The sequence below is a fragment of the Mucilaginibacter sp. P1_D10 genome, from assembly GCF_056406215.1.
In genome coordinates, this window is the sequence record NZ_JBFUAP010000022.1 from 1 (window position 1) to 57,671 (window position 57,671).

General features: G+C 45.4%; 34 protein-coding genes, 1 tRNA gene and 1 pseudogene (1 of these 36 running past the window's edge). 9 read left to right on the plus strand and 27 right to left on the minus strand.

Annotated elements, in window-relative coordinates:
* Positions 1-651: 651 nt before the first annotated feature.
* Complete coding sequence (gene xylA, locus AC1DYT_RS24600) at positions 652-1,980, minus strand: xylose isomerase (protein WP_477472146.1); 1,329 nt, start codon at positions 1,978-1,980, stop codon at positions 652-654.
* 18 nt (positions 1,981-1,998) lie between these two features.
* Entirely contained in the window at positions 1,999-3,489 is a 1,491-nt protein-coding gene (locus AC1DYT_RS24605; protein WP_477472147.1) for a xylulokinase, read from the minus strand.
* Positions 3,490-3,591: 102 nt separating this feature from the next.
* Between AC1DYT_RS24605 and AC1DYT_RS24610 the strand changes: the two genes are divergently transcribed.
* A complete protein-coding gene (locus AC1DYT_RS24610) occupies positions 3,592-4,620 on the plus strand; it encodes a LacI family DNA-binding transcriptional regulator (protein WP_477472148.1) in 1,029 nt (342 codons plus the stop codon).
* 461 nt (positions 4,621-5,081) lie between these two features.
* Here AC1DYT_RS24610 and AC1DYT_RS24615 read toward each other — a convergent pair whose 3' ends face one another.
* The 3 genes from AC1DYT_RS24615 to AC1DYT_RS24625 form a co-directional block, all read right to left on the minus strand.
* Positions 5,082-7,016 (minus strand): hypothetical protein, encoded by a 1,935-nt coding sequence (locus AC1DYT_RS24615; protein WP_477472149.1) that lies wholly within the window; start codon positions 7,014-7,016, stop codon positions 5,082-5,084.
* Positions 7,017-7,027: 11 nt separating this feature from the next.
* On the minus strand, positions 7,028-8,434 hold the full coding sequence (locus AC1DYT_RS24620; protein ID WP_477472150.1) for a 3-keto-disaccharide hydrolase: 1,407 nt from the start codon (positions 8,432-8,434) through the stop codon (positions 7,028-7,030).
* A 1,719-nt stretch (positions 8,435-10,153) separates the two neighbouring features.
* Positions 10,154-12,907, minus strand: a complete 2,754-nt coding sequence (locus AC1DYT_RS24625) for a glycoside hydrolase family 2 protein (protein WP_477472151.1) — start codon at positions 12,905-12,907, stop codon at positions 10,154-10,156.
* 228 nt (positions 12,908-13,135) lie between these two features.
* On the opposite strand from AC1DYT_RS24625, the gene AC1DYT_RS24630 reads away from it, so the two are divergent.
* A tRNA-Ser gene (locus tag AC1DYT_RS24630) sits at positions 13,136-13,222 on the plus strand.
* A gap of 519 nt (positions 13,223-13,741) precedes the next feature.
* Here the strand turns inward: AC1DYT_RS24630 and AC1DYT_RS24635 are convergent.
* From AC1DYT_RS24635 to AC1DYT_RS24655, 5 genes and pseudogenes are all read right to left on the minus strand, one after another.
* A complete protein-coding gene (locus AC1DYT_RS24635) occupies positions 13,742-17,338 on the minus strand; it encodes a T9SS type B sorting domain-containing protein (protein WP_477472152.1) in 3,597 nt (1,198 codons plus the stop codon).
* A 635-nt stretch (positions 17,339-17,973) separates the two neighbouring features.
* Positions 17,974-18,405: a DUF4279 domain-containing protein gene (locus tag AC1DYT_RS24640; RefSeq protein ID WP_477472153.1), complete on the minus strand. Its 432-nt coding sequence runs from the start codon at positions 18,403-18,405 to the stop codon at positions 17,974-17,976.
* A 107-nt stretch (positions 18,406-18,512) separates the two neighbouring features.
* The gene (locus tag AC1DYT_RS24645) at positions 18,513-22,223 is read right to left on the minus strand and encodes a DUF6443 domain-containing protein (protein WP_477472154.1); all 3,711 of its coding nucleotides are present in this window, start codon (positions 22,221-22,223) and stop codon (positions 18,513-18,515) included.
* A 13-nt stretch (positions 22,224-22,236) separates the two neighbouring features.
* Complete coding sequence (locus tag AC1DYT_RS24650) at positions 22,237-26,307, minus strand: PKD domain-containing protein (RefSeq protein WP_477472155.1); 4,071 nt, start codon at positions 26,305-26,307, stop codon at positions 22,237-22,239.
* A gap of 351 nt (positions 26,308-26,658) precedes the next feature.
* Positions 26,659-26,859: pseudogene (locus tag AC1DYT_RS24655) on the minus strand (IS1595 family transposase); the annotation flags it as partial.
* Positions 26,860-27,419: 560 nt separating this feature from the next.
* Here AC1DYT_RS24655 and AC1DYT_RS24660 point away from each other — a divergent pair.
* From AC1DYT_RS24660 to AC1DYT_RS24685, 6 genes are read left to right on the plus strand one after another with little or no spacing between them, the layout of a single operon-like run.
* Positions 27,420-27,839, plus strand: coding sequence for a type IV pilin protein (locus AC1DYT_RS24660; protein ID WP_477472156.1), 420 nt, complete (start codon positions 27,420-27,422; stop codon positions 27,837-27,839).
* A gap of 1 nt (position 27,840) precedes the next feature.
* A complete protein-coding gene (locus AC1DYT_RS24665; protein ID WP_477472157.1) occupies positions 27,841-28,362 on the plus strand; it encodes a prepilin peptidase in 522 nt (173 codons plus the stop codon).
* The gene (locus AC1DYT_RS24670; protein ID WP_477472158.1) at positions 28,359-29,792 is read left to right on the plus strand and encodes a GspE/PulE family protein; all 1,434 of its coding nucleotides are present in this window, start codon (positions 28,359-28,361) and stop codon (positions 29,790-29,792) included. Before AC1DYT_RS24665 ends, AC1DYT_RS24670 begins: the two co-directional genes overlap by 4 nt.
* Before the next feature lie 7 nt (positions 29,793-29,799).
* Positions 29,800-31,737 (plus strand): type II secretion system protein GspD, encoded by a 1,938-nt coding sequence (locus AC1DYT_RS24675; protein WP_477472159.1) that lies wholly within the window; start codon positions 29,800-29,802, stop codon positions 31,735-31,737.
* Positions 31,738-31,741: 4 nt separating this feature from the next.
* The gene (locus tag AC1DYT_RS24680) at positions 31,742-32,956 is read left to right on the plus strand and encodes a hypothetical protein (RefSeq protein ID WP_477472160.1); all 1,215 of its coding nucleotides are present in this window, start codon (positions 31,742-31,744) and stop codon (positions 32,954-32,956) included.
* 2 nt (positions 32,957-32,958) lie between these two features.
* Positions 32,959-33,483 (plus strand): hypothetical protein, encoded by a 525-nt coding sequence (locus AC1DYT_RS24685; protein ID WP_477472161.1) that lies wholly within the window; start codon positions 32,959-32,961, stop codon positions 33,481-33,483.
* 6 nt (positions 33,484-33,489) lie between these two features.
* On the opposite strand, the gene AC1DYT_RS24690 is transcribed toward AC1DYT_RS24685, so the two are convergent.
* From AC1DYT_RS24690 to AC1DYT_RS24765, 16 genes are all read right to left on the minus strand, one after another.
* A complete protein-coding gene (locus tag AC1DYT_RS24690) occupies positions 33,490-34,635 on the minus strand; it encodes a type II secretion system F family protein (RefSeq protein ID WP_477472162.1) in 1,146 nt (381 codons plus the stop codon).
* Positions 34,622-35,131 (minus strand): PulJ/GspJ family protein, encoded by a 510-nt coding sequence (locus AC1DYT_RS24695; RefSeq protein ID WP_477472163.1) that lies wholly within the window; start codon positions 35,129-35,131, stop codon positions 34,622-34,624. The genes AC1DYT_RS24690 and AC1DYT_RS24695 overlap by 14 nt, the downstream gene beginning before the upstream one ends.
* Positions 35,124-35,486, minus strand: coding sequence for a hypothetical protein (locus AC1DYT_RS24700; protein ID WP_477472164.1), 363 nt, complete (start codon positions 35,484-35,486; stop codon positions 35,124-35,126). The genes AC1DYT_RS24695 and AC1DYT_RS24700 overlap by 8 nt, the downstream gene beginning before the upstream one ends.
* The gene (locus AC1DYT_RS24705) at positions 35,468-36,730 is read right to left on the minus strand and encodes a hypothetical protein (protein WP_477472165.1); all 1,263 of its coding nucleotides are present in this window, start codon (positions 36,728-36,730) and stop codon (positions 35,468-35,470) included. Before AC1DYT_RS24705 ends, AC1DYT_RS24700 begins: the two co-directional genes overlap by 19 nt.
* Before the next feature lie 8 nt (positions 36,731-36,738).
* Complete coding sequence (locus AC1DYT_RS24710; protein ID WP_477472166.1) at positions 36,739-37,341, minus strand: toxin-antitoxin system YwqK family antitoxin; 603 nt, start codon at positions 37,339-37,341, stop codon at positions 36,739-36,741.
* 3 nt (positions 37,342-37,344) lie between these two features.
* Positions 37,345-37,845 (minus strand): hypothetical protein, encoded by a 501-nt coding sequence (locus tag AC1DYT_RS24715; RefSeq protein WP_477472167.1) that lies wholly within the window; start codon positions 37,843-37,845, stop codon positions 37,345-37,347.
* A gap of 7 nt (positions 37,846-37,852) precedes the next feature.
* On the minus strand, positions 37,853-38,806 hold the full coding sequence (locus AC1DYT_RS24720; RefSeq protein WP_477472168.1) for a fibronectin type III domain-containing protein: 954 nt from the start codon (positions 38,804-38,806) through the stop codon (positions 37,853-37,855).
* 677 nt (positions 38,807-39,483) lie between these two features.
* Positions 39,484-40,605 carry a Gfo/Idh/MocA family protein gene (locus AC1DYT_RS24725; protein WP_477472169.1) on the minus strand — a complete coding sequence of 374 codons (1,122 nt, stop codon included), beginning with the start codon at positions 40,603-40,605 and terminating at the stop codon, positions 39,484-39,486.
* Between the two features lie 1,400 nt (positions 40,606-42,005).
* On the minus strand, positions 42,006-44,252 hold the full coding sequence (locus tag AC1DYT_RS24730) for a GH92 family glycosyl hydrolase (protein WP_477472170.1): 2,247 nt from the start codon (positions 44,250-44,252) through the stop codon (positions 42,006-42,008).
* Positions 44,253-44,339: 87 nt separating this feature from the next.
* Complete coding sequence (locus tag AC1DYT_RS24735; RefSeq protein WP_477472171.1) at positions 44,340-45,212, minus strand: inositol oxygenase family protein; 873 nt, start codon at positions 45,210-45,212, stop codon at positions 44,340-44,342.
* Positions 45,213-45,425: 213 nt separating this feature from the next.
* Positions 45,426-46,970, minus strand: a complete 1,545-nt coding sequence (locus tag AC1DYT_RS24740; protein ID WP_477472172.1) for a glycoside hydrolase family 28 protein — start codon at positions 46,968-46,970, stop codon at positions 45,426-45,428.
* Between the two features lie 21 nt (positions 46,971-46,991).
* A complete protein-coding gene (locus AC1DYT_RS24745; protein WP_477472173.1) occupies positions 46,992-47,267 on the minus strand; it encodes a hypothetical protein in 276 nt (91 codons plus the stop codon).
* Positions 47,268-47,306: 39 nt separating this feature from the next.
* Positions 47,307-48,149, minus strand: coding sequence for an acyltransferase family protein (locus AC1DYT_RS24750; RefSeq protein ID WP_477472174.1), 843 nt, complete (start codon positions 48,147-48,149; stop codon positions 47,307-47,309).
* A 13-nt stretch (positions 48,150-48,162) separates the two neighbouring features.
* Positions 48,163-50,388: an alpha-N-acetylglucosaminidase gene (locus tag AC1DYT_RS24755; protein ID WP_477472175.1), complete on the minus strand. Its 2,226-nt coding sequence runs from the start codon at positions 50,386-50,388 to the stop codon at positions 48,163-48,165.
* Between the two features lie 116 nt (positions 50,389-50,504).
* Complete coding sequence (locus AC1DYT_RS24760; RefSeq protein WP_477472176.1) at positions 50,505-52,181, minus strand: RagB/SusD family nutrient uptake outer membrane protein; 1,677 nt, start codon at positions 52,179-52,181, stop codon at positions 50,505-50,507.
* An 18-nt stretch (positions 52,182-52,199) separates the two neighbouring features.
* On the minus strand, positions 52,200-55,223 hold the full coding sequence (locus AC1DYT_RS24765) for a SusC/RagA family TonB-linked outer membrane protein (protein ID WP_477472177.1): 3,024 nt from the start codon (positions 55,221-55,223) through the stop codon (positions 52,200-52,202).
* A gap of 328 nt (positions 55,224-55,551) precedes the next feature.
* On the opposite strand from AC1DYT_RS24765, the gene AC1DYT_RS24770 reads away from it, so the two are divergent.
* Positions 55,552-56,562 carry a LacI family DNA-binding transcriptional regulator gene (locus tag AC1DYT_RS24770; RefSeq protein WP_477472178.1) on the plus strand — a complete coding sequence of 337 codons (1,011 nt, stop codon included), beginning with the start codon at positions 55,552-55,554 and terminating at the stop codon, positions 56,560-56,562.
* Between the two features lie 15 nt (positions 56,563-56,577).
* Here the strand turns inward: AC1DYT_RS24770 and AC1DYT_RS24775 are convergent, their stop codons facing one another.
* Positions 56,578-57,671, minus strand: the 3' portion of a protein-coding gene (locus AC1DYT_RS24775; protein ID WP_477472179.1) for an ISAs1 family transposase. Its footprint extends 28 nt past the window's final position; 1,094 of the gene's 1,122 nt are visible here — the last part of the coding sequence; its start codon lies beyond the right edge, outside the window; the stop codon is at positions 56,578-56,580.

A 57,671-nucleotide genomic window follows, 5' to 3' on the forward strand; every position in this document is an offset into this window, starting at 1 on the left:
ATATTTCTGTCCGTCGGACCGAGAATTTGCCGCCGGCTTCTTTCAGATTCCTCCTCACGAAGGACACCCTTGCCTTAAGCTAACGCTTCCCACTACCAAGGCGCGCTCGGGACTTGCACCCTATAGTTTGCGCCCATGCCGGGCACACAACCAAAAAAAGCCGGAAGTTCCCTCCCGGCTTTCAAATAAAAATAAGCTAATCCTTAGATGTACCTGTTCACCAATTTCCTAAATTTTCCTGCCTGCCACTTTTTGCAGCTGGCTCGCCGTTGGTAGCGGCGAAGTTGTGATGAGGTCGGTTAAGCTGAGCAGGCCGTTTTCATAACCCGCCCGGTCAGGCCTCAACGCCTGGCATTGCGAAAGATACATCGCTACAAATCCTTAAACCAATCGCTTTTACGCGGAAATATAAAACAACGCAATTACATTAGTGGTGACACGATATTGACACCATGATTAAATTTGGAATTACCTGATTATAAGGAATGTAGCAGCGTTCACGGTGTTCACACGGCGCTGCGTGAACACTTTACAGGCTATTTGGCTGTTTGCCGGCCGTGTACAAAAACAAAAAGAGGTCGTATCAAAATCAACTTGCCCGGTTAGCAATTGTGATTTGATACAACCTCTTCAAATAAAAGATGATAATCCTTAGATATACCTGTTAACCAAGTTCTCCAGGTACTCCTGCCTGCCACTTTTGGCAGCTGGTTCGCCGTTAGTGGCGGCGTAGTTGCGCAGGTCGGTTAAAGACAAGGTGCCGTTTTCGTAATCTTTGCCGGCGCCGCTGTCGAAAGAGGCGTAACGGTCGGTACGTACCTTTTTGTAGTCGGATTTTTGGAGGATGTTATCAGCAATGACAAGTGCGCGTGCAAACACGTCCATACCGCCAACATGTGCGTAGAACAGGTCCGCAGGGTCGGTAGAGTTACGGCGTATCTTAGCATCGAAGTTGATACCACCGCCTGCGAAACCACCGGCTTCCAGGATGATCAGCATGTACTCAGCAACCTCATTGACATCGTTCGGGAACTGGTCGGTATCCCAACCGTTCTGCGTATCGCCACGGTTGGCATCTATCGAACCCAGCAGGCCGCTATCCGCAGCTACCTGCAACTCGTGCTGGAAGGTATGGCCCGCCAAAGTAGCGTGGTTTACTTCCAGGTTCAGCTTAAAGTCGCCAAGCAAATCGTATTTCTGCAAAAAGCCAAACACGGTTGCCGCATCGAAATCGTACTGGTGCTTGGTTGGCTCGCATGGCTTAGGCTCTATGAAGAAAGTACCGGTAAAGCCCTGCGCACGGGCATAATCTTTAGCCGTATGCAGGAATTTGGCCAGGTGTTCCTGCTCGCGTTTCATATCGGTGTTCAGCAGGCTCATGTAGCCTTCGCGGCCGCCCCAGAACACGTAGTTCTCGCCGCCCAGGGCAATGGTTGCATCGATAGCGCCTTTAACCTGTGCGCCGGCATGCGCCAAAACGTGGAAATCGGGGTTGGTAGATGCGCCGTTCATATAGCGCGAGTGGCTGAATACGTTGGCAGTTCCCCAAAGCAATTTAACGCCGCTGGCGGCTTGTTTTTGCTTAGCGTATTCTACCAGTGCCTGCAGGCGTTTCTCGTTGTCGGCAACATCGTTGGTATAATCAACCACGTCGATATCGTGGAAACAGTAGTAAGGCAAATTCATCTTGGTGATGAACTCGAACGCAGCATCCATTTTATCCTTGGCTCGCTCTACGGCATCGGCCTTGGCATCCCATGGGAAAATGTGCGTTGCGCCGCCAAACGGATCGGCGCCGCTGCCGTTGAATGAGTGCCAGTAAGAGCAGGCAAAGCGCAGGTGGTCCTTCATGGTTTTGCCGGCCACTACCCTATCCGCATCGTACCAGCGGAAAGCCAGCGGGTTATCAGATTCCGGGCCCTCGTACTTTATCTGGCCTAACCCTTTAAAAAATTCTTTTTCTCCGGTTACAATTGACATAGCTTATGATTTTATATTTTATTGGTTTGATGATATACTTGCTAAATGCTGGCCAAGGATGCCCCTCCAGCTTTGATAAACTTCCTCGAAAGCGGCGTTTACCGGTTCGATGCGTTGGATAGGCTTTGCGTTGCTGAAGGCTTCCTCGGGCGAGAATATCTCCGCCCCGATGCCTGCGCCAAGGGCCGCCCCTATGCTGCCGTCGTTATTATAAAGCTCTACCGGTACGCCTGTAGCATCCACAAAGTTCTGGGCGAACAGGCCGCTCAGGAACAGGTTGCTTTTGCCCGCCCGTATAACGGTAGGGTTCATGCCGTTCTCGCGCATGATATCAAGCCCGTATCTGAACGCGCAGGCAATACCCTCCTGCGCCGCGCGGAAGATATGGGCGGGCGTATGTAAATTAAGGTCGATACCGTGCAGGTGCGCCCCTACCTGTTTGTTACTCAGCATGCGCTCGGCACCGTTGCCGAATGGCATAATGCGCAGGCCGCCGCTGCCTAAAGGCGCGTTTTCAGCCTCCTGGTTTATCGCCTGGTAGCTTAGGGTTGGCGCTACAGCGCTACGTATCCAGCGGTACAAGCTACCAGTGCCGTTGATGCAGAGCAGCACGCCGAGGCGTTTGCTATCGCTTGCATAGTTCACGTGGGCAAAGGTGTTCACGCGCGATTGCGGGTCGTAGGCTAGTTGGTCGCTCACGCCGTAGATAACACCCGATGTACCTGCCGTTGCGGCCACTTCGCCCGGTTTCAATACGTTTAAAGAGAGGGCGTTGTTGGGCTGATCGCCCGCTTTATAGGTTACCGGCACGCCGGGATTCAAGTGCAATGCTTCTGCTACGTTTGCACTTACCCGGCCATGGGCCGAGAACACAGGCTTTACTGTCGGGAACAGGCTATCGCTGAAGCCAAAATATTCGATGATATCCTTAGAAAGTCCGTTGAACTGGAAATCGAAGAAAATACCTTCGGACAGTGCCGAAGCCGAGGTGGTGATCTCGCCCGTCAGCTTCATGGCGATGTAGTCGCCGGGCAGCATGATCTTATCTATCCGACTGTATATTTCCGGCTCGTTTTGCTTTACCCAGGCCAGCTTAGAGGCGGTGAAATTGCCCGGAGAATTGAGCATATGCGATAAGCAGGCCTCGTGGCCGATATCTTGGAAAGCTTTATCGCCGATGGCTACAGCGCGGCTATCGCACCAAATAATGCTGTTGCGCAGCACGTTCTGGTCCTTATCTACCAATACCAGCCCATGCATCTGGTAGGCTATGCCTATCGCGGCGATATCCTTTGGATTGTAGCCCCCTTTTTGGTGGCAGATGGCAATAGCACGCTGGGTTTGCTCCCACCACTCGGCAGGAGATTGCTCGGCCCAGCCGGTTTGGAGCGAAATAATTGGGGCTTCCTGCTCGGGATAATGCGCCGATGCAAGCATTTGCTGTGTATCCACGTCAACAATACTCACCTTAACCGACGAGGTTCCCAAATCGATACCTAACAATAGCATAAATAGTAGCTGTTTTTGGTTATAATTGTAAAAACGAAATTAAGTTAAATTCTGCTAATTGCAATCGATTGTTTAATTTATTTCACAATTTTATTATCCACTATGAAATCAAGGAAAAGGACTACTATTTACGATATCGCCGAGAAGCTAAACCTCAACCCTTCATCCGTATCGCGGGCACTCAATAATAGTAGTTCAGTTAACGATGCTACCAAGAAACTCATCCTTAAAACGGCCAAAGAGCTTAACTATACCCGCAATACCCTGGCATCCAACCTGCGCAAGGGCCACTCTAAAACCATCGGGGTGGTGGTGCCACGCATCAACCAGAATTTTTTCTCAAACGTGATAGCCGGCATAGAGGAAGCCACTTATAAGCAAGGGTATAACCTCATCATCTGCCAAAGTAACGAGTTGTACGAGAAAGAGGTGCAGTGCGTAAACACGCTGATAAACCAGCATGTAGATTGCATCGTTATATCCATCTCCGTGGAGACTACAGATCATAAGCACTTGCAAAACATCATCGACCATAATATCCAGCTCATCCAGTTCGACCGTGTGGCCGATGAACTGGAGACCCTGAAAGTAACCAACGACAACGAGCAATCGTCCTATGAGGCGGTGGACCATATGATAAAACAGGGCTACAACCGTATTGCCTTGCTGGAAGGCCCGCAGAAGCTCAACATCTTCAAACAGCGCAAAAACGGCTACCTGCGCGCCCTGGCGGAAAACGGCCTGCCCGTACTAGACGAACTGATGATACAAAACGCATGGACCAAAGAGCTCAGCGCCACCGCCACCCGCGACTTACTGAGCCTGCCCCACCCCCCGGATGCCATCTTCGCCTCCACGTCGGACTTCTCGGCCCTTGGCGTGTTGGAAGTAGCCACCGCCATGAACATCAAAGTGCCTGCCGAGTTGGGCGTATGCGGTTATTCTAACGAAGCCTTTACCGAGATAACCAGCCCATCCATCACCACTATAGACCAGTTTAGCCTTTACATGGGCAAAACGGTAGCGAACTTGTACTTCCAGGAAATGGAGAATACGGATACCGTGGTGGTGCCGAAAGTTATCAGCATCAAGCCTAAACTGATCATACGTTCTTCGACGCAGAAGGGGTAACGCAAGCCGTCATCCTGCCTTTTCTACTTGCCTAAAACTCCTAAAATTTGCTAAAATGCATTAAAAAAGGGGAGCTTTTTCCGGGTTTTTTCGGTGTTTTTTCTGTGCTTTTCTTTGGTTTTTGCGAGAATTCAAAGGCCAAATTTGCATCGCATGGCAAGTTACGCCTGTCAGCATTCCCCGATTTCGACGAAACGGTGTAAATTATAATTTATTTTAGCAATCGATTGCATTAATAAAATAAATATTTCACATTTGTATTAGTATTTGATTTATACGCTAATAGCTATTCTTGTGAGATTGGATAGTTGATTAATAGAGGCTGTATCATACCCATGGCACAGCCTCTTTCTTTTCCCGGCTCGCCGCCGGGCTCGGGTACGCAGCAATCTTGTTAAAAAAAAAACGATCAGCGTTTGCACGCTGACCGTCTCCTACTATATATAATATACAAAACTTTATTACCTCAAAGAATTGATGTAGCCTGCAATCTTGTATGCTTCATCTTTTGTTACTTGCGGCATCGGCGGCATCTCGGTTGAGTAGCCCGGCCAGTGCTGCGGCTGTGGGTTATGTATCAGTGAGTATATCGTTGCGGCAGAATACTTGCGTTTGGCAATTTCCACAAATGGCGGGCCTATTTGCCTTTTGGTTGGGTTATGGCAGGATAAGCAGGTGTTCTTGGTAAGCAAGCCTTCCACCTCTTTATAGGTAGGTGCTTTGGCACTGGTGGTTTTTAATGTTACCGGAGTGCCTTTTACAGGCGTTGTTGCCTTTTTAGTTGTTGGTGCAGTAACGGGTGCTAATGCAGAATTTTTGGTACTCACATCGCTCATCGATAACTTATCGCCGTCAGGTATCTGGTTGAGGGTGTAGTAAGCTACGGGGTGTACCAGCGAGTAGAAACCTGTTGCCGACCTGATGCCATCCAGCGTGAGGGTGTGGATATAGTACTGGCGCAGGTTCTGTACGATGATGCGTGCTTTTAAGCCGTCAGCAGAAACCTTTACGCCTGATATTTTCAGTTTTTCGGTATTTACCGGCGGCGAACCATAAACCGGGTGGTATTTATAAATGAAGCTTTCGGCATTGTACGATGCCAGGTCCTCGGCCGATTTACGATCCACAGGCGAGGTAAACTCTACCTCGAAACCATCGGGCATTGCCCTTACGGCTTTCATCTCGAAAGGTGTTTTGTTGTTGTACACCAATCGCTCCAGCCCCTCGTTGGCATCGCCTGCCGAGCCCCAGCCACGGTTGGTTTCGCCTACGAACAGCGAACCGTCAGTGCCCCATTCCAACCTTAACACGCCCGAGCGGAAGCCCTTGCGGAACAGGAATGCAGCGCCTTGCTCCTGCCCTTTTACGGTCTCGAGGAATATACGCGAGATGATGCTCATCCCCTGGTCGCCTGCCAAAATCTGGCCGGCAAAAGGGCCGAATGTACCTGCAGGTATCTTCACCGGCTCCGATGAGGAAATACCCAAAATACCATATGGCAGCCAAACCGAAGGCAACTTCAGCTCCGGGAACACCTTTTTCATATCGAACAGGGTCTTGAATTGTTCGTTCACCCGGTTCTCCGGCTTGATGTAGTGGCCCTGGGCATCCCTTAAACGGCGTTCGTCTATCTGCGAATAAAAGAAATCTGATTGGAGCTTGACCGGCGAGTTTGGCAGGCTGGTCCACCTTAAGCTGGCGGGGTGGCCCATAAAATCGCCTTTGTTTATTTTCCATAAACCGCCCGAGCCTACCCAGTCGCCCTGGTTCTCGGTATAATATAAAGTACTGTCGATAGCACCGATACCCGCAGGCGAGCGGAAACCCGCCGCCCATGGCGTCATTTTTCCGCCTTCGGTTATGTTCATGGCCCAACCACGCATCGGCACGCGGCTCTCTGCACGCCACCATTCCTCATCGCCGAAGGCTACGTTTGCGGTAACCATAAAGGTACCATCCTTCATAATCTTTGGGCCAAAGCTGTACTCGTGGTAGTGCCCGCTCAAAGGCCAGGCATAAACGGTTTCGTACACATCGGCTTTGCCGTCCTGGTCTTTGTCTACCAGTTTTGTCAGTTCGCCGCGCTGTGCTACGTATAGTGCGCCGTTTTTATAGGCTATGCCCAATATCTCGTGCAGGCCGTAGGCAAACCTGCGCCAGTAAGGTTTTGCACTGGTAGGGTTCTCTACCACGTACACCTCTCCCCTGCGGGTGCTTAGGGCCAAATCGCCATTGGGCAGGGTAACCAAACCGCCTACTTCCAATATCGGGCCCTCGGGTACGCGTACTTTACTAATCTTGAAAAAATCTTCTTCTTTGGGCGTTTCCTGGGCAAATGCCGTTGTTATGCTTAAGCTTATTGCCAGTGCCAGTATCGTTTTAAATGTATATTTCATTGCAAAAAGGCTTAAAATAAGATGGTGTAATTCAACTTGTTGCCAATGGCTACTATCAGTTCTTTCTTGCCGTCGGCATCCCTAATTACAGGTTTTGCACTGCCATCGGCAAGCTGTATATAGTAGGCCTTATCGCCCACCAGGTACAGACCGTTGCCAAGGTCTTCGACATTGCTATCCTTAGCCAGCAGGAAGTAAAGGCCCTCTGCGGGATTCTCCAGGGTAATCGCCCTGCTGATACCCTTGCCGTCTGCCATCACCTTCACATCATCGGTAACCAGGTTGCCGTAGATGCGGTATTTGAATGCCGGCCTTTCCTGGCTATCCAACACGTAGCCCTTGGTAAAAAAGCCCGTACCGGCGGTATCAGCCACCCATTTATCTTGCGCGTTTGCCAGTTTGGCTATCGCCAACACGGGTTTTGCGGTAAAATGCGTAACGCTGCCCAAAGCAAGCGATGTGCCATTGCCGCGGCCATCAAACATTGGGGTAGCATCTATGAAATCGCCGTGCCAGCCCTGCAGCAGGGTGCCATTGTCTAAATCGTAGCTGTAAGCGGTGTTCTCCGGCCCGCCTACCGATATCGCGTGTACAGAACGTACGTTGCCGATATCTACAAAGCTACGGAGCATGTTGTTGCTCGTTGCATGGATGTATATAGGGTCGGGGTTGTCGTCCTGGCGAGCCTTAGGGATTTCTGTCAACGGGGTGATAGAGATATTGCGGAAAGCTACAGCGCCGTGGTCGCCCTGGATACGTAGCGGACCGTTTGCCCTTTCGGCACCGGCAGCGCCACGGGTTGCGCCAAACAACTCTACGTTTTCGTGTATTGCCACACCGTTCAGCACAATGCTGATGATTTTTGCGTTAGCCGTCTTTTTCCCTGCGCCATCGAATTTTGGCGCCTGGAAGATAATTTTGATATGCTGCCATAAACCGGGTGCTTTGCTGGCGTTCTGGCGTGGGGCAACGCCGCCGTAGCCTTTATCGGCTTCGGGTTTGCTATCGTCCCAACGCTGGTAAATACCGCCGTTGTTATGCGAAGTGGCATTCCTTATGCCCCAGGCATCATCAATCTGTATTTCGTAGTTGCCCTGCAGGTAAATGCCCGAGTTTGCGCCTTTAGCGGTAAGATAATCCAGCTCTACGGTTACATCGCCATATTCTTTGATGGTGTAGAGGTCGGCACCGGCTTTTTTGGCGTTAGATTGGTTTACCAGGATGCCATCGCCCTTTGCAGTCTTTATCACGTTTTCGGCGTTCAGATCGGCAAACGCGTTGCCTGCCACGCTCCAGGAGCCCGCCGGATTTTTAAAAGCAGATAAATCTTTAAGATCGATCTGCTGGCCTGCGCACAGCAACGTGCCGCAAAACCAGAACGTAGCCGCAAGGCCCGCCTTCGAGAAGTTAAGGTTCATGTATATTTATTAAATTGTTGTTTCGTTTTTTCGCCTGCCGGGATAGATACCGTGCGGCGCTGGTAACAGTGCGAAGATATAAATACTACCCGAAAATATAAGGTTCGGGTAGTATTATTTTAACTTTGCTAAAACGATTTTAAAGGTGTAAACTATATTGCTATAAATCTACTATCAAAAGGGTATTTCCTTACCGAAATCGAACCAAAGCGGGCTGTTTAAATAGCCACGTGGTCGTGTCCGCGTTGCGAGTGGACTCATCCCCCGCCCCTTCTCCCCCGCCGGTTCAAGCGTCCCGTGGCCGTTGCACAACTCGACCAAGAGGAAGCGGATAGTATTTTATGAGTATTTGAGCCGCTGAGATTAGGATATAGGCGAAACATGCCTTCGTTGATTTTTGAATATCCAAACCTCAGAGAGTTGGTCGGCATTTTTTTGAACTTAATGATTTACTCCATTAGTTGTGCAACAGCCACGCCCCGCTTGAATCAAAGCAAATGTAAGCGTCCCGCTTACAGCAACACTTTTGCAATGTCAGAAAACATTTGCATATTACCATGCAGCGCCACACCTTGACGATGTTAGCAGGATGCCGGCTGGTAGGTGGGTTCGGCACAAGATTAATAATGTGGCAGCGGAGAGCCTGAAAAATCCGCTAAAAATCATTTCGTTACGTCAGCGGGACGCTGACATGTGTGTAGGGTCAGTGATATACACATAGGCGATGTAGGTGATTTTATTGTCGGCAATACAAGTGTCGGCGCGACTATTTATTTTGCAGCAAGACTTCTTTATCAAGTAACACACAAATACAATGTTAAGTATTTATTATAAAATCTGGGTTGATGCGATAGTATTTGAACAGACAAAAAATGGACAAAGAAGGAATTGGAAAATCTATACTCTTTTGCCAATGTCAATGTTTCAATCTATAAATTTATTGACGATTTTTTTTGTGGTTAGCGGTTTAACTAATAAGGATATACCGATTTTTCTTGAAATATCGATTTTTCCTGCTAAGTATATGAATTCATTTTTATCGTTTTCAATTAGTCTATATTTTCCTTTTATTCTTCTGAACTATTTTCTAATATTCAGTAATCATAAATATGAATATTTATTAAAAAAATACAAATATCACAATGGAAAATTCTATACGTCATATTTTTTACTGACAATTGGCATTTTTATCATTCCAATAATTATTGGAATAATTCTCGGGAAATAGTACCCCCCCGCTTGACCCAAAGCAAATATAAGCGTCCCGCTTACAGCAACTCTTTTGCAATGTCAGGGAACATTCGCTATTTATTACCATGCAACACAACGCCTCAACCGACGAACTTTAATCGTCACCCTAACTTTAATAGATTGGATAGCAGCTCCGGTTCGTGGGTTCGGCACATAAGTACCGTTATAGCAGCGCGAGCCCTGAAAGTTCGCTACAGATTATTTGGTGATGTTGGCAGGGTGCCGGCTGGTAAGTGGGTTCGGCACAAGATTAATGATATAGCAGCCGAGAGCCTGGGAAAAAACATTTCGTTACGTCAGCGGGACGCTGACATGTGTATAGGTTCAAGCGAGACGCTTAAACCGGCGAGAGCCCTGCGCCACGAGGACATTAACGCCCGGCGTATCCGCCCTGCAAGCTGCCGCAGGGTCCTTTTTCAAAGAGACCCTGCGGAAACTCCAAAATATGCGAGCGATAAAAAACGCCCCTTAATCCCCAAAATCGAACCACAGCGTTCCGTTTACCCGCTTGCCATCGGCATGGTATTTCTGGCTTTGCGGTCCCATTACTTCGGCTTGCTGAAACTTGGTACCTATGGGGCTTATCGCCTTTAAAAAGCCTATGCTGCCTGCCGGGAATTTGGGTTCAACAGGGTCACCTTTCGGCGGGTCCTTTTCCCGTGCGGGGCGCAGCATCTGCAGGTACGTATCCTTATCGTTGGTATAAACCGTAAAAGGCGATTGCTTATTTTCGATGGTTACCCAGTTTACCTCGGCATGGTAGCCTTTAAACTCGGGATAGCCCGGCGTTTCGCCCGTGATGGCGTTGTTATACGCCTTGTGCCATACGCCAAAAGCCTGGCCCTTTAACCTGTTTTTCCAAACGCGGTAAGGGCCTCGGCCCAGCCATTTCATGCCGGTTATCATCTCTTCGGGATAGTTGAAGGTTATGCCCATGAAGTCCACGTCGCCCTGCTGCGTATATTGGTATTCGAGTTTGGCGGGATGGCCTGCGTTGAAAGTCCATTTTACGTGCAGCGTTGCATCGCCCTGGTAATCGGCTTCAATGATGTATGTCTTACCATCGGCCCTGCCGGCAAATTGTTTTAAGCTTGTATTTACGCCCGCCAAAACCGGCCCGCCCGATAAAGACACCGTGCCCGAAGGCTTGAGCACCTTTTGTAAATAGCCTGTGGTTTTGCTGAACGCATAGCTGATGCTGCCGCATTTTACGATCAGCACGCTATCGGTTTCAGTGGCCGACACGGAGTTTAGTGTCGAAGGTTTCGCCAATACAGGCGCAGCCGGCGCATGGATGGCCCAACTCCAGGTAAATATTTCCTTTTTATCGGGCCCGTATGCGGTCAGATATAAGGCATCCTGCTTTTGCCAGCCCGCAGGCAGGCTTAAACTAATCAGGCCCTTTTGGCCCGGCTTTAAATTAGGCACGGCTGGGATGCCCGACGCGATTACCTGTGCTGTAGTATTAGCCGCTTTAGCCGATGGCAATTTCACCAGCTTCCATTTAAAAGTACATTGATTAAAATTGGTGAAAGCGTAGCGGTTCTCCACCGGTATCTTTCCATTGAAACCGCCATCGATTGGCTGCGGGTTGATATACACCGGCGACCATATCTCTTTAATGGTGTAAAAGCTCGCTTCCTTTTCGCGGTGCGGACCAACAATGCCATCGGGCGCGTGGTTGCCGTCAGAATCGTACGCGCCGTTTTTATCGGTACGGACAATAGCCTCATCTAAAAACGCCCAAATGAAACCGCCTCCGCCATGCGGATGCTTCATTATCGCTGCCCAAAAATCGTCGAGTGCCGCCCCTGCCCCACCATCGTACAGCGCATGCATAAACTCGGTGGGGAAAAACACTTCCTTACCGTTGGCGGCGGCATTTAACATGTAATTATAATCGGGGTAATGCTTGGTATCGGTACCGTTGAATTTTTCCCAGGGATGCAATACGGTGCGTTTTTGCGGGTCGTACAGGGCGTAGTCGTTATCCAGCCCGCGGTTCCAGCCACCCTCGTTGCCGTTATCCCAAAAGATAACCGAGGGGTGGTTAACATCGCGCAGCACCAGTTCTTTCACCAGCTTATGGCCCACTGCGGTATCGTATTTGGCCTGCCATCCGGTAAGCTCATCCAGCACGTAAAGGCCCAGCGAATCGCACACGTCGAGAAATTCATGGTCGGGCGGGTAATGCGACATGCGTACTGCGTTCATGTTCATCTCCTTCATCAGCCGGGCATCCAAAAGGTGGATGGCCTTGCTCAGCGTGCGCCCGCTCTCGGGCCAAAAACTGTGGCGGTTGCTGCCTTTGATGATTACACTCGCTCCGTTTACATAAAGCCCATCGTTAACCCTTACCTCCACCGTGCGGAAGCCGAATTTTTGTTTGATACGATGAATTAAGCCGTTTTTCCCTTTGATGCTTACCACTACCTGGTACAGGTTGGGGAACTCTGCATTCCATAATAAGGGCTTATTAAAGCTGCCTTTCAGTTGGATGCTATCAACACCAGTAATGGCACTTACTGATATGGGCTTCCCTACGTTTTGGCCTTTAAGGGTTTGCACCTGCGCCGTAATCCTTTCATCGCCTTTTAAATTGCGGGCGAAGGCATTCAGCAAAAATGAGCCATCGGCTTTGGCATCTATGGATGTGCGTTCGATGAATGTTTGGGGGACTATCTCCAGGTAAACGGGCCGGTAAATGCCGCCCAATACCCAAAAATCGCTGTTACGGCGCTCGGCATCATTCACTGACGAGTTTGCGGAAGTTTTATCTACTGTTACCTCCAGCAGGTTTTTGCCGCTGGGTTTAAGTAGCACAGTAATATCGTATTTAAATCGGTAAAAAGCGCCCTGGTGGATGGGGCCGGCTTGTTGGCCGTTGATCATTACCTTAGTATCCGTCATGGAGCCTTCGAAAACGATGAACACTTTTTTACCAGCGAAACCTTGCGAAGCAAACTCATATTTATATAAGCCCTGCTCATTTGCTTTTACCCTATCGTGCCCATAATTGTACGTTCCGAAGCCCTGTTGTTCCCAGTTGGAGGGCACGGGTATCTTTGTCCAGTTGCCACTTTTGCGGCCACCTGTGCAGTAAAAATCCCAGGCTACGGTATGGTCCTTATCGGTACCCGAGAGGTATTTGATAACCGTTTCCTGCGAAAAGGCGTTGAGGCATACAGTAAGCAATATAAATTGCAGCAATATTTTTTTCATATAGATATTGGCCGTGGCGGTTTTAATGGAATTAGCGCAAGATAAATCAGTCGCTCCCAATTAAGTAAATGAACATCAAATTAAAACTACGCAATCGTTGCCACAATACATTGCACACTGACTGTGAATCCAAAATGCGGGTTTTCATAGGATGGTAACCATCCGTCTAATTTAATCAAAATCGATTGGAAAAATTATGCAAAAACGGCTATATTTGCGCCCCACCCCGGAGAGGTGTCAGAGTGATCGAATGTGCCTGATTCGAAATCAGGTGTACTGTTACAGGTACCGGGGGTTTGAATCCCTCCCTCTCCGCAGATAGCAAAAAGCACTGAAAATCAGTGCTTTTTGCTATGTAGTGAACAGTGATGTCGAACACCCGATGTTATAATCTGAATATTTTAGATAAATTCGGAAGCAGTGTTCAATACTTGCTGATCTTCGTAAACAAACGCTATATGCCTTTGTCTTTCTTCTTCATTTATTAATTCAAGTTCTAAAATAAATGCTTCAACGTCGAATACTGCCGGTTTGACGTGTTCGACTATTTCTTCGATATTTATCTTTAAATCTTCAAGGATTGAGGAGTTGTTGGGAATGTTTTTTAATCTTTTTAGAAATAAATTCTTGATTTTTCTAATAACAGCTTCATTTCCGAGCCTTTAGTAGCCGCCACGTGTTGGGCCTACTTAACCGAAAAGATATGGTGCACCCATTGCACTTGCATGGCTTTTATTACCTGCTGGTTTTAGATCAGGCAACAGGCTGACACACCATTCGTGAGCGATTATAAAAAACCGCTACTGCTCGTGAAGGGCAGGCCGGCAATCGTTTTCAGTAGAGGATGGTAATTGAACCGCTAAACTTTTGGGTGCCGCTTTTTGCGGTAACGATATAATAATAGGCCGCCGCTGGCAGTTTTTTACTGTGGTATTGGCCGTTCCAGTTTGTTTCGTAACCCCGGCTTTCGTACACCTCAATGCCATTTCGGTTGAAAACCTTTACGGTGGCCGTAGGGTCGCTCTCCAGGCCTGCTATGGCCCAGGTGTCATTTATCCCATCGCCGTTTGGTGTGAAGGTATTTGGGATAATTACCTGCGGGCATTGGTCGGCTACAACTATCTGCCGGGTTGCCTGGCAACCGTTGGCATCGGTAACGGTTAAACTCACGGTTTGCGGCCGGGTGACATCGTAGGTTTGGTTGCCCGAAACGCCATTCCAGGCGTAGGCCGAAAATCCTGACGGTGCTGTTAAGGTAACCGTTTGCTGTTTGAATGAGCAAATACTGGTATTTTCCATGGTGAACACCGGCAACGGTAACAACGATACATCAATACTGGCTTCGGCTGTACACCCTGCAGCCGAGGTAACGGTTGCTTTATAACTGCCCGCAGCACTCACACTGATCTTGTCGGTTGTTTCCCCGGTCGACCATTTTACTGTGCCGCCATTGTAGGTTGCTTTCAGATCGATGAGCTGCCCGGCGCATAATGTGGTCGTCACTATTTCCTCGACGCTAACGGTTGGCGGCGGGCTGAATACAATAGTTTTAACGGCAGATGCCTGTGAACAAAAACTGCCATCGCTGTTTGCATTATTGCTGGTAATGGATACTGAATAATTGCCACCGATGTTGGTGGTTAATGAGCTAAGGTTGGTGTTGCTGTTTATCAAAGTACCGCCATTATACCAGTTGATGGTATAGCCGGAACTGACCGGCGTGGCGATTGACAGCTTAGCATCACCACCGATACAAAAAGCAGGTTTATCAGTTGTGATGACGGGTACCGGTAATTTAACCAGCTCAACCTGCACCGCTTTGGACGGCACCCACGTGCCTTCGCACGAACTAACTTCAACCATATACCTGCCTGTTTTTGTGATGGCGAGGGCGGCTGTAACATCTCCGGTTAATACACCGTCTTTATACCAACGGTATTGATAGGCAGCCGGGCTCATGGCCTTCAATGTTACGGGTGTACCATCGCAGTATCGTAATTGATCAGGATAGTTAAAAGTAAACACAGGCGCGGGAATAAAAGCCACCTGCACAGGTTGCGATGGCTTTGCGCAATCAGCTACCGTGCTACTGATCACTACCGAATAGCTACCATCGGTAGTAGCCTTTATAGCTGTCATATCCTTATCCGCAGCTATCAAATTACCATTTTTATACCAGTTAATGGTATAAGCGGCATCGGCGGGTATGTTGAGGGAAAGGTTTGCCTCTGCACCCGCACAGTATATTGGCTTGTCGGCTGTAACCTCCGGAACAGGCAGATGGACCAGATCAACCTGAACCTCTTTTGATGCTACCCAACTACCAGTACATGCGCTTAGTTCAACTTTATACTTGCCGGTTTTGGTAACGTTCAATGTCGATGTAATATCGCCGGTAAGTATACCGTCCTTATACCAGCGGTACTGGTAAATGGGGTTGTCGTCTACTTTTAGCGTTGTTGATGCTACATCGCAGAATTGCAGTTTCTCCTGGTAATTAAAAGTAAATACCGGGGCAGAGATGAATGTTAATTTAAATGGCAGCGACTGCCGCGAGCAATCTGCTATAGTACTTGTGAGTGCAACCGAATAGTCGCCGTCTGCGGTGGCCTTAATGCTTGTCAGGTCTTTATCCCCTGCTATTAAATTTCCATTTTTATACCAGTTGATGGTGTACACAGGGTCTGCGGGGATATCGATAGACACGGTGGCCTCATCGCCCTCACAATAAGTGTTTTTTGCGGAGGTTACCTGGGGGGTGGGCAAGTCTATCAGGTCAACCTCCACTTCTTTTGATGCCACCCAGGTATCGGTACAGGCGCTTACCTCTACTTTGTATTTACCGCTTTGGTACACTTTTAAACTTGATGATGTCTCATTATTTAAAACACCATCCCGGTACCAGCGGTAATTGTAAATGGGGTTATTATCCGTTTGCAGGGTTATAGGGTCACTGCTGCAGCCTTGCAGCTTATCAGGATAATCAAATGCGAATACCGGGCCCGGGATGATTTTGACCTGGATGTGATTGGTTTCGAGATGGACATTGCTGCAGGAAGAGTAAAAGATAGCGGAATAATTCCCGGCTTCGCTAACAGTTAACGACGCACCTGTTTCACCAACGATGTCTTTACCGTCTTTACGCCATTGTATCGTATTCCCCTGGGTATAATTGCCGTTCAGCTGCATTTTCATGGTATTGCCGCTGCAAAGGTCCAAGGTAGTTAGCGGGTCGCTCAACGGGATGTCAACAGCAAGCGCCTTTACCAGTTGGCTGGTATCAAAATTCTTTAAAAAATCAGGGTCGAGCAGGTATAGGCCATCGTCGGTAGCCACCCAAACGCCATCCTCGCAGCTGGTAGCAATGTCATCTACAGATCTTCCGGTTGCATTCACACATACGTCATTCACCTTAACGTTCCCAAGCGCATCATAATGATACATAACGAATGTCGCCACTCCGTGTTCAAAAAAATTAAAAGAGAGCGAACTGCTGAAATACAGGCCATTGTCGGTACCTACCAATAAATTATCTTTCGATATCCATGGATCATAAGCGCTGTAAAAACTGGTCAACCCCAAAATGTCGGTTATTTTGTTAACGTTAACATTATCTAAAAAATGATGAAAGCTCAACGGGTCGAAGCCACCATTGTAGTCCATGCTTTCCTGGTATAGCCCATATTCATTCCCCCAAATAAAACTGCCTCCATATCTAATCGGATTTAATATCCCCACGGGTACATAAAAGGCCGTATTGATTTTACCACCGCTTTCCACCAGATCCTGGATATAGTAACCATAAGCATTATACTGCAGGCCAAATAATACAGGATAAGCGGCTGTGTTCCAGTACGGGACATTTTCATCGGTAAGCATGGTGCTTCTGTACGTACTTGTGAATATCTTTACCGGCCCAAAATAAAGAGCATAAGTATAGTAACTGAGTGTGGCAGATGCAACTTCATATCGGCCCAAACCATGCATGGTCCCTATTAACAATATCCCGGGACCAAAATAACCAGCATCGTTGGTAAGCCCGATAGAAGTTATTTCGCCTTTTAATACCTCTTGAGTGGCAACTTCTTTCACCTGGCCGTTTTTGTACCCGATAACGCTTGTGTTGGTGGCTATGAATACCTCCGCCTGGCTATAACCGGCTATATCAATAAACTGCAAACCGTTGTATGCAGAAAATGCAGATGTCAGGTCTTCAACCGCTTTTGTAAGGCTGTTGATACGGTACACCCCATTGTTTTCTGCAAGTATCCATACATAAGGGTCGCCATAATCCCGTTTTACCTTGAGTATTTTTTTCCCCGCTAAGAAATGTGCATTGATATGAAAGTCGATATCCTGCCCGTACGAGGTTAAGGAGATAAAAAATATTGCTAATAATACTAAAACTAACCTGGCGACACGTATCAACATAAAATAAAGCAAAGGTTTTTTAAGGGTAATTGATTTTTCTTCACTGCGCACAAATAAATACCTGATAGGTTGGTTTTTTAAATTATGGAGCTTAGTAGGACGGATAAATTTCGTTAACAACGCCGTCCTAATTCCACACCCCTTTTCCGCTGCCCTGAATAGGCATCGGGATGAAACGTGTTTACCTTGAAATGCGGGGCACAAGTAGCCTCCTGCACCTGCCCTAAGCTGCATACCTGCGCCAGCCGAGGACAGTTTCAAAGAACAGCAAACTACATCCCTTGAGGTATCCAGTAGCACCTAGGATCGCGGATTTGCTATTATTTGGCCCGGGATTTACAAATCCGGACCAACGTGGAATCTGCAATAGTTATGCCCCCCGCTTAAGTATTTGGCCATAAGACAGAACAACGGCCAGCACCACGAACACCAACAAGGGCGTAATTTCACCTTTTTTCGCCGCCACGATCCTCTTTGCGTCTAGCTTGGTAATAAATACGCACATTTTTTCCGACATTCCAAAAGAGTAAATGTAAGTGAGACGCTTACATTTACTTTGGTTCAAGAGTGCCGCTTGAACCGGCGGGTAAAATAGTTAACATTGATTCAGTCGTAGGATGGATTTTCGATCCTGGTTATGATTCTTTATTATTTGGAAAAATATAAAGATCTAAATCAAATTCAATATTTAACTCTTTGAGTAGTTTATTATAACGTGTATTTAAATGTACCCAAGGCGTGCTTTCGTCGTTATCGACATAGACAAATAAGGCACATGATATTTCGCAATAATACCTATCACACAATGTTTTGAAATCAGCCAGCTTATTTTCAATTATATCTAATAGTGACGTTAATTGATCTTCAAATGAGGAGTACTTATCTAATCCTGATCTCATGATCCAACTATTTTTCTTTATTAAAGGGGAAGTTGGATTTTTGGGATTTCTTTTTTCTCCTTTTATATAAACCTTGTCTGGTTGTATTTCCAATAATTGAGATATATCATTATGGCTTATATCATTGAAATCAAAGATTCCAAAACTTACAACGACTTCATTTTGCATATATTAATTGTTTATTTTCTAAACATGTATTGGTGAATTTATCCGATTCTCTCAATTGAATTTTTCTTGACTTCATCATAAACGAACATTTTTTTTACTTCAATAAATTATAATGCTAATAAAGGTGTAGCAGCCCCGTCTGTAATTATAATCAATACGCCTATACCTATTATAGCACCTACTTTAAGAACAGTAGGGTTAATATTGATACTCGGCCAACTAAATCCTGGTTGATGTAAAGTACTAAAGTCATTAAGATTGTAGCCGATAGGTTCTCCTGGACCTACTCCATTTTTGGGCTTTTGATAAACATTCCCTTCCCTGTCCTTCCACAAATCAGTTTGGCCGCCATGATTACCCTTTTCACTATGATCCCATCCCTGCTTTTGAAGGTTATTGATATCATTTGGTGTTAGTTTCTTGTCTTGGCTCGGATTCCTATCATCGGAAGAGGCCATTATCATGAAAGGATTCGTCCCCCCCTGATTGGCACTAATTCCCCCATTAGCCGCATTAAAAGCTTTTTCAAAACCTAAATAGGTGCTAAAACCTCTTATAGACATATCACCTTCTACCATCCCTCCATACCCATCTGGCTTACCGCTATACGTTAAAATGGCATCATAGCCCATATCCCATTGGGCCTGCAAATAATTTTGCTTTATTTTAAAGCCCTGTATAGCCGATCCTATTGCTTGCATTTCAACACCCGCCATAGGGCTAGAAAATGCCCCCGGTGTGCTCAAATAATTCAGCCACTGTCTTTCCGCTGAAGTAGCGTGTGAAGCATTATAATTTTCCATCGCATGGTAATAAGCTTTGAGTCGATATGTCTCAGGATCATTATATCCATAATAGATAGCATTGCCATTAGCATCGAAAGCTGGATCTGCTCCCGATGGATCATTCATCCCAATTGGGTCGTTAAAGGCAAAATTATACGGCGTCCATCCGGCATAGTTATCAACCATGGGGTCAATGGCATTAAAACGGCCAATTTGCGGGTCATACTCGCGGTAAGGGGTGCTGTAACTGTTTTCAAAGCCCAGGTCGTCCTGCAGCTCGCTGCCGCCGTTAAACAATTGCTTGTTGCCAACAGGTGCGGTGCGTACCACGATCCCCTGCATGGTCATGCCAAAAGGGTAATATTCGTTCTCCTGGGTCATGGCGGCAACTCCGGTGCCGTTATCTTTGAAACTTACGCGCGTATTGCCTAAATTATCCGTAATAAAGTATTCATACGTAAAGGCAGTGGCGGTTGTGTTACTCATTACACGCCCCTCAGCCGTGTTAAAATAGCTGAGCGTGCGGGTGCCTGCTCCTATGGTAGTGTAAACAAAGCCATCCAAATAATCATACGTGTTAAGGGCTGCATGGGCAGCATCATATAATACCTTACGGATCCTTGTTCCCGATGCGTCATAAGTGTACTCTACAGAACCCGCGCCGGTCACTACTTTGCTTACTTTATTTAAGTCGTTATAAGTGATAGTTTCATTTTTATTGGCATCGGTGGTCAGATTACCGCTGGCATCATAGGCATATTCGCTGGCCAAACTGGCACCATCTTTAAATCCCATCGTATTACCTGATGCATCGGATATGCTGGCCAGTTGATTGCTTGCATTGCTATTTTGATAAATATAGTTAAGATTATCCATAACTGTTAAAGCAGAACCGCCCGAGGCAAAGGTATTACGCGTTAACGATAGTATGTTGCCATTATTATCATAACTGCCAACAGTTTCGTTATAACCGCTGACTTCGGCATTCCAGGCAGTGCCGCTGTTGGCTGTATATTGCGCGTTGGTTAACCTGTCGGCGGCATCATAGGTATAAACATAGCTGCGCTGCCTTACCGGGTTGGGCGAGCCCGAAAACTGATCGTAGGCCTTCCATTTTATTTCGGATATTTTACCGTTATATTTCGGTGTATTGCTTAAACCTGTTGGATCGGCCTGATTATACAATATGGTCATCCCGAACAGGTCGTTGGTATCGCCGTTGGTTAAGTCGGCGGTTAAGGTACTGTTGTTGATGCTGGTTAGCCATCCCCTTATGTTATAACGGTAATCAACGGTTTGCAAAAAAGTACCGGCGTATGTTCCGCCGGTTACCAGCCCCAGCTTTTTAGCTTTTAATTGCCCCAGTTCGTTATAATCGTATTTCGAAACAACCTGGTCGGTACCCGCATTTATATTTACCACAACCTGGGTGAGCCTGTCCATAATATCAAAGCTCATTTTATTGATCACCGTGGTTGCACTCAATGATTTTACCTGTTTGGTTTGCGTAATATGCCCGCCATAAATATCAACCGCATTGCTGGTTACGTCTAAGGCGTTTTGGTTAACCAGGTTATTGGTTTGTTTTTGTATGGCGTTGCTAAACTGATCATAAAATATAGCCTGTTTTATCCAGCCCCCGGCATTTCCTGCGGGGTTAATAACACGGCTCATAGTGGCGGTTAACAGGCCGCTATTATCTGTAGCATTGGTTGCTGCGTAAGGTTGCCCGGGGTTGCTATATTGATAATCGACTGTCCCGTCGTTATAAAGGTCATAGTCATCATAATAATTAACGTTAAGCACATCGGCATCGGCTATGTTTGTGGGGAAACATTGATTGCTAAACCCATACGTGGTACCAGTCTGCCGTTTTTCATAAGCAAATATGGTAACATTATCATACGTTAGCCCGTCGAGGTAGTTTTGCAATATTTGCTGGTTGGTACTCCCGGTAGCTCCCGGCGGGGCGCTGTACCTGTACAAGCCGGCCATTATGGTTCTGTCCGCAGCATCGTACTTGGTATAATACCAGGTGTCTGTGGCGTAAGCGCTGCGTAAACGGCCATCCTGTGTAAGCACCAGGCGGTTATTACTGTCATAAACCATATAAACCGGCGCCGCGCCGGGCGCTTGTTTGGCAACCATCCTGCCTTTTACATCGTAAGTGTAAGCGGTTGCCCATGCACCAATAAAAACAGTGTTAAAAGCGGGCGGCGATGCCCCATAGATCCTTTTTACGCCTTCGGGCGATACCTGATATAAAACATTTCCCAGGTCATCGTAAACCATAATGGTTTCGAGCCAGGTGGTAGTGCTGGCTTGTACCTTTTTCGATACCAGTTGCCCAAGCTTATTGGTAAAGGTTAACACATGATTGCCGTTTTCGTCGGTTACGTCACTCACGGATAATTGGCCAATGCCATAATTGGTGGCGGTTGGCCCGGCACTGGTCCATATCCTGATATTATCGGTAGCCGTGTTTAACCGGGAGGCTGCTTTCACACTGTGGCCGGCACCTGTTTGCCAGGCTGCACCCGGCGCACCAACCTCCAGCACCCTTTGCAGGGGCGAGTTATCATAAACTATGCCCGCAAAAGGGGCAAGATCAGTTGCTATTTGCTGGTTGGTAACCTGGTAGAAAGCATTTTGTGCGCCAATTGGGTTTACCTGCAACGCACCGTTGGAGGTAGCGGCGGTATAAGGCAAATATTGCAGGGGCTGGCCGCCATACTGGTCGTACGCCATAACCTGCACAATGTCCTTATGCGAAGGGCTACCCTGCATACTGATGCGCTGTACGGGCCTGGCCAGCCCATCCATATAGGAGACCACGGTTTGGGCGTTTACCCCCGGCAGTATCTGCGTTGGCAGGGTAATGCCGGATACTTTTACAATATCTATACGGACGTTATTATTTGCAACAAGGTTCGGGTCGTCGGCTTTATTATCCTGTTGTCCGTAACTTTGGGTGCTGAAAGCAGACGCCAACAGCACAAAACACAAGTTTCTATAAAGTTTTAAATTGATCATGTCTTTTTATCGGTTATAGTGGACAGTTAGGAGCGAAAAACAATAATCCAATCTGGTTTACAGCCGCTGTTTGCAGGCTTTGCGGCAGCATGGTACATCGCATGGTGTACGATTTTGAAGAACTTGGTGGGCCATATACCCCACCGAACACTGTTACGGTTACTGTATTTGAAGTGCCCGGCACTGTTATCCAGGTATTGGGCGCGTTAGCATAGGCCATCTCCCATTTAAACTGGTTGGTGTAACTCCCGCTAACAGTGGCTGTAAATGTATTTGTACCCAACGGGTTGCTGCCGGGGCCCAAATCGCCATATCCCATAATTTGCTGCGAGCACACATTATAACCTGTTACACCAGCGCAGTGCATGGTGAATGCCAGCGGCGCAACAACCGTTACCGTGCGCGTTGAAGTTACCGTTCCGTACAGCGGACTGGTAACGGTTAATGTAACGGTATATGTGCCAGGTGTTGTGTAGGTATGCGATGGGGTTACCCCGCCGTTTGAAAGCGTGGCCCCATCGCCAAAATCCCAGTTCCTGACAATTCCAGCCGGTCCGCACGGGTCAGGATATCCATTTCGAAAGGCGACAGGGGTATTAACATTCACCGTAGTTGGCCCCCCATTTGCATAGAAAACCTCGTTACTGCCCCCACCTGGTGGTACGCTATAATCAAATACGGCAGAAAGGGCAAATGTGCTCCGGTAGTTATAGGTAAGTTGTTTTATTATGTTTTGATTTTGATCGGTAACTGTAGTAGGCCTGCCTAAAGCATCATACGCATAAAAGGTGGTATTGCCATGCGGGTCGGTATCGGCAATTTTCAGCTTGTTTTGATAGCCGCTCAGGGTAACCGGGGCCACTTCGGGATGAAAAAGCATATCGTCGACAATAAGCGGCTGGTTACCCGTTTGCACGTTGATGCTGAAAGTGGGATTAAAATTAGCAACCGACAGCCTGATCCTGTAATAAGCCCAAACACCTGTAGTGCTGGTATAATTTATTGTGCCGGTGCTGGAGTGACTGCCATCAGTTAAAGTAACTGTAATTGCCCCCGCAGTGGTTGTTGGATTTTTGATCCAGCAGGAGAATGCATAGTAATCGCCCCGCCCCTTATTAACCGCGCTTTTGGTAAACGAATAGTTTGGCGCAACAGACAAACCGTTGCCTATCCTTCCGGGTACGGCGGAATAACTTGAATTATAGGCCTCATCAAAACTATGTGGTTTAACAATAACCGGATAATCGTCATCAAAATTAGAATAGAGTACCTGGTTAGCTAATGCGTTACTGATAGTGGCGATGGGTTTTACGCCCGAATTATCGTATATGGTTGTAACTGCACGCTGATGCCCGTCATCCATAGAAAGAGGAAGGCCCGCAGTACTGTATTCAAACACATTATTACTTACCTGGTAGCGGGAGTCGTATAGAAATATATTGTTAGTTATTACCGATGGCGTGAAATTGCTTAAGGGCGTATTAATTCTTAATGTACGTATTTGCGCGGGTGCTATTTTTGTTGTAAAAGTTTGCTGCGTCATCGGATACCGCGGGTTGGGCACCAGGAATACATTAAATTTGTTTAACCGCCCCCCCGTCACCATTTCGCTTTGCCCGGGCTTGGTTATAGAAGTTATCTGCTCGATAACCGTATTATTTATATAACTGCTTTTCAATGCCAGGATACCGGCCGTTGCCGGGTCGGTATTTGCGGTGGCCGTATAATCCTGGGGATAGGTGTACTTTGTTTTATAAGTGGTAAAATTGATCCCGTCGCTGCTTGCTGCTGTTGTAGTGCTGCTCAACATCCTATGGTTGGGGCTGTTAAAAAAATTATCTGTTTCAACCGTTGTGGAGGTTGTGTAATTAGTGCCGGGATCATAGATGGTTTCTATTGCCGCGGTTTGATATTTATCCATAGCGGCTAACAGGCGGTATTTTCCATACGCAAAGGCTTTTGTATTGATATCAGTTGGGCTATAGGTAAAATAATCATAGGCTAATCCGTAAATGCTAACGGGCGAAGTGTTTTGGTAGATAGGGGAATATTGGTAATCAACCCGTTTTAGCAATTGGCCGGTTTCGTTAAATACCTGGGTATTTTGTAATAATCCCCTTTCAAAAGTATAATTCGGGTTGGTTGGATATGGAAACGAATAATACCCATCTGCCATCATCCCTTTGCTCATGCACACGCCCGAAGAGGGGTTGTAGGTAGTAGCATATTGCGAATAAGTAGCCTGCCACTGGTTGGGAGCGCTATACTCCGGCGATGTTGTTTGGCCATAAGTGGCCGGGTTGAGGTATTGATAGGTTATTTTACCTTTCCCCACCTGGCTTTCGGCACCCGATGGATACACGACATCGGGAGAATCAAAATCATACTCGTTTAAGTCGCCCTCTGTACGCGCGGTAAAATTATTGGCTTGAGTGGGTTGGTCTGTGTACTCGCTAATGGTATGTACTGCTCCGTTGTTGTCGGCATATACCGGCACAGGGAAGGCAAATTGCGGGCGGTTTAACAGTACCCCCGCGCCATAAGTGTAATTTTTTATAATATCATTAGTGGTATTTACACCATCGTGCATGGTTACCGTTTTCACCCGGATACCCCCGCCAAAAAATGTTTGATTGGCCCTGGCATCAAAATACTGGTTAGGTTCATAGTCCATTTTAACACTCCCCCCTGTGGGGAAAATGATACGGCGTAAGGAACCCGCTGTAATAACACCAGCGTTTACGGTGCGGTCGGCACCTGATGAAAGGTAGTTATAAGTACCAGCATAGCCCGGTATTTGCTGCAGCCTGTATCTTTCCTGCGGGGGTTCATTGGGATACATATGCAGGTTCGGCACAAGCGTTGTAGCATGGTTGCCGTTAAAATAGCCCCAATAATCCTGCTCTTTTCCCTGTGCCGACGTCAATGTAGTCGAAGAGCCTATTGCTGTGCCCACATATTCAAATTCGTAGGGTGGACTGACGGTACAGCCACTTGAAAAGGGACGGATAGATTGTAAAAAAAGATACCCTGATGTATTAACCCCAATTAACGAAATTGTTTTATTAGGGACATAGGGCGCGGTAATCTGAAACCCTCTCAAATATGGGTCTTCATAGGTGAAGTTGATGGTTTCGTATCCGGGATTCGTTATGGGATAAATAACTGCTTGTTCGTAAATACTCGACAGGGTACGGGTAGTTATTATTGCCCTGGTATAAAAGACCTTTTTTTTAACACCCGCAAGATATATATCAGTTGACGGCGGATTGGTAAGTACGCTATCTATTGGCATGATATGGCCATAACTTAATGAAACAGCGCCTCCAGATGGTGAATTAATAGCACTTAAGCTCCAAACCGTGGTATAAGAAATAGCCTGGGCATACTTTATTACCTTATCCCTTAAATAATACACGGTGTTGGCAGGCCCCTCGGGTGTTACAGTTTCGTTTACTGTTGTTGTTGGTATAAATGTGTATTGAAAGCCGTTATTTGTGGTAATTGTAAACCAAGCAATTGCCCCGGCCGAATATGTAGGCTGGATTTTCAGGTCCTGGTAAGGCAGTGTTTGGATAATCTTATTATTATCAAACATAAACTGGCCCGAGCCTCCCGGGAAACTAAAACTAAAAACATCTGGCTGCGTATCGGTTTTGTTACTAACCAACGAGTTCAGTACGTTATAGTTGGCAGCGTCACCTGTGCAATCCGTCCGGCTTTGCGGGGTAAAATTAACCACGCTGGCGGCATAGGTATCATATAGCCACCCTTTGCGCGTATCGGTACCGGTGCCCAGGTAATCATCCGGCAGGCTTTTTACAGAACGCGTTATCTTTCCGCCGGCGTTCAGGCTCCATCCTACGCCCAATTTATATTCATCATTGCCAATCGGCTGGGATGGTTTTACACCCGGCGTGTAATTCAAACTTATCGGAACAGATACGTCCCCGTTTTTAATTTCATATATAGGGACGCTAACATATGGCGCGCCTGTTTGCAAACTTACGGGTACAGCTATCTGGGCGTAGCTTTGGGCATAAAACATGATGCCTGAGAATACAATAAAAAGTATTTTTTTCATTTTGGAGAGGTGGTACTGTAATGGTTATTTAGGTTATAGTGCTGAGGCACAGCCAGGATGGTTAAAATGGGCTATATCATGTTAGCAGCATCAGCTCAACAGCCGCCAAATGATAATTCTTTTGACCTGACAATAACTGTGAATCAATTTTGCAGTAAAGAAGGCTTGCGCTGCTCGAGAAAAAGAGTGATAGGAAACCGCCGACATGTTATGATAAGGAATAAGGGTTTATAGTTCGCTAAAGATACTGGCTTCCCTACAGCTGGCAGGGGTGCATTTGTTTCAAAATAGGCCCACTTATGTTAATTTTGCGTGGTCTATTAGCAAATAACAAGTTATAGGATTATATATTTAGTTCGCATTGATCATTTTGTAATTCATAGGCTTTGCTTCAGTCATTCTGGTGATCAGCTTATCAAAAATAGAGTTCAAGAATCCTCTCCTGTTAAAACGAAAATGGTATTTATCCAAATACTGCTACAGGCGATGGGTTTCACATTGATGATGTACGCCCCTCAACCAGCCAATAATAGTCATGATATGGATATGCAATGTGAAGGCGGGGAAAAGGACACTGATCCTAACAATGTATGTGGATGCCTCGGTTCTAACTTTAGTAAATGCTCACTTAGCCGATAACCATCGTGAGAGAGTACATAAAGTATTGTTTCAGGGTCTTATACGGCTATAGGTTTACAATAAAAACAAGATTTTTTTCATGTTGGAATAAGGTTGAGATAGAAAAAATAATTATAAAACAGACACGTATTTGACTTACCTATTAAATATCAAATAGCACATCCATTGGATTTTTAAGACAATTTTTGGTGAGGGGTATTTTGTACATAGAATTGTGATATAAGGTTACAAGGATTTGTTCTAAACATAGAAATAAGATTTTAATATTTCAAAATCATAAATTGAAATATTTCGCCAAAAATTAAAAAAAGGAACATTTTATAACCATTCAGCACAAATGCAACGGATTATTCTACTTGACGCAATATCGGACATGATAATTTTCGTTTAACCCCCTATCGGCTAAAACTATTATTGATTTTATTTTTGGAGTTGAATAGCTTAATTATTAGCTTAGTCAATTACTTTTGGCCATGCCTAAACACTTACTATCAAATCGTCTTAAAGCTTACACATTAACCGAAATCCTCGTGGTGCTCTGCATCATCGGTATTCTCGTGTTCCTTGCCCTGCCCAACCTTTTGCCGCTTATCACCAAAGCAAAAAGCACGGAAGCCAAACTTCAATTGGAATATATCCAGAAACTGGAGAAAAGCTATTATTACGAACATTCCAAATACTCCAACAGCCTTACCGATATCGGTTTCCTGCAGGAAAAGCTGACAACCGACAGCAAGGATGGGCACGCTAATTACCGCCTGGAAATTACCAATGCGACTACTACCGGTTTTACTGCGAAAGCAACCGCCGTGGTCGACTTCAACGGTAACGGCACCTTCAATGTATGGGAAATAGACCAGGACAAGAATATCAAAGAAGTAACCCCGGATTGATGTGCAGGCTGCCAAGATTATTACCCTTATTATATTGGTCATCATGTTTGTGCAGGATATAAAAAGCCGAAGTATCGCCTGGCCGTTGTTTCCGGTATTAGCCGCTTTATTCGCAATCATCCGGTTTGCTCCGCACTGGAATTTTTCTTGGATGGCATTGGAAGTTGCCGGACCCTTGGTTTGCCTGTTTTTCATGCTGGCGATGGTGTCCTTGTATATTTCTGTACGGTATCGGAAATGGATATGGATCACGGATGAAATGCTCGGCTGGGCCGATGTGCTCTTTTTAGCATGCCTGGCTTTTTATCTGCCTCTCCTGAATTACATGTTGTTCTTCATCGCAAGCAGCATAGCGATACTGCTTTCCTGGCTTGCCTATCAGCTGTTATTTCGGGTCAAATCGAAATTCATTCCTTTCGCAGGTTGCCAGGCTTTGCTGTTGTGCGGGCTGCTCGTTATCAGCTGGCTATCGACCTTCGACCTCACCAGCGATTTGTGGTTCATTAAATTGACGGGGATATGAAAGTAATAACCGATATCACGCTCCTGACCGAAAACATACACCTGCTCAGCAAAGAGCAGGCCTGGCATTATCGTGTTTTGCCCAAAGAAAAAGCCGGCAACGGCTTGTTTTTATATTGCGAAGAAGATGTTCAGATGGCCGATTTACAGGCCGAGCTGGAGATTTTGTTGGATTGCGATATATACTTGGAATACCTGCCTCCATCAGATATCAACAGGCTGCTCTCCACTTATTATATTAAAGATAATGCGCAGCAGTCGAATGCCTCCCTGCACACTGGTCAGGATGCCGATAATTTCTTGCTGAACCTGATACGAGAAGCGAAGAACCTAAAAAGCAGCGATATCCATATCGAAACTTACGAGCAGAAATGCCGGGTAAGGATGCGTATCGACGGCATGATGGTAGAGCGTTATCTTTTGAAGAAAGACGACTACCCCGCCCTTATCAATAAAATAAAAATATTATCGAACCTTGATATCGCCGAAAAAAGGCTGCCGCAGGACGGGCGCATCAATTACGCCTATCAGCAATATAAATTCGATATCAGGGTATCTGTCTTGCCAACGCTGTTCGGCGAGAAAGTGGTGCTACGCCTGTTGAACAATGACGCAGCTGACATCGACCTGAAACAGCTTGGGCTTTCTGATTTCGATCTGGAGAATTACCTGCAGGGCGCCCGCCGACCAAACGGCATCTTGCTGATCAGCGGGCCGACGGGGTCCGGGAAGACCACCACGCTCTATGCCACGCTGAAATTGCTCAATAAAGAAACCCGGAATATCCTGACCATAGAGGACCCGGTTGAATATACGCTCGAGGGTATCAACCAAGTGCAGCTTAAAGAATCCATCGGCCTGGGCTTCGCAGCCGCCTTGCGCACTTTTTTGCGCCAGGACCCGGATGTGATCATGGTAGGCGAGATCCGCGATGTAGAAACGGCCAACATGGCCATCCGCGCAGCACTTACCGGGCACCTGGTGCTTTCCACCATACACACCAATTCGGCATGGGGTACGGTATCCCGTTTGATAGATATGGGCATCCCTCCTTTTTTAGTGGCCAGCACGCTGAATACGACCGTTGCCCAGCGCCTGATCCGTTTGCTTTGCCCGCATTGCAAACAAAGCGCAGCAATGACAGACGATTTGTACCCGAAACAATTCAAGCCCTATTCGAGCGTACCGGTGCAGCATATCCCGAATGGTTGCGAACGATGTTATTTTACGGGTTATAAAGGACGAAAGGCCGTTTACGAAGTAATCCCTATCGACCGCGAACTGGCGATAGATGTAAAAGACGGCAACATGTATATTGCGGACCGGCTTGAAAGCCGCGGCATAAAAACGCTGGCAGAGAACGCCTTCGCCCTTTTCAAGGACGGCGATACCTCCTTAGAAGAAATCTACCCATTATTATTTAATTTTTAACCGGCTTATGTTCAGAAAACTTACTTTAATTATTATCATAAGCCTTGCATTGCTGTTCCCGTCCAGGGGTTTCGCGCAGCAAAACAACCAGCACCTGCAGCAAATCCAGAATACTTTGGACAGCCTTTCGCAGATAATACCCGGATTGAACAAAAAGGTGCAGCTGTCTATTTCCGGTGTACCCGCCCAGGATTATTTACGGGCAATCGGCAGGGCAAATAATATCAGCTTTCATATCGACCCCTCCGTAAATTTCACTGTAAATAATACTTTCAGCGATGTTACCGCCAGCAATATCCTCCTGCTGCTAGCCCAGCAATACAACCTGGATATCAGCGCCACGGGCATTATAATTGTCATCAAAGTTCATCAGGAACAACTCGTCGTGTTGCGACCAAGGGCCAAAGAGATAAACGTCCGTTACCGGGAACTGGATAATGCGCTGAGCATGGATTTAAGCAATGACAGCCTGACGGCTGTCGCTAAAAAAATCACGACGCTGTCCGGAAAAAACATCATCGTCCCGCCCGGCTTACAGGGAAAAATGGTGACCGCATTCATATCCGGTGCGAGCTTCGATGTGGCGATGGATAAACTGGCTTTCTCCAACGAACTGAAAATGGTAAAAACCAACGACAGCTTTTACCTTTTCCAGCCTTTAGACGACAACGAGCAATTGTATGTCAACGGCGACCGCAAAACCGATGTCAAAAGGATATTCAAGCCTATCAATAATGCGCCCGCCGGCAACCTTGGCTTGTCCGTGCAGACCGTCGGCGGGCAAAAACTCATTTCCGTAAGTTCAGCCAACTCGGGCATAGCAGAACTGGTGAGGTCGGCGTCGCAGGAAATGGGCAAAAGCTATTTCGTGTACTCGGAAATCAAAGGCACCATCAATACGATCAACGCCAACGACCTTACGTACGAGAATTTCCTGAACCTGGTATTCAAGGGTACCGATTACACCTTCAACCAGGCGGATGGGGTTTATCTGATCGGCGACCGGAAACTGGAAGGCCTGCGCAGCCATAAGGTAGTGATGCTGCAGAACCGATCTATCGATACGGTCCTGGCATTGGTACCAGCAGAATGGAAGCGCGGTGTGGAAGTTAAAGAATTCCGGGAGCAGAACACCTTGATATTATCGGGCTCGAAGCCGCAGATAGAAGAAATTGCTTCCCTGATCAAGCAGATAGACGTTTTGGTGCCCCAGATACTGATAGAGGTAACGCTTATAGATGTCCATAAGACCCGTCGCGTCTCTACCGGCATCTCCGCAGGCACGGCGGATAGCATAAAAACGGGCGGCACACTGCTTCCGGGACTGGACTATACTTTCGGGTCCAAATCGGTCAACGAATTCCTCAACAAAGTGGGGGGCATCTTTTCGACCAACCTTGGGCACGTCACGCCGAATTTCTACCTCAATGTGAGTGCCCTGGAGTCTAAAAACAATATCGATGTGCGGTCGGTCCCTAAACTGGCCACGCTCAACGGACATACCGCATCTTTAAGCATAGGCAACAGCGTTTTTTATAAGAACGTGACCCAGAACCTTTACCCCTCGGCGGCGACCAATACCTCCGTCTTCACGAACGAGTATAAGGAATCGGATGCCAACCTGACCATCAGTATCCGTCCATTGGTATCGGGCGACGACCAGGTGACGCTCGGCATAAAAATCGATATTTCGGATTTCACTTCCTTGCCTACTGATGGCTCGCCGCCGCCAAAGTCAACCAGTAAATTCGAGTCTACGATAAGGGTACATAACGAAGATATGATCGTGCTTGGCGGCATCGAGCGTACCGAAGACTCCGATAACTCCTCAGGCGTACCATTCCTCTCGCGCATACCTATCCTGAAATATATATTCAGCAGCAAGAGCAAGACGAAGTCGAAAGTGGTAACCCTGGTATTCATCAAGCCAACCATCATCAGATAGCCAGGTGGAAATATTAGCGCAATATTACAGGATAAGCAAAGGCACGGGCATCCATATCCATATAGGGAACGATGGGAGCGCTACTTTCGCGGTATGCGGACTGGAGCTGCATAAAGACCGGCTGGATTTCAAAGAAAAAGCTGTGGGCCTTGCGTCTTTAAAAGAACCGACTGATAATTCGTCGGCCGCAAACGCCGCAGTGGTAATAACCGGCAAGGGTATCCTGATAAAGCAATTAGCGAAGCGCGGCCATACCGATAAGGACAATTTTTCGGACGTGCTGACTAATGCGGATCTCGATGATTTTTACGTGCAGGATTTCATCAACGGGGATAATTCCTATGTAGCGATGATACGCCGCTCAGAAGCGGATAAGTGGCTTAAGATAATCATAGAGAAAGGCCATAAGCCCCTGATGCTGTGCCTTGGCCCCTTCCCCGTCGAACATATTTTCAACCAGCTCAATGTTTACGGTGAAACGTTCAATTTCAACGGCCATTCGCTCCAACGCGATAAAGATGGCTTATGGCTCGGTTACAAATACGCAGCAGAGGCCGTATCCCCATTCCTGATCAAGGCTGAAAACGAACCACTGGATGAAAAATTAGTGCTGGCTTACGCGGCTGCTTTCCAGTTGCTTTTATCCGGGCAATTACTGCCGATACGGACAGACGACACCGAACTGGAAAACAAATTGCAGGATGCGCTGCTGGAGAAAAAGTTCCGTGCAAGGCTTGCGGTATTGCTGGGCGGCATCTTTTTATTGTTGATGCTCAACTTCATTGTTTTTTTCTCGCTCAATTCCTCCAATCAGGAACTCGCGCAAAAGGTGAGCCGTAATACCCTCAATAGTAGCCAGACCGAAAATATCAACGATGCGATCCAACAAAGTGAGCTGCTTTTAAAAGATCTGGGCTGGGATGGCGTGCCCAATAAAACGATATTCATAGACCAGCTTGCCCAATTATTACCCGCAAATGTCAGTTGGGAATCGGTCAGTGTCGACCCACCGGATGCAGCGGCTTTAAAAACGCAGCGGGCAGTGCGATTTACCCAGAGGCATATCACCATCATGGGAAGTTCCGCCAATATACTTCCTGTGAACGAATGGATAGCACGCGCTAAATTGAGGCCCTGGGTAAAAAACATCCGGATGGAAAGCTACTTATTCGACAATGAAGAAGGGACAGGAAAGTTCACCGTTTCTATAGATTACTGAATATGATGAAGGCTTTTTTTATCAAAAACAAATACGGGTTATGGATACTGTCTGCAGCGTTGCTGTTCGTCAGCTATCAGCTGGCTTTGAAAAAAACTTTGGAAGCCTGGCAATTGAACAATCGTTTGAAAACGCAATTGAATAATGCGGGCGACCTTAGCTACCAACCTGCCTACCTGGAAAGGAAAAACGATAACTTAAGCAAGCTCGTAAAATCTTATTCCGCCGATACAGCAAATTTCAGGAGCGACATCATCGATAAGGTAGCATCGGTAGCCGCAGAAGGAAAAGTCAAGGTAACTTCCGTACCGCTACCCGATGTCGGTTCGCCGGATGAGCGTTTGATTATGCAGCCACTCGTACTTGAAGGCACGTACGCGGCTTTGATGATGACGGCTCAAAAATTATATGCGTTGCAGAGCATCGGCTTAGTCCGTTCGGTTACGCTGAAAATGCCGACCCAACGCCAGTCCCCAAAAAACAAGCCGCTCCTGATGCAGGTGTATATTGCAGCGATACGGCGATAGGCAATATTATTGGAAGCTATTGCTCATCTGGAAAAGCGGCAGATACATGGCGATGAGTATCCCGCCCACGATGATCCCCAGGAAAATAATAATCAGCGGCTCCATAGCGCTGCTGAGCGTGGAGGTCTTATATTCCACTTCCTCTACATATTGCTCGGATATCTTGGCAAAAAAATAATCTAACTGGTTGGTCTCCTCGCCCACCTTTACCAGCTGTACCATTTTCGCCGGATATATCTTGTACTGCTGCAAGCTTTGATAGAGCGGCTTCCCGTTCATGATATCCTGTTCGATCAAGCCTAACGATGATTCTATCGGATAATATTCGATCATCTGCCTGATCAGGGCGATAGCCTGCAACAAAGGCAGTTTAGCATTGATCAGCAGGCGCATGGAATTGCAGAAACGGGCAAGGTATATCTTCTGCACCAGGTTGCCAATGACCGGGACTTTCAATAGCATTTGAGAAGCAACTTCCCTGAACTTATCGGTTTTCCGGACAGCAAAGATGCCTGCTGCAATCAGGATAACAATCAACATGAACCCTAAGAAATTATTCTCCAGCGCCTGCGATATACTGATAATCTTTTCAGTGACGTATGGAAGCTTACCGCCGAAGCGGATAAACACATCGCCGAACATCGGCACAACGAATTTGAGCATGAAAAATACCGCACTGAATGAGGTAAGCAATACGATGCAGGGATAGGTAAGCGCGGATACGATCTTGCGCCGCTGCTTGATCTTGTTCTGGAAATATTTGGCAAGGTCCTGCAATACTTCGTGTAGCTTGCCCGACTCCTCGCCGATTTGCAGGCTGAACACCTCGTAAGCGGAAAAACGCCCGCTTTTCTTTAAGCTGCCCGAAAGCGAAGAACCGTTGGTGACTTCGGAAAGTATGGTGCCGAACAGGAGTTTGTCTTTTTCTTTTTCCTGGTCGGCAGTAATGAGTTCCAGGCTACTTTTTAAGTTGATGCCGGCTATCAGCAGCGAACTTAATTCGAGGTATAGATATTCTTTCTTTTTATCCGCCAGCTCTTTGCTCCCAAAAGAGATATCCTTGTTCAGCAATTCGATAATGCCGGTCGGCGCAGTCTTTTGGCTATCCGGCTTTTTGGCCTGCTGATAACGGTTGATGTTAATGGATGGCATTGGCTGTATCGGTCAAAAGGTCTTCGGAACTGTATTGCTTATGGTAAATATACGGTATCGTGCGGTTTTTGTAAACCAGGGCGAATGATAATCCATCGATGAGGGAGTTGCCTGACTGCAGCCCATCCGTTTGCCCGATAGGCAAACCTTTAAAGCTGAAATCGATATTTTGCGTATTGACCTTGAATGTGTCGGTGATACCGGACGTACGAATGATAAAGGTTGGGGAAAATGCATAGACCGCACGCCTGTCCCGGCCTGCAAAAACCAGGCTGTCCGGCTCTTTGACAATATGCTGCGCCATGGCGAAATCTTTCATCAGCAGCCTGTCCAGTTGCGTAAGCTCCAGCACGCCTTGCTGGTCTTGCCGGTATTGATTGTAAGCATTGCTTACGATACCGAATACCGTGTAAGTAATGGAGATGACTATCGCTGATACGATCATCGCTATCGTAATTTCGAGGATGGTGTATGCCTTTAGTTTTATCTTATTCATCTATCAGCACCTTTCGCATCGTTAGTATAGTATCGCCTTTCTCATTCCTGGCCGCCAGCCGGATCTCGGTTAAAGCCGGGTTTTTCCAATAAGGAAGTATTTGCTGCTCGACGGTTAACCCGTCTATGTTGAGACTAGCCTGGCCCGGTACCAATTCATCCGCCCGTTCAGCATCGGCAATCGCTTTATCGAGGACTTTTTGGGCAGTTGCCTTCGTTACGCTCAGCGAGGAACGCGTTACGTTGGTTATGACGACCAAAGCGATACCGAACACGATAACAATCACGACCATCGCGATTACGGCTTCGACCAGGCTGGAAGCGTTGAGCATGATGCTTACTTTCTTTCGAGCCATTGCAATACTTTGTTTTTATTCGACGTGGAAGGCAGCAGCATGCTGCTTAGATAGTAAGGAGAAAGCTTTTTGGCATCCAGCGTATTGCCGATAAGGTAGTTCTCGTAGGCCGAAAAATTATTCTGATAAAGAAAGCGCCCTGTGAATATACTGCCATAAACAACGTTGTTATTTTTATACGAAACAATCCCCTGCGAGTACACCTGCCCTTTCACGGTCACATTATCGCCCAATTTGATTACTGGCAGCAAGGAGGCTTTGAATTCTTGCCATGCAGCTACAGTGCCGTTCACGACTGTATGGTTGCCGATGCTGATGAGCGCGCGTCCCTTATCTAATGGGTTGCGCCGGAGCACTGCCAGGCAGGAAGGATAATCAAAAATGCAGCGTTCGCCTACGCTGATGGAATCGGTGGCGATGAACTGCGCGTTGCCATGGAAACCGCTGCTGATGACGATGCCGGGTGCCCTGACGACTATGTTGCGAAGCGATGCCGACGCGTCTATCGTCAACGTCGTATCAGAGGATATGATAATGTTGCCTTCGATATCGATATCATGCAGCGTCGCTGCATTTTTGCCCAGATATAGATAACGTACCGGCTGAAGGAACGAGTTTTTGATCGAATCCTCCCGCGGCACCCATGTATTGGCCTTTAAAGGGAAATCAATCGTGTTATCGAGGAGCTTAAGCCGCTTAGGGTTCAACGGAGGGAGCTCTCTTCCGCTGTTCGTTATCCTTCCGATAACGAGATGTTTGTCGCCCTGATAACCGTTGCCGTCTACATAGGCCTCCCTGATACCAGCCTTAGGAATCGATGCAGTCCCCCGGATAAAGGCTTTGCCGCTGACCGATAACGGCCTGTCTTCATCGGGTACGTAGAGTGCGACCCACTTCGCAGTATCGATGGCATCCGCAATCGTGAAGGCGTTATAAACGGTGTCGCCTTGCTTGAATGCTTTGGCAATGCCTACATCGAAGATGCCCCATGGCTTGCGCTGTACCGAAACGGAATCGTCGGCCTCGTTAAACAGGCCGAACCTGCTCTCCTCCGGATAGGTGTTCGCGGTATCGGCCAACAGGATATTGGTAGCGGATGCCAGGTTAAGCTGTAGTTTTGATTTACGGAAGCTGCTTTGATATTGCGCGCGGTAGAAGTACCCTGCAACGATAACGGCAGAACATAGTACAGCAATGACTAATGCGATAATGATGACCATGTATAAAGCGGATGCCCTTATCATCGTTTTTGTTACTGGCCTGCCGTTTTCACTGTATCGCGTTTAGGGCTTTTATGGGAGAAAAGCTTCCTGATGAACGGGATCGGCTTTTTGGCCAGCACGCCTTTTTTGTAATACGTTACGCTGACAGAGTCTTTGCCGTAATGGTCGTAAAGATATCCGTCAAACTGGCCTTTAAAATATTTGCCTTGCTGTGCCAATGAACCGTTGGCATCGAACTTGCTGAAGTCCCCTGACTTGAGGCCATTTTTCCAGGTGATTGTTTGCACTAGTAGGCCACCTTCCGTCCATTCTTTCCAAATGCCATTCTTTAGGCCGTTTTTGAATGTGCCTTGCTCTTTTATATTCTTGTTGGGGTAGAATTCGGCATATGCTCCGTTCAGTAATTTGCCGCTGTAACCACCTTGCGTGGTATGTATCCTGTTCGCGCTGTACCAAAAATATAAGAAGTCTGTTTTTACATCTATATCGTTTCCCACCGGCTCTACTTCAAAAAGCAGGCTCCTGTCTGCTTCGTTTATACGGACACGGTTCGCGCCAAAACCGGGCAGATTTTGCGATGATGCACCCTGCATCCAGCAACAAAATATAATCACTATCACATACCTGTACATATCCTATTGGCTGATTTTGATAAATTTGGTCTTACCCTGGAATGCAACTTTCACTGAGTCCTTGGCATTCCGGAGCAACTTTACATTTTCCGATGTCTCGCCTTCCGCTAAGGTAAAATTTCTGCCGTTGATGTTCAGCATCGCGAGGGGCTTTTTCGAACCTGCGCTGATGATATAGCCGGAATAACGGATAAACCCCCAGTTGACAGGCGGCACGAAGGGCTGTGCCGCCACCGAAGGCGTCTTGATTAATTTATTCACTGCAATTACTGCCGTATCTTTGTCTTCTGCAGCCCCAAAAGGGTCGCGGTAGTTGAGCATCAATTTGGTGGTATCTTTTATGGGCGCATAATCGTTCGGCGTTTCTTTTTTGTCGGCCACTGCTGGCGGCTGTAAATCAGCCCCATCGTTTGCGCTTACCGCAACAAAAACCCGGTAGATGATCATCCCCCAAACAACAACGACCACTAAAAGCAGCACATAGGTAAGCGGCTTGTTTTTCATGGCCCTTTTATTTGATAACAAAACTACGCATTACGCTCGCCTGCCCTTCATTGCCCGCAGCATCAACCGCGCTTACCTTCCAATATACCCGGTCGCCCGAATTGCCCAAATTGAAGTTGCTGCTCAGGCCACTGACAATTGTCGGATAGCTTGCGTTGTATGCCGAAGTAGAATCTGCCTTTAAGACGTATAGCTTATATGCCGAAGCGGTAGTTACGGCACCCCATTGCAGGTTTACCGGCAAGGCGACCACCTCGCCTTTACCCGGCGAAGTCAAACTCACCTGTGCAGGCGGGATATGGTCTGAACGGATATTCCTCGTGGATGACCATAAGGATTGCGCCGTATCGTTCTCGGCCCTCACCCGCCATTGGTACAACTGGTCTTTCGGGAAGGTAAAAGCATATTGCTGCGCGGCTATCGGTTGGTTATAAATAATCTTGCTCTCATCCGCAAAGCTGTTGGTATCTACCTGCAGGCGGTACCGGGTTGCCCCAAACATGTTGCCCCATTGAAAAGTCACAGCGCTTTGGTTCGTTAACGCGTTATTTCCGGGTGCGCTTAGCTGCACAGATTGTTGCTTGATAGATGAATACAGCACCTCGAAACTCCCCGCTGCACTGTAAGCCGTTTGCGAACTGCCATTCTCCGCCCTAACCCGCCACTGGTATTGCCCCGGTGCCAGGCTCAGGGCCAGTTGATTTTTATTGACGACTGTATCTGCAATAAGTGCGCCGATGGTATCGAATTGGGGAGTAACGATTTGCAGGCGGTAGGTTAAAGCATCCTCAACCTCGTCCCACCAGAAAGTTATTGTGTAGTTTTTGCTTTGGTAATGCGCTCCAGGCGCAAGTAATTTCACTTCGCGTTTATCGATGGAGGGCTCGATGAAATCCTTGCAGGATGCCATGCCCAGCAGCAATAATGCGAACAATATATAGCGAAAAGGTTTAGTGCTCATCAAGCACTAAAATAGGCAAAAATCGAGGATAAAATTAAATGTGGATTAAATTTTTTCTTGTTGCGTATGAGTACCAAGCAAGCCCAACCGTGAAATTGCAATTAGTTGCCTTGGATGCCAGCCATAAGTTAGCACAATTAAAAAATTGGGGGTTATCCCCACAATAAGCCGAAAGCACATTTACATTCCAGGTCGAAGTTATAAACTGTGAACCGTAGAGAGGCTATAGATTTTAGGCTCATTTCTTTGCAAGTGGTTGGGCATGACAAACCTTTACTCACTTCGCTGACACTTCATTTCCCCGCAAGGCTAGGTAATTACCGAATGCTGATCACACTAAAGCTAGAACCACAACTAAATTAGGCTACCTAAACAGACGTAGCCGTGTAAGAGCAGGGGAGGCTTGTATTAAAATCTATTCAATACATCGAAATTGTAAAAGCTAATAAAATTTGATTTTAGACAACTTTTTAAGATATTTATATAATAAGCATTAGCGATAAATAGAATAATTAGGTTGGAGACCTATTCGGTGACCCAACATAAGCTTAGATTTTAAATAGCTGATTTAGAGAACACAAGAGTTTTACGCTTGTTCCCTCCCTCTCCGCAATTTATATATCAAACGATTCAAAAAGAGGCTGTATCATAAATCATGATCAGCCTCTTTCTCCTTTTTAAGAAAGTTTGATATCCACTTTTTTCCCTGTTTTAGCAGCAAGGAATATTGCATCAATAATCTTCATATCTTTTACCCCTTCTTCGCCATCTACCGGTACAACTGGTTTCTTGTCATCAAATATGATGCCCGCGAACTCGTCCATTTGTACGGTTTGGTGGGTGGTAATAGGTTGGGTAAGTTCACCTTTATGGGTACGCCCCTGTATAGGGCCATAACTTGTGGAAGGCTGCATTTCCGCGAAGCCTTTGTCGCCGTCGAGGAAAAAACGGTCGAGGTTGTTCATGTTATAGGTTGACAGGCACGATGCTACCGCGCCGCTCGGGAAGCCAAACTGGAACTGAATAGTTTCATCAACACCTTCTTTAAATTTCTCATGATCGGTTTTAGTTTCCTGGGCGGTAACCCATATCGGCTCCTCGCCGGTCATATAACGCGAACCGTTAATGGCGTAAATGCCAATATCCATCATAGCGCCACCGCCGGCCAGCTGCTTATTTAATCGCCATTGAGTAGGGTCGCCGATGGTAAAGCCGCATTGCCCCTGAAAAAACTTGATCTTGCCGAACTCACCGGCTTGCCTCATCCGGATAACCTCCAGTGTTTTGGGTTCAAAGTGCATACGGTAGCCAACCAACAGCTTTACACCTGCCTTTTTACAGGCATCAACCATTTCCTGCCCCTGCTGGGCATTTACCGACATTGGTTTTTCGCATATGGCGTGTTTGCCGGCTTTGGCTACACGTATTACCTGATCGTGATGCAAGCCATTGGGAGTTATTACATATACCGCGTCAATATCCGGGTTGTTTTTAATGTTATCAAAGTTTTCATAATTGTAACAATTCTTCTCGGCGATACCATATTTGCTTTGCCAGGCTTTAACTTTTGATGGCGTGCCACTTATTACACCAACCAGTTTTGCTTTTGTACATGATTGCATGGCTTCGGCAACACGGGTACCATAACTCCCAAGTCCCATAATAGCTACGCGCAGTACTTTGCCATCATAAGTTTTTTCGTTGTTGTCTGTGCTGTTTGCCCACCCCGAAAGCGGTGCCAGGTGTAGGGCCAAAGCCGATACACCCAATTTTTGTAAAAAGTCCCGACGTGAATTCATAGCTAAGTTTTTTGGTTTTGAATGTAATCTACACATTTCTTCAGGAATACTTAATTTCCGGTAATATTTTTTGTAATGTGTTGTAAAACAAACGTTCTTTTTATCAAAACCGAACAATTAAATCGGGGTATTTGTTTATAAGTAATTGATCTTTAATTATTTAAATACATTAATAGACTGGGGAAATAAAAAAGCCCTTTAATATGCAATTAAGGGGTTTTGTTGACGTTTTCAACGGAGAGAGAGGGTTCAGAATTATTTCCCTGTGCGCTATTGATTATTAGCACTTATAAAACAATCACCTTTTTATTTAAAATATTTAAGATGGATTCGGCTTAAAATCTTTAGCAATTGAGGGGAACTATTGTTGTGGTTGAATATCGATAATTTTTATGCCGCCGTCATCATGGATTCGGGCTTTAGGTCGTAATGGTATCAATTTCTCATGATTAAACATGCTGGGTCTAATAGACAGCCATCTTTAAAATTCCGTCACTTAACCCAAAAAACCTCGGGCAGTTTTAATCAACCTACATATTTTTACCAGGGGATACGCATCGTGGTGTTTTTCGTCGGCTCGTGATAGGGTTATTACCGGTTGCTAATGACGCCAAAGCTGGAATGAGGAGTCGGTACAAAATATGCTTTGGTGTATTGCCGTACGGTATGTTTTTATTTCTTATAAAAATCTGAATTTCCAGGTGAAAGAAAAATTTGACTTTTGCTCATTTTTTACGAAATTTATATCATAAGCATTAGCGATAAATAGAGTATTTAGGTTGGTGACCTATCCAGTGACCTAACATAACCTTAGACTATAAATAGCTGATTTATAGAATACAAGCCCATGTAGCTTGTTCCTTCCCTCTCCTCCAGTTTATATATCAAACGATTCGATAAACGTCTTAAGAAAATTGAATAAAGGGGCCTTCCCTTATAAAAACCCATCAAAACGTTCAATAAATGATATTAAATAGGTGACCTTTTCGAGACCTTCAATATATCCAGGTAATTGAGCGGTCACCCAAAAGAGATAAATGATATGAGTTTAAAAAGTGCACTACCGCTTCGATTGGCAATCAAAGTATCCACCGCAAATTTTTGACAAATAATACGAAACGCTTATCTTCATACCGCATCTGCAACGCTGTGAGCAAAGCGGTGAGTGCGAAACGGAGCCGTTATAAGTCATTGATTGTAAGATTTCTAAAAGGAGATAAATATTCCCCTATGGCTGCGCCAATGGCTGTCTCCAGTAATCAAGTTCAGCGGGAGCAGGACTCGAACCTACGACCTTCGGGTTATAAGCTGTAACCAGCAAAAACTGCAGACAAGCCAATATTGATAAATATAATATGCTGCATTTTTTAATAAATAATCTAAAGATCATATGATGTGCATTATAAGGGTGTGTTTTTTAAGTAGATTTCTAATTTGCCACCATTCATAATGTCAGTATAGCGGATTAAATTATCCGTAATCGTTCGCCCGTTCAATTTTACGGTTTGGATATATTTGTTTTGTTGCGTCAAACCGTAACAATATATCCGAAATTTTCTTCCATTTTTTAATTTTATGGCTACTTTATTAAACAATGGAGAACAAAGTATAAATTCGCCCGAAACAGGATTTAAAGGATAGAAACCCATAGACGCGAACATATACCAGGCCGACATTTGGCCGGCATCATCGTTTCCACCCAAGCCTCCGGGCCCGTCGTTGTATTCTTCGGCTAATATTTTGCGTACTACGGCCTGTGTTTTCCATGGTGACGGGGTATAGTTATACATGAATGGGATCTGATGTCCGGGTTCATTGCCATGCCAGTATTCATTTTTAGCAAAAAGAGTATCCAACTCGCTTTCAAGCTTAACCGGGCCGCCCATTAACCGGGCAAGCCCGGGCACATCTTGCGGAACATAAAAAGTATATTGCCTTGGTGTTCCTTCGGTGATATAAGTTTGCCTCACATCCGGATCAAAAATTTTAGTCCAATTACCATTTTGCATCCGCCCTCTTACAAAACCCGCAGCCGGATCAAATACGTTTTTGTAATTATCTGCCCTTTTCATCAATGATCTGTAATCTGCATCAAACCCTAATTTTTTCGACAACTGCGCCAAGGCATAATCATCATAAGCATACTCCATGGTACGGCTTACCTGCTCCTTCTTATGAAAAGCATCGTTAACGCTGTCTTCCAATGGTATATACCCATATTTCAGATATGATATTAGCCCTCGCCGGCCTTGGCCATTTTTATAGTCCTGTTCTTTTTCAGGCAGATCAAATGCATTTCTCCTCATTAACCGGTATGCTTCGAAAACATGAGCAGTGGCAATGCCCTTTAAATAGGCCGATGTAATAACGGATGTAGTATGATCGCCGATCATTTCTGATGTGTAGTTATTCCAGCAGGGGAAAATCGGCAGCCAGCCGCCCTGCTCTCCTTTTAGCATCAGCGACTGAACAAGATCATTTACCAACCGGGGGCGGAGTATTTCTAAAAGCGGCACTTGCGCCCGGTAGATATCCCATAATGAAAAGTCGTCGTAATAATTACCATTACCCATTTTTTCTAACTGATAATTACCTGCAAAACGGGGGTAAACACCATCAACATCGCTATACAAACGGGGATGCTGCATGGCATGATAAAATGAGGTGTAAAAAATATGTTTATCAGTTTTGTTTGTAGTAGTTACTGTTATCTGCTTTAAAGTCTGCTGCCATATTTGTCTGCACTTTGCCACGGTATTAACAAAATCCCATCCCGGCAACTCGACAGCAAGGTTTTTACGCGCACCTTCCAGACTGCTGAAAGATGTACCAACCTTTATAGACAGCTTTTCGCCTTTTTGCATCTTAAAACCTAAAAACGCGCCTATGCTTTTTTGCGCAGCGATACTGTCTTTTATAAAAACCTTATCGCCGGCAAACGTGCCCTTGGTTACCAGTATTTTATTTATTTTAATTACAAAATAACCGTTAAACCCCGCTGATTTCCCCCAACCCTGGTAAATACGGTGTACAGGATTATAGCCATATATCTCCCCTTTTTTTGCATCAATTTTAATATAGCCTTCTCCATAATCGCTATTGGGCGTAATCAAAAGGTAGAGACTATCCGTTGCATCGGCGGTAAATTCCATCATGCCGCATCGCGGTGTAGCGGTAACAGCAGCACGTATTTTGTATGATAAAAGGTTAAGCCGATAAACATAGGGCGACGATTGCTCATCCTTATGATCGAATTTGGCAGAATAATTTACGGTTTTCAAACTGCCTGTTACCGGCATTATGGTTAAGCTGCCATAATCCTGCATACATGAGCCACTTATCCAGTGCGAGCCTCTAAATCCGCTAAAAAAATTGTCTTTATAATAATACGGCGGTGTGCATTTTGATTCTGATGCCTGTGTCTGTGGTGTCCATTGCGTCATGGCAAAGGGGGTACATACTGATGGTATTGTATTGGCAAAATTTTCCTGCACCGAGCCTAATTTTAAGGCTGATGGCGTAGTACTGCTTGCCGTTCCGGATAAGGGATTAACATATTTAACAAGGTTTAACTCCTGTGCAAATGCGCCCGCGCATGTAGTAGATAATAGTATTAATAAAAAAAACGCTCTTGCATTTAACATCATTACTAATCGTAGTGAAGACTAATCTCAATTCTAATATGGTAATAATATTCAATGCCGTTTAGCTTATTAAACGGCATTGAATAAAATCTATAATTTAACAGTTGCCGGAAGGTATTTAGCGATCAGATCTTCATAATAAGGTTTTAATTCAGAAACCACGGGCGGCTTCGGGCTTTTTGAATACAGGTCATAAGGATTAAATTTATCAACCCATTTAAACATTTCATGGTCATGTGCATTAAGTAAATGATCATAAGCATGCTCACGATGCTGTGAATAAAATGAGTGATAACGAATCATGTACAAGCCTGGTTCAGGCAGATAATCTTTTGTTAAATGATACAGGTATTCATCATGCCCCCATGATAAATGCACGTTGTCCATTCCGCAGTGCTTCGAGTAAACACCATATTTGGTATTGTAGCGCTCATCATTTACATCAGGATTATCCGAAAAAAATTCAGGATAAACTATTTTGTCCGAAAACTTACACCCCACCGGGTATGAATCGCCCACAACGTTCCATTGCGGCTCGCCAAACAGGCAAAGTACCTTACCCAGGTCATGTATAAAACCGGTAAGCACAAACCAGTCCGGGTGCCCGTCGGCGCGTATGGCTTCGGCAGTTTGCAGCAGGTGCTGCAGCTGATCAAGTTGTAAATCAGGGTCAGAGTCATCTATTAGTGTATTAAGGTACTCCATTGCTGACCACCACGGCATTTCCTTCTTGTCAAACTTCAAAAAGTTAGCCTTTTTGGCTAAAACATTTTCATAGGTTTGATATTTATGATTAAGCCGGTAAAACTCGCGTACGCCGTCTATCTCCGGGCCGTCATAGTTCCTGAACTCATCCTTTTCCTTAGCCGGCTTTCCGGCCTCCGGGTATCTTTTAAGTACATCCTCGTCCCAATCTTCAAGACTGTGTAAAGGCGACATTTCATCTTTAGGTGGTTTTGTCATAACTTTTATGGTTTAATAAATACTCTTTTATTTGTGTTACTGTTTTACCAGCCGCCAGGATAAATAAAGAAACTGTGTTGCAGCCTGAACGACGGTTCATTTATAATAGGTTTAGTCGGATAATTTAAAGTTGATAAAATTTACGCCCAAATATGATTTACCACCGCCTTTTATTTACGTAATCGTTTACGTGCTAATAATAAACCTATGGCGTTATTGCACCTTTATATTTTGCCCGGCGCTGCCTGGAATCCTGATGTGTTTTAAGATCAGGCCGCTTACCTTATTGAGCAATATCACCGGTTTCATTTTTACCTGCGGGATACTTACCGCGTTTAGGTCGAGCCCATGTACATCATCGGCAATAAAAGCAGGGCGATAATCGGCTCCTTTACAGGTTAACACCATATTCTTAATTTTGATGCCAGCGGCATGCCTAATATAAAAGCCCCATGCCGGCAATTCGCCAAACATGGAGAACTCGGGGTAGTTAGGTATTCTTTCGGGTACTTTTTCAAGTGAATCTATCCCAAAATGGGCTACCTCCTTTTTTGCGCCTCCAGCATAATTGATGGTAATATTTTCAAGCGTAACGCCCTCTACTCTGCTACCCGGTATTCCGGTAACAGATGATGGAAAAACATTATGTGGCACCATAACTACAGGCCCTTCCATGGGGTAACCGGCATCGGGCTTACCAGCCGGCACATCAACTTTTACATTGCCAATATATACCCTACGCAAGATTCCCGCAGGTGCTTTTTGGTTACGATGCCCCAGCCTGATCACAAGAGCATTACCCGTATTGGTGGCCTTAATATTACGGATGTCAATATCTTCAAGTGTTCCGCCGTCAACAGTTTCAATCGCTATTGCCGATCGGTAAGTGTCATAAACGCTGATATTTCTGATGGTTATCTTTTTGAATGCACCATGCGAAGCGGTGCCGAATTTCACTGCGCTTGCGCTTGAACGCACCCTGCAATTAGCAATGTAAATATTTTCGCAGGCGCCATTCCTGTCTTCGGATTTTAGGCAGATCCCGTCATCGGCAACATTAAAAAAACTATTCGTGAGCTTTACATTTTTACAATCCACAATATCTATCCCATCGTTGTTCCAGTAGGTAACACTTTCCACCTTTATACTGTCAATCACCAGGTTTGAGCAGTTTTTATAATTCTGGATCCAGCATAAGCCGTTTTTAATGGTTATGTTTTTAATTTTTATATCGCCGCAGTTTTTAAACTCAATAAGTTTAGGCCGATTATCTTCTGTTGGTCGCATCTGGTGCCAGGGATTGGGCGTGCGCCATTCCGTATCAATTAAGGTACGGGCATTTAACCGGCGGTAAATATCCTTTAGTAAATCCTCTCCCTGCCCATCAATAGTTCCCTGCCCGGTTATAGCAATATGGCGCTGATTGTTTGATACGATAAGTGGGGATGCCTTACCTTCGCCATAATCAGCCCGGATTGCGCTTCCCAACAAAACTGCATTTTTGCCAAGACGCAATTCAACGTTTGATTTGAGGGTGATAACCCCGGTAACAAACTTCCCGGCAGGAACTAAAACCAGGCCGCCGCCATTGGCCGATGCTTCATCAATAGCCTTTTGAATTGCTGCTGTATTGTTAGTTTTACCATCGGCTATAGCCCCATAACGTTTAATATTATAGGTTTTTATTTGTGCCGATGCGGCTGTACTGATAAAACCAGGTAACAAAAGGACGAAGAGTATTTTGAAAATGTTTTTCATTTAAATAGTTGATATAATTGGCTAAACTTTTAAAAATAACTTATTGCGATACAGGAGGTATAAAAACAGGAGTTGTACCAGGGTAATGCTTACCGCCGTCCACACGGCTTGCCATGCCACCGGGGTTAGGTGAACAAGTCCTCCTAACAAATAGGCTGCAGTATGGCCGAAATCAACCAGGCCTTCTGAACACAGGTAAATCAATATAGAATTGGTTCCTATCCATACAAAAGGGATAGCCCATTTTTTAAGCCCTGCTACATCAATAACCAGGTAAAATACCGATAAAAGGATCATGCTACAGCCGCCCACATACAACACGAACGAACTTGACCATTAGCGTTTATTGATAGGAAACTCCGGGTTCCATAGCCAGCCCAATCCAATTAATAACACACCTGCCCCAAAAAGCAACATGCCTTTTTTGAACATAGGCCAGCGGGGCGATTCTAACTTTAAAAAGCTTCCCGTAAACACACCAAGCAATGCTGTGCCTATAGCGGGGATTGTTGAAAGTACGCCCTCGGGATCATGTATTTTATCATGCAATCTACCGGGCAAAAGCAGCCTGTCAACATACGATTCCAGCGAGCCCTGCATGGTTAGCACACCTGCGCCATACCCTGGCACAGGGATAAATAACATTGCCGCCCAATAGCCTATCAAGATCCCTGCAAGCCAAAGCATTTGCCCGCGTAAGTTAAAATTGAGATAGATGAGGCCGGCAAAAAACCAGGCCAACCCGATACGCCCCAATACGCTGGCAAAACGCGTGTTCTCATACCCATTAAATTTAAGCGCACCGTTTACCACCATCCCCAGCAGTATAAGTATCAATGTGCGCCGCAACATGGAAAGATAAATATCCCGCTTGGCTTTTGCCGGCAGTTGACTGGCCGATTGAACACCCGCCTTAGCAATTTTATTACCTGTAGAATAAGGCATTGATGCACCAGCGATGAACAGGAATAATGGAAAAATCATATCATAAAAAGTGATGCCGTTCCATTCGGTATGGTGCAGTTGGCCCGAAAACCACAAAAGCAAGGGCCACCGGGTAACCTTCGCCAGCGTATGGATGATTTGCTCGCCGCTCATGATCCAAAACATATCAAACCCACGAAGCGCATCAAGAGAGACCAGTCGTTTGGTTGGTTTTATAGTCGATAAGGATGTCATTTTTAACTATTCATTATTTATAAGCCGCAGCTATCCGTTTACGATATTTGTTGTAAATAGCATTGGCCTGGCTTACGCTGCTGCCGCTTGCCTGTAATGGGTAATTTTTATGGCTGTTTACCCACTGCCATTCCCATTGACTGATTGATTTATCAAAGCCCGTTATATCAGCCTCCTTGCCCTGTTGTAGCGCATCATTCAGCAAAGCGAAAAACTTTTCCCAACGGACTTTATAGAAATCATTGAACAAACCACTCCATTGCCTGCATGAGTACTCATGCAACGGACTTTTGGCATCGCCCCAAAGGGTAATCAGGTCGCGGGCATTGCGTTCATACAGATCCTTTTCGGCTATTGTATTGCCTTGCTTACGGGCATCAGCCAACCATGGCCCCAATAAAAAATCCTTACGGGTTGCTAACAATGCATCCATATCACTAATAAGCTGCAGGTATTCCCGGCTGTACCTTTTAAATTCGGCTATATTTTTTTGACGATAAGCATCTACCCATTTTTTTTGCAGTGGCAAAGCGTAGTTGGCCAGTGCCTGCCGGGTAATATCTACCAGGTCATAACGGAAACCATCACTATTACTACAGGTTGGGATTGCCTTCATCATCGCATCCCATGCAGGTAAAAAATCTTTGGGTTTGTAGTTAAACGTAGTATGTGTCCATACCGTATTTGAATCAAGCGTTGGCCGGCCGGTAATAATAGATTCCGATCCATCCCTTATAACTTTCCCACCGCTGTAAACGGTATTGCGCAATACCTTCCAGGCCTGTTCGGTATATTTATTAATATGACCGTAACGATTTAACTGGTATTGATTTATCCATTCATCAAGGTTGATCGGTTTATCCTGCCATGTGTTAGCGGTCATGAGTTCGTAAAGCACCGGGTTTTGTTCAATGGCTTCCATAGTAAGGCCTATCCCCTCCAATTGCTTTGATTTTGGGTCGTTTAGCGCTGCAGCCGGGCCATTGGCCACTTCATTCATGCGGCCAAAAAGCACGATGTTGCCCCCAAAATTGTGCAGCATATTCCATATCCAGGGTTTGCCGTAAAAAGCATCGGTACGTTTCCAAACCGGTTGAATTTCGGCGGCAAGGTCAAGAATGATCATGTGTTCATTGGGCACTGCATCCAGCAGGGCCTTGATCTGGGGGGCATTCCAAAATTTCCTGTCGCTGTAAAAAAGCCAGCCCTGCATTACCCAGGTTGCTTTTGGGTCGGCATTGCTCATGCCCTGGTACACCCGTGAACTTAAGGCTGAAAGATAAGTAGTATCATTGGTTGGCGGTTCGTTCTCGTTAAAGGTATCAGCAGAATATAAATGATCCGTTCCGTAAAGCTTGGTTTGTGTTTCAATAAACTTACGACCTATTTCGGCAAAAAGCGGGTCTTCAGTATCCAGTATGTAGGTATCGGCAAAGCCGTTTTTCCAATTTGTTTGTTTAAGTTTTGATGCCGGAAAATGCTTTTGGAATGACGGCGGCACATGCCCGGTGAAGGATTGTAAAATGGGTTTCATGCCCAGGTCGCGTTCGCGCTGCACTATTTTTTGCTGCAAATCGCGGTGGCTTTGCATCCAGCTTAATGGCAAAGGGCCACCCCAGCCATCAAGGTTGCCCATCCAAAACCACGAGAAGTAAGCGGGGCCGCAGAAGAACTCATTCAGATCAGCATCAGAAAAGCCCATGCCTTTGTAAACTTCATACCAGGTATATTCCTGACCGGTTAATGCCAGCGGCATATTGATGCCATGCAAGGCCATCCAGTCAATCTCCTTTTGCCATCTTTCCCAATTCCACCAGCTCATGCTGTAATTAAAGGTGCAATAATTAAGGTAATAGCGATATTGGTAGGGTGTATTTTTATGTACACGGGTTTTAATAACGGGTAGTTTTACAGGCAACTTCAAATTAACCCCATTCCAGGTTAGCTGGCAATGCGCATAGTTGGTAAGATAATCATATAAGGCCGATGCAACTGAAACACCGTTGGTTCCTCTTAGTATGATCTTACCATTACGGCTTTCTATTTCAAAAGCGTCTTTATCCGTAATGGGCAATTGTTCAACCAAAAATGCGGAAGCCCGTTGCGGAATTATCCTTTTTATGAGGGCATAAGATGCGGGAATATTAACCTGTGCAGACGCAGTATTATTACTTACAGCAACGGCAAGTAAAAAAAAGACGATGAATTTTAAGCAATAGCGCAAGTTGTTTTTCTTCATAAACAGTAGATAGGCCGATCAGTATAGCCAGATACTAAGTTAGTAAATGCCATAAAAAAACAGACAGAATATGGGCCGAAGCCCAAATCCTGTCTTTAAATTAAACTCCTTTTTTATTAATATCCCGGGTTTTGAACCAGTTTTGTATTAGTCATCATTGCACTAGTTGGTATCGGGAATATACGACGATATGTTTCTGTATTTGTTTTACCCAGGCCATAAGCGTTTTCGTACTGTCCAAACCGGATCATATCATTTCTATGCCAGGTTTCCCATGCAAACTCCTTACAACGCTCATTGTAAATGTCAGTAAGTGAAACGCTGGACAAAGCTGCAGAAGTGGTACGAACCGCTTTAACCTGGTTTACTAATGATAAAGCCGTAGCGCCCAGCGTTGGTGAGCCACCACGCAAAATAGCTTCAGCCTTCATCAGGACGATGTCTGAATAGCGAAACAAAGGAACATCGTTATTTTGGTTCCTGCTGATGGTGTTGGTATAATCTGGTAAAAATTTAATATTACGTATTCCAGTATTCCATCCAATTTCATCGTTACCCAGATCAAATGATGAATTAGTACCCGCCCGAACCGAACTGGCCGAAAGTGGAGCGAGGACCAAAGGATATGTATAAGTAGCAGAACCGTCTGCTCCGGTATAAAACTGGTTGTATCCAAGTTTGGTAGTTTTTACCATAATAGGTGTGCCATCCTGCCAGTATTGCGCACCGGTTAACCACTGTTTGTTGCGCACATCGTTAGGGTCGTCAAAATGGGCATAGAATTCGGCAGTTGTCATACGTGGTCCGCTTGGCTGGCTGTTTAATAGTCCATTGCCGGTATTTAAATTCATTACCGGGTCTGTATATCCGCCGGGGTTAGAACCGGAATATAAATAGCGTATTCCCAGGTTGCGGTTAAGGTCATAACGGGCATAGTACATGTTACCGCTTGTGGTAGTTGCATCATACGGGATAGCAAAAACGAATTCCTTTTTTGATGGCCCGTTAATTGGATAAAATTGTTGTAAATAGGAGCTCATGGGTTCCAAAGCATAGTAACCCGAACTGATGATCTGGTCGCAGGCTGCTATACAATCATTATAACGGGCTGTGCCGGTGTAAACCTCTGCGTTTAAATACATTTTAGCTAAAATGGAGTACGCGAGATCTTTGGTAACCAACCCATAAGTTGCAGTAGTCTGCGATTTAAGGTAAGGAATAGATGCTTTTAATTCGCTTTCCACATAATTAAAAACCTCTGCCCTTGGTGAGTTGGTCTTCAAAGTGGTAGCGCCGTATAAGGTATCGAGCGGTACGTTACCATATGAATCCATCATCATAAAATAGGCCAGAGAGCGCACTGTTCTTAATTCGGCTATACTGGTGTTTTTTGCATCGCCTACAGGAGCTGATTTGTTAAAAATCGATATGATTTGATTAGACGTACCAATAATCCCGGTTAAATAGCTCCACAATGAATTCACCCAGGCATTATCTTTCGTCCATGTATGGCGATGCAGTTCCATATATTTATTACCATCAAGCCAGTTTGAACCAAATGTAGCCAAAACGGCCTCATCGGTTGAACAACTTTGCGTAAACCAATATGACCCTGAAAAATCGTTGCGGATAGCGATATATGCCGGCCCTTCTGCCGAAATAAACTGGGCAGGCGTAAGCGGATAAACGGCGGGCGTAATTTCTGATGTAACGGGTACGTTAATTTTTTGACATGACGAGATCATTGCAACTGCCGACAGCAAGCCTAAAATCCCTAAAATTATCTTTTTCATATATTTTGTATATTATTCCTAAAATGAAACATTAAAACCTACTAACAGCGTGCGCGTTTTTGGGTAAAAATTATTGTAATCAATACCCGGTGATATGCCTCCCTGGTTAATTTCAGGATCAATACCCTTATAGCCCGTAATGGTAAATACATTGTTAGCGGTAAAATATAATCTCATACTACGAACGTTTTTAAAAGGATGAGGTAGGGTATAACCCAGTGTAGTATTGTCTAATCGCACGTATGATCCATTCTCCACATACCTGCTTGAATAGTAAGAGTTTTTTGCGTCAGTTACTTTATCATCTGCTGCACTATTTAATATGTTATTATTGGCAGCGCCGGCAACGTATGACAAGTCGGCTCGTGTAGCATTAAATATCTTGTTGCCAAAAGTGCCCCTGAAGAAAAATCCTAAATCAAAGTTTTTATACTTGAATGTATTGCTCCAACCAGCTAACACCGATGGTTGGGCGCTTCCCAGGTAATAATAGTCGGTTTTTATTGTTGGTGCATCGGTAGTTGTGCCATCTGCCTTATAGAAAAGTGATTTGCCACTAGCGTCTTTTCCAGCATATTTAAATGCGTAGAATTGGCCAAGCGGCTGTCCAACTTTTAAAATTTGCAAAGTGGCACCTGATTGGCCCGGACCTTCCGGATCAGAGTAAAGGGTTTCATCGCTATTACCATAAGGGCCCGATAAACTGGTTATCTTATTTTTATTATACGCAACATTAAGAGATGATGCCCACGAGAAATTGTCATTAACTATAGGTCTGGCATTTAGCGAAAACTCAATACCTTTGTTATTGATGCTGCCGCCGTTAGCCCATATTTTACCGCCTGGCACCAGCGATGGCGATACCGAGTAGTTAAATAACATACCGGTGGTGTTTTTATTGTATACTTCAATTGTACCTGTAATCCTACCTTTCAGTACACCAAAATCAAGCCCTAAATTGGTAGTCGCAGTTTTTTCCCACTGTAAATCGGGGTTTGAACCTTGTATCGGCCCGTAAGCAGCGGCTTGTACGCCATTGTTGTAATAGGTGCCGGAAATGCCATAAACCAGTTTAGCAGTATATGCTCCAATACCAGCCGAATTACCGGTAACACCATAACTGGCGCGTAATTTAAGGTCGGAGAAAAGCGTTTGATCCTTCATGAAATCCTCCTGGCTGATTCTCCAGGCAACACCCGCCGAAGGAAAACTACCCCAGTGATGATTATCTCCAAATACCGAGCTGCCATCACGACGTATGGAGCCCTGGAATAAGTATTTGTCCTTATAGTTGTAATTCACCCTTAAGAAGTCCGAAATCAGCAAATTTTCGCCAAAAGTAAGGTCATTACCAAGATTAATGCGATAGGCCGATATTGCATACGGGTTACCCAGGGTTAAGTTCTGAAAACCAATATTATCGGTAGGGAAATTAGTGCTTGATGCCTGGAAGCCATCTCCGTAAATATTATCCTGGTAGGAATAACCTAATACAGCATTGAAGGTGTGATCGCCGATCTGTTTATCCCAGCTTAAAAAAGTTTCCAGTGTTTTGGCGGAGGTTGAATAATCGGTTCGTAAAGCCGAACCATTGGTACCAAAAAGAGAACCGACTAAAGTGTGTCCAACGCCCAGGCCGGGATCCGGGTTATTATAAAAACTAGATGAAGGATATTTATTGAAATAACTGCTATAGAACTCACCATGTAATGTGGATGTTTTTTGGTAAGAAAGGTTTACATTGTAAGTTAAGTTAAAAGGTAACTTTACTGAAGTATTAAAACCGCCTAATAACACATTGTACTTGGTTTGATCCTGCGCATTATTAACCATTGCCACCGGGTTATAATATCCGGTAGTAGTGAGGTTTTCAAAATAAGTGCCGTCGGCATTCAATACGGGCGAAATTGGCAAGTGTTTCGCCGCTTGCAGTAACACAATATTTTGCAGCGGCTGGTTATTTGAAGTACTTACCGAATTTGATACATTAAGGCTGAATTTGATCTTATCATTCCAGGTGTAATGGTCAATATTGACGCGGCCATTTATACGCTCCAGTGAGCTGGCCGTTAATATACCCATCTTTTTCAGGTAGTTAAGGCTGGCGCTGTAAGTGGTATGCTCTGATCCACCGCTAAATGACAGGTTATGATTTTGCGTAAAGGCAGAAGATCGCTCAATGGCCTTCATCCAATCGGTATTAATTTTACCGGGGTTAACATTATCGTTCGGCAAAAATGTTATTTTGTTTGCAGTTGCATAAGCCTGCAATTGATCAGCATTCATTAAATCAAGGGTGTTTGCCACTTTTTCCTGGGCCACGTAACCGCTATAGGTTACCTGGTCCTGCCCTTTTTTACCCCGCCTGGTAGTAACCATAATAACACCGCTCGCGGCCCTGTTACCATAAATTGCGGTAGCAGCAGCATCCTTCAATACATCAATCGACGCAATATCAGCTGGCGCTATTGAAGTAATATCGGCTCCCGGTATTCCATCTATAACATAAAATGGAGCGCCCGGGCCGTTTACTGTTGATGCCCCCCTTAAAATAACAGCTGCCGGTTTGTTAGGGTCTCCGTTGGCAGTTATGTTTAATCCGGGTACCTTACCTTGTAGCAATTGCCCAATATCGGCAATGGCGCCTTTGTTCAAGTCTTCTGGCTTAACTGTAGTTATCGCGCTTGACAGATTTTTCTTACTGCTTGTTCCATAACCTACTACAACTACTTCATTAAGGATTTTTTGACTTGTAGTAAGCGTTACATTAACTGTGTTTTCATCGTTTACAGTTACTTCTACCGACTCATAGCCAATCAAGCGAAACTCCAATACGCTCCCCTTTTGAGCATTAATAGAGAATTTTCCCTCAGCCGAAGTGGAGGTCGATTTGTCAGTCCCCTTCACTTGCACTGTTACGCCCGGCAACGGGCTTCCTTTGCTGTCATTTACGGCTCCTTTAACAACGCCGGTTTGTGCCGAGGCATTGCTAAAGCCGAAGAAGAATAACATGAGCAAGATACCGAACAGATATCTTGTCATAAATAGTTTGAGTCGAATTGTCATCATATTGGTTTGTTTAATTGGTGGCTTTGCAGGTTAATTAATTTCTGATAAAGCAATATTATTAACTGTTCTATCAACAATTAATAACTGTTTTAGGATTAATTAATTCCTGGCAAAAAGGTTTATAAATGGGTTTTATTGGTTAAAAAAATATCATTTAAAACTCGCTTTCTTACGAAATTTGAATGATTCACTTCTCTAAAAGTGAAGAAATTAAAACTTGGTTTTATCAAATCTGAAGTATTTATTTACGTAAACGTTTACGCAATAATCGTATATTACACACTAATAAACTATTTTAAAGATGGGAGAAATCAATATAAAAAAGCTTGCCTGCGAACTAAATTTATCAGCGGCAACTGTTTCAAGAGCTCTCCGCGATAGTCACGAGATAAGCAGTGAAACCAAGGCCAGGGTACTTGAAATGGCCAAAAAACTCAACTATGAACCTAATCCATTCGCCAGCAACCTGCGCGGGCAAAAAAGTAAAACAATTGCAGTTATAGTACCTGAAATTGCCAATAACTTTTTTTCACTTGCCATTAACGGCATTGAAGACGTGGCACGTGAGCGGGGCTATCATGTATTGATTTACCAAACACACGAGAGCAGCGACATTGAAACTTCATTTCTAATGCGCCTTTTAAGCGGACGCGTTGATGGCATTCTAATATCTCTTGCCTGCGAAACTGTTGATAAAGAACACCTAAGAAAGGTGAGCGATCAACTACCTGTGGTTTTTTTTGATAGGGTATATGATGATATTGAGGGAGTAAAAATCACCACCGACGATTATGAAAGTGCTTATAATTCCGTACAACACCTTGTTGAAAACGGGTGCAAAAAAATAGGGTATTTACAAGCCCTTAACACTTTATCAACCGGTAAAAAGCGGCTACAGGGTTACCTTGATGCCTTAAAATACAATCATTTTCCGGACGATAAGAAATTAATTATGGAAAGTGGTTCAAACAGTGATGAAAACTACGCTCTTATTAAAAATCTTATCGCTGAACAAAAACCGGATGGTATATTATCATCAATTGAGGATCTTGCCATGCCCTGTTACTATGCCTGCAGGGAACTGAAATTGAATATACCCAGTGATTTAAAGCTCATCAGTTTCTCAAACCTTGCTCACGCTGAACTGCTTAATCCATCGCTCACTACAATAAACCAGCCCGCCTTTGAAATGGGCGTGGAAGCTGCAGGCATTTTATTTAAAATATTTAATAAACGATGGTACGAGCCGAATGAAACTATTGTGTTGAAATCTAACCTAATAAAAAGGGAATCCACAATGACCATCTTTTAAAACAGGGCTGACACATTAGAAATTGGAATATGTAATGAGTTTGAGGAGGAATTTATGATTCCAGCCGGCCATTTTCCTTTTGGCTTTGATACTTGCTTTGCTGGTTTTATCGGCTTTTAGGATATTGAGGGCTATTTTTCTGACGACGGCCAGGTTTTGGGCCGCCTGCCTGTTCCTGGTGGTGTTGTAATCCTCGGCAAATCCTACGTCCAATTGCCAATGTAGCTGATTCTCAATCCCCCAATGGGTGCGGATGGCCTGGTTAAAATAGGCGGCATCTGCCCGAAGGCTGGAGATATAGTACCGGTCTTGTACGGTGCGCCCCTCACCAATCATCCTTTCCGATGTTATCATGATGATGCTTTTCATCCCCCGCCAGTTTTCCTGTTCGTCGATCCAGTTAAGTTCATGGATGACTTTACATGTTCTGATCTCCGCCCGGCCATGGCCTTTATCCAGGTGCTGGCTGTAACTGTCCTCCCTGAAGTTGAATTGGTTGGCCACCTGATCATAAAGGGTTTCCTGATTTTGTTTCAGTGCCAGGATATAATCGCCCTGGCTTTCGATGATGTTTTCAGCTATGGCTTTCTGGGTGCCCATTGCATCGATGCTTACTACTGCCCCTTTGATACTTAATAAGGATAACAGGGCCGGGATGGCGGTGATCTCGTTGCTCTTGTCTGCTACTTTTTGTTGCCCCAGCACCAGTTGGTTACGGCCGTACCAGGCACTTACCAAATGTAAGGCACCAAGGCCCTGGTGCTTGCAGGCGCTGTTACAGATGCTCTTTCCATCGATAGCGATCAGTTCCTTTTCGCCGGACGGGTCCGCCGCCTCAATGCCACGGCTAAGTTCTGCTGTCCAGGCACGAAAACACTGTTCAAAAAGCGCTGCATCTATCAGCATAAAAACACGGTTAATCGTGTCATGGCTCGGTATGCCGTTCTCAAGCGGAAGAAGTTGCCGTAAAAAATCTTCTTTTTCTTTGCCGAATTCCTCCATCTCATACCAGCTTTCTGCACCGCAAAGAACGGCCAGTATGGACAGAATGAGTACTTCCAGTAAATTATGTTTCTTATTATTGCCTGTCCGGGGATCCGGAACCCATC

Coding starts and splice junctions, on each gene's coding strand:
- AC1DYT_RS24745 (WP_477472173.1), bottom strand. CDS start 47,267: ATGATCCTTTTATCGGTATTTTACCTGGTTATTGATGTAGCAGGGCTT.
- xylA (WP_477472146.1), bottom strand. CDS start 1,980: ATGTCAATTGTAACCGGAGAAAAAGAATTTTTTAAAGGGTTAGGCCAG.
- AC1DYT_RS24730 (WP_477472170.1), bottom strand. CDS start 44,252: ATGATGTTAAATGCAAGAGCGTTTTTTTTATTAATACTATTATCTACT.
- AC1DYT_RS24640 (WP_477472153.1), bottom strand. CDS start 18,405: ATGCAAAATGAAGTCGTTGTAAGTTTTGGAATCTTTGATTTCAATGAT.
- AC1DYT_RS24715 (WP_477472167.1), bottom strand. CDS start 37,845: ATGAAAAACAAGCCGCTTACCTATGTGCTGCTTTTAGTGGTCGTTGTT.
- AC1DYT_RS24695 (WP_477472163.1), bottom strand. CDS start 35,131: ATGAATAAGATAAAACTAAAGGCATACACCATCCTCGAAATTACGATA.
- AC1DYT_RS24740 (WP_477472172.1), bottom strand. CDS start 46,970: ATGAAAAACATTTTCAAAATACTCTTCGTCCTTTTGTTACCTGGTTTT.
- AC1DYT_RS24755 (WP_477472175.1), bottom strand. CDS start 50,388: ATGAAGAAAAACAACTTGCGCTATTGCTTAAAATTCATCGTCTTTTTT.
- AC1DYT_RS24720 (WP_477472168.1), bottom strand. CDS start 38,806: ATGAGCACTAAACCTTTTCGCTATATATTGTTCGCATTATTGCTGCTG.
- AC1DYT_RS24620 (WP_477472150.1), bottom strand. CDS start 8,434: ATGAACCTTAACTTCTCGAAGGCGGGCCTTGCGGCTACGTTCTGGTTT.
- AC1DYT_RS24615 (WP_477472149.1), bottom strand. CDS start 7,016: ATGAAATATACATTTAAAACGATACTGGCACTGGCAATAAGCTTAAGC.
- AC1DYT_RS24725 (WP_477472169.1), bottom strand. CDS start 40,605: ATGAATTCACGTCGGGACTTTTTACAAAAATTGGGTGTATCGGCTTTG.
- AC1DYT_RS24705 (WP_477472165.1), bottom strand. CDS start 36,730: ATGATAAGGGCATCCGCTTTATACATGGTCATCATTATCGCATTAGTC.
- AC1DYT_RS24700 (WP_477472164.1), bottom strand. CDS start 35,486: ATGGCTCGAAAGAAAGTAAGCATCATGCTCAACGCTTCCAGCCTGGTC.
- AC1DYT_RS24760 (WP_477472176.1), bottom strand. CDS start 52,181: ATGAAAAAGATAATTTTAGGGATTTTAGGCTTGCTGTCGGCAGTTGCA.
- AC1DYT_RS24635 (WP_477472152.1), bottom strand. CDS start 17,338: ATGTTGATACGTGTCGCCAGGTTAGTTTTAGTATTATTAGCAATATTT.
- AC1DYT_RS24765 (WP_477472177.1), bottom strand. CDS start 55,223: ATGACAAGATATCTGTTCGGTATCTTGCTCATGTTATTCTTCTTCGGC.
- AC1DYT_RS24770 (WP_477472178.1), top strand. CDS start 55,552: ATGGGAGAAATCAATATAAAAAAGCTTGCCTGCGAACTAAATTTATCA.
- AC1DYT_RS24690 (WP_477472162.1), bottom strand. CDS start 34,635: ATGCCATCCATTAACATCAACCGTTATCAGCAGGCCAAAAAGCCGGAT.
- AC1DYT_RS24610 (WP_477472148.1), top strand. CDS start 3,592: ATGAAATCAAGGAAAAGGACTACTATTTACGATATCGCCGAGAAGCTA.
- AC1DYT_RS24750 (WP_477472174.1), bottom strand. CDS start 48,149: ATGACATCCTTATCGACTATAAAACCAACCAAACGACTGGTCTCTCTT.
- AC1DYT_RS24625 (WP_477472151.1), bottom strand. CDS start 12,907: ATGAAAAAAATATTGCTGCAATTTATATTGCTTACTGTATGCCTCAAC.
- AC1DYT_RS24670 (WP_477472158.1), top strand. CDS start 28,359: ATGAAAGTAATAACCGATATCACGCTCCTGACCGAAAACATACACCTG.
- AC1DYT_RS24660 (WP_477472156.1), top strand. CDS start 27,420: ATGCCTAAACACTTACTATCAAATCGTCTTAAAGCTTACACATTAACC.
- AC1DYT_RS24650 (WP_477472155.1), bottom strand. CDS start 26,307: ATGAAAAAAATACTTTTTATTGTATTCTCAGGCATCATGTTTTATGCC.
- AC1DYT_RS24605 (WP_477472147.1), bottom strand. CDS start 3,489: ATGCTATTGTTAGGTATCGATTTGGGAACCTCGTCGGTTAAGGTGAGT.
- AC1DYT_RS24675 (WP_477472159.1), top strand. CDS start 29,800: ATGTTCAGAAAACTTACTTTAATTATTATCATAAGCCTTGCATTGCTG.
- AC1DYT_RS24710 (WP_477472166.1), bottom strand. CDS start 37,341: ATGTACAGGTATGTGATAGTGATTATATTTTGTTGCTGGATGCAGGGT.
- AC1DYT_RS24685 (WP_477472161.1), top strand. CDS start 32,959: ATGATGAAGGCTTTTTTTATCAAAAACAAATACGGGTTATGGATACTG.
- AC1DYT_RS24645 (WP_477472154.1), bottom strand. CDS start 22,223: ATGATCAATTTAAAACTTTATAGAAACTTGTGTTTTGTGCTGTTGGCG.
- AC1DYT_RS24735 (WP_477472171.1), bottom strand. CDS start 45,212: ATGACAAAACCACCTAAAGATGAAATGTCGCCTTTACACAGTCTTGAA.